This is a genomic window from Klebsiella sp. GG_Kp173, from assembly GCF_040062415.1.
In the GTDB taxonomy this organism is placed as follows: domain Bacteria; phylum Pseudomonadota; class Gammaproteobacteria; order Enterobacterales; family Enterobacteriaceae; genus Klebsiella; species Klebsiella quasipneumoniae.
Genome location: NZ_JBEAFZ010000082.1, coordinates 1 through 57,300 on the forward strand (window position 1 = coordinate 1; position 57,300 = coordinate 57,300).

General features: G+C 57.1%; 51 protein-coding genes and 2 pseudogenes (1 of these 53 only partly in view). 36 read left to right on the plus strand and 17 right to left on the minus strand.

Annotated features, from left to right (window positions below; translation table 11 throughout):
• Positions 1-458, plus strand: a pseudogene (locus ABLU50_RS18725) (IS5-like element ISKpn26 family transposase); the annotation flags it as partial.
• Positions 440-625 (plus strand): hypothetical protein, encoded by a 186-nt coding sequence (locus ABLU50_RS18730; protein ID WP_348864936.1) that lies wholly within the window; start codon positions 440-442, stop codon positions 623-625. The pseudogene ABLU50_RS18725 and the gene ABLU50_RS18730, both read left to right, overlap by 19 nt.
• On the opposite strand, the pseudogene ABLU50_RS18735 reads toward ABLU50_RS18730, so the two are convergent.
• A pseudogene (locus ABLU50_RS18735) lies at positions 601-726 on the minus strand (hypothetical protein); the annotation flags it as partial. The gene ABLU50_RS18730 and the pseudogene ABLU50_RS18735 sit on opposite strands and share 25 nt — an antisense overlap.
• Before the next feature lie 370 nt (positions 727-1,096).
• On the opposite strand from ABLU50_RS18735, the gene psiE reads away from it, so the two are divergent.
• A complete protein-coding gene (psiE, locus tag ABLU50_RS18740; protein ID WP_017900125.1) occupies positions 1,097-1,507 on the plus strand; it encodes a phosphate-starvation-inducible protein PsiE in 411 nt (136 codons plus the stop codon).
• A 192-nt stretch (positions 1,508-1,699) separates the two neighbouring features.
• On the opposite strand, the gene malG is transcribed toward psiE, so the two are convergent.
• The 3 genes from malG to malE form a co-directional block, all read right to left on the minus strand.
• A complete protein-coding gene (malG, locus tag ABLU50_RS18745; RefSeq protein ID WP_002884725.1) occupies positions 1,700-2,590 on the minus strand; it encodes a maltose ABC transporter permease MalG in 891 nt (296 codons plus the stop codon).
• A gap of 156 nt (positions 2,591-2,746) precedes the next feature.
• A complete protein-coding gene (malF, locus tag ABLU50_RS18750; RefSeq protein WP_017900124.1) occupies positions 2,747-4,291 on the minus strand; it encodes a maltose ABC transporter permease MalF in 1,545 nt (514 codons plus the stop codon).
• Positions 4,292-4,408: 117 nt separating this feature from the next.
• Entirely contained in the window at positions 4,409-5,599 is a 1,191-nt protein-coding gene (malE, locus tag ABLU50_RS18755) for a maltose/maltodextrin ABC transporter substrate-binding protein MalE (RefSeq protein ID WP_004206285.1), read from the minus strand.
• Positions 5,600-5,969: 370 nt separating this feature from the next.
• Between malE and malK the strand changes: the two genes are divergently transcribed.
• From malK to ubiA, 5 genes are all read left to right on the plus strand, one after another.
• Positions 5,970-7,079, plus strand: coding sequence for a maltose/maltodextrin ABC transporter ATP-binding protein MalK (gene malK / locus ABLU50_RS18760; protein ID WP_002884743.1), 1,110 nt, complete (start codon positions 5,970-5,972; stop codon positions 7,077-7,079).
• Positions 7,080-7,164: 85 nt separating this feature from the next.
• A complete protein-coding gene (locus tag ABLU50_RS18765; RefSeq protein WP_002884747.1) occupies positions 7,165-8,454 on the plus strand; it encodes a maltoporin in 1,290 nt (429 codons plus the stop codon).
• A 114-nt stretch (positions 8,455-8,568) separates the two neighbouring features.
• A complete protein-coding gene (gene malM, locus ABLU50_RS18770) occupies positions 8,569-9,498 on the plus strand; it encodes a maltose operon protein MalM (RefSeq protein WP_008807310.1) in 930 nt (309 codons plus the stop codon).
• Positions 9,499-9,685: 187 nt separating this feature from the next.
• Positions 9,686-10,183, plus strand: a complete 498-nt coding sequence (ubiC, locus tag ABLU50_RS18775; RefSeq protein ID WP_017900123.1) for a chorismate lyase — start codon at positions 9,686-9,688, stop codon at positions 10,181-10,183.
• Between the two features lie 12 nt (positions 10,184-10,195).
• Positions 10,196-11,062: a 4-hydroxybenzoate octaprenyltransferase gene (ubiA, locus tag ABLU50_RS18780; RefSeq protein ID WP_002884808.1), complete on the plus strand. Its 867-nt coding sequence runs from the start codon at positions 10,196-10,198 to the stop codon at positions 11,060-11,062.
• A 58-nt stretch (positions 11,063-11,120) separates the two neighbouring features.
• Here ubiA and plsB read toward each other — a convergent pair whose 3' ends face one another.
• Positions 11,121-13,544, minus strand: coding sequence for a glycerol-3-phosphate 1-O-acyltransferase PlsB (plsB, locus tag ABLU50_RS18785; protein ID WP_004206289.1), 2,424 nt, complete (start codon positions 13,542-13,544; stop codon positions 11,121-11,123).
• A 129-nt stretch (positions 13,545-13,673) separates the two neighbouring features.
• On the opposite strand from plsB, the gene ABLU50_RS18790 reads away from it, so the two are divergent.
• From ABLU50_RS18790 to ABLU50_RS18805, 4 genes are all read left to right on the plus strand, one after another.
• On the plus strand, positions 13,674-14,042 hold the full coding sequence (locus tag ABLU50_RS18790; RefSeq protein ID WP_004206290.1) for a diacylglycerol kinase: 369 nt from the start codon (positions 13,674-13,676) through the stop codon (positions 14,040-14,042).
• Positions 14,043-14,164: 122 nt separating this feature from the next.
• On the plus strand, positions 14,165-14,773 hold the full coding sequence (gene lexA, locus ABLU50_RS18795) for a transcriptional repressor LexA (protein WP_004206291.1): 609 nt from the start codon (positions 14,165-14,167) through the stop codon (positions 14,771-14,773).
• A gap of 69 nt (positions 14,774-14,842) precedes the next feature.
• Positions 14,843-16,159 (plus strand): MATE family efflux transporter DinF, encoded by a 1,317-nt coding sequence (dinF, locus tag ABLU50_RS18800; RefSeq protein WP_087832222.1) that lies wholly within the window; start codon positions 14,843-14,845, stop codon positions 16,157-16,159.
• A 235-nt stretch (positions 16,160-16,394) separates the two neighbouring features.
• Positions 16,395-16,604, plus strand: coding sequence for a CsbD family protein (locus ABLU50_RS18805; protein WP_004206293.1), 210 nt, complete (start codon positions 16,395-16,397; stop codon positions 16,602-16,604).
• A 95-nt stretch (positions 16,605-16,699) separates the two neighbouring features.
• Here the strand turns inward: ABLU50_RS18805 and zur are convergent, their stop codons facing one another.
• Complete coding sequence (gene zur / locus ABLU50_RS18810) at positions 16,700-17,215, minus strand: zinc uptake transcriptional repressor Zur (protein ID WP_060656818.1); 516 nt, start codon at positions 17,213-17,215, stop codon at positions 16,700-16,702.
• A gap of 248 nt (positions 17,216-17,463) precedes the next feature.
• On the opposite strand from zur, the gene ABLU50_RS18815 reads away from it, so the two are divergent.
• The 3 genes from ABLU50_RS18815 (at position 17,464) to pspG (ending at position 19,434) form a co-directional block, all read left to right on the plus strand.
• Positions 17,464-17,952 carry a cupin domain-containing protein gene (locus ABLU50_RS18815; protein ID WP_004206295.1) on the plus strand — a complete coding sequence of 163 codons (489 nt, stop codon included), beginning with the start codon at positions 17,464-17,466 and terminating at the stop codon, positions 17,950-17,952.
• A gap of 100 nt (positions 17,953-18,052) precedes the next feature.
• Positions 18,053-19,051, plus strand: coding sequence for a tRNA dihydrouridine(20/20a) synthase DusA (dusA, locus tag ABLU50_RS18820; RefSeq protein ID WP_048322675.1), 999 nt, complete (start codon positions 18,053-18,055; stop codon positions 19,049-19,051).
• A 140-nt stretch (positions 19,052-19,191) separates the two neighbouring features.
• Positions 19,192-19,434, plus strand: coding sequence for an envelope stress response protein PspG (gene pspG / locus ABLU50_RS18825; protein ID WP_017900119.1), 243 nt, complete (start codon positions 19,192-19,194; stop codon positions 19,432-19,434).
• 181 nt (positions 19,435-19,615) lie between these two features.
• Here pspG and ABLU50_RS18830 read toward each other — a convergent pair whose 3' ends face one another.
• Positions 19,616-20,599 carry a quinone oxidoreductase gene (locus ABLU50_RS18830; RefSeq protein WP_004177848.1) on the minus strand — a complete coding sequence of 328 codons (984 nt, stop codon included), beginning with the start codon at positions 20,597-20,599 and terminating at the stop codon, positions 19,616-19,618.
• A 169-nt stretch (positions 20,600-20,768) separates the two neighbouring features.
• Between ABLU50_RS18830 and dnaB the strand changes: the two genes are divergently transcribed.
• The 6 genes from dnaB to ABLU50_RS18860 all read left to right on the plus strand — a co-directional run bounded on the left by dnaB (position 20,769) and on the right by ABLU50_RS18860 (position 26,479).
• Positions 20,769-22,184 carry a replicative DNA helicase gene (dnaB, locus tag ABLU50_RS18835; RefSeq protein ID WP_002884942.1) on the plus strand — a complete coding sequence of 472 codons (1,416 nt, stop codon included), beginning with the start codon at positions 20,769-20,771 and terminating at the stop codon, positions 22,182-22,184.
• 31 nt (positions 22,185-22,215) lie between these two features.
• Positions 22,216-23,295 (plus strand): alanine racemase, encoded by a 1,080-nt coding sequence (gene alr, locus ABLU50_RS18840; protein ID WP_060656820.1) that lies wholly within the window; start codon positions 22,216-22,218, stop codon positions 23,293-23,295.
• A gap of 177 nt (positions 23,296-23,472) precedes the next feature.
• Positions 23,473-24,666, plus strand: a complete 1,194-nt coding sequence (gene tyrB / locus ABLU50_RS18845) for an aromatic amino acid transaminase (protein ID WP_049093102.1) — start codon at positions 23,473-23,475, stop codon at positions 24,664-24,666.
• A gap of 191 nt (positions 24,667-24,857) precedes the next feature.
• Positions 24,858-25,571, plus strand: coding sequence for an acid phosphatase AphA (gene aphA / locus ABLU50_RS18850; protein WP_004151745.1), 714 nt, complete (start codon positions 24,858-24,860; stop codon positions 25,569-25,571).
• Positions 25,572-25,702: 131 nt separating this feature from the next.
• A complete protein-coding gene (locus tag ABLU50_RS18855; protein WP_004206303.1) occupies positions 25,703-26,119 on the plus strand; it encodes a secondary thiamine-phosphate synthase enzyme YjbQ in 417 nt (138 codons plus the stop codon).
• Between the two features lie 3 nt (positions 26,120-26,122).
• Positions 26,123-26,479, plus strand: coding sequence for an MmcQ/YjbR family DNA-binding protein (locus ABLU50_RS18860; RefSeq protein ID WP_004206305.1), 357 nt, complete (start codon positions 26,123-26,125; stop codon positions 26,477-26,479).
• Here ABLU50_RS18860 and uvrA read toward each other — a convergent pair whose 3' ends face one another.
• Positions 26,480-29,305 (minus strand): excinuclease ABC subunit UvrA, encoded by a 2,826-nt coding sequence (gene uvrA / locus ABLU50_RS18865; protein ID WP_004206306.1) that lies wholly within the window; start codon positions 29,303-29,305, stop codon positions 26,480-26,482.
• 251 nt (positions 29,306-29,556) lie between these two features.
• On the opposite strand from uvrA, the gene ssb1 reads away from it, so the two are divergent.
• Positions 29,557-30,081: a single-stranded DNA-binding protein SSB1 gene (gene ssb1 / locus ABLU50_RS18870; RefSeq protein ID WP_004151744.1), complete on the plus strand. Its 525-nt coding sequence runs from the start codon at positions 29,557-29,559 to the stop codon at positions 30,079-30,081.
• Between the two features lie 121 nt (positions 30,082-30,202).
• On the opposite strand, the gene ABLU50_RS18875 is transcribed toward ssb1, so the two are convergent.
• Positions 30,203-31,783: a lytic transglycosylase F gene (locus ABLU50_RS18875; protein ID WP_087832223.1), complete on the minus strand. Its 1,581-nt coding sequence runs from the start codon at positions 31,781-31,783 to the stop codon at positions 30,203-30,205.
• A gap of 588 nt (positions 31,784-32,371) precedes the next feature.
• Here ABLU50_RS18875 and ABLU50_RS18880 point away from each other — a divergent pair.
• Positions 32,372-34,630 (plus strand): TonB-dependent siderophore receptor, encoded by a 2,259-nt coding sequence (locus tag ABLU50_RS18880; protein WP_087832224.1) that lies wholly within the window; start codon positions 32,372-32,374, stop codon positions 34,628-34,630.
• 264 nt (positions 34,631-34,894) lie between these two features.
• Here the strand turns inward: ABLU50_RS18880 and ABLU50_RS18885 are convergent, their stop codons facing one another.
• Both ABLU50_RS18885 and ABLU50_RS18890 read right to left on the minus strand, forming a co-directional pair.
• Positions 34,895-35,263 (minus strand): helix-turn-helix transcriptional regulator, encoded by a 369-nt coding sequence (locus ABLU50_RS18885; RefSeq protein ID WP_087832225.1) that lies wholly within the window; start codon positions 35,261-35,263, stop codon positions 34,895-34,897.
• 32 nt (positions 35,264-35,295) lie between these two features.
• The gene (locus ABLU50_RS18890; RefSeq protein ID WP_087832226.1) at positions 35,296-37,056 is read right to left on the minus strand and encodes a tannase/feruloyl esterase family alpha/beta hydrolase; all 1,761 of its coding nucleotides are present in this window, start codon (positions 37,054-37,056) and stop codon (positions 35,296-35,298) included.
• 624 nt (positions 37,057-37,680) lie between these two features.
• Here ABLU50_RS18890 and bamA point away from each other — a divergent pair.
• The gene (gene bamA, locus ABLU50_RS18895; RefSeq protein ID WP_087832227.1) at positions 37,681-40,104 is read left to right on the plus strand and encodes an outer membrane protein assembly factor BamA; all 2,424 of its coding nucleotides are present in this window, start codon (positions 37,681-37,683) and stop codon (positions 40,102-40,104) included.
• Between the two features lie 550 nt (positions 40,105-40,654).
• Positions 40,655-41,008 (plus strand): anti-adapter protein IraM, encoded by a 354-nt coding sequence (gene iraM / locus ABLU50_RS18900; RefSeq protein WP_004206315.1) that lies wholly within the window; start codon positions 40,655-40,657, stop codon positions 41,006-41,008.
• Positions 41,009-41,046: 38 nt separating this feature from the next.
• Here iraM and ABLU50_RS18905 read toward each other — a convergent pair whose 3' ends face one another.
• The 3 genes from ABLU50_RS18905 to ABLU50_RS18915 are packed head-to-tail and all read right to left on the minus strand — an operon-like array spanning position 41,047 to position 43,605.
• Complete coding sequence (locus ABLU50_RS18905; protein WP_057212491.1) at positions 41,047-41,808, minus strand: inositol monophosphatase; 762 nt, start codon at positions 41,806-41,808, stop codon at positions 41,047-41,049.
• A gap of 10 nt (positions 41,809-41,818) precedes the next feature.
• Positions 41,819-42,838 carry a LacI family DNA-binding transcriptional regulator gene (locus tag ABLU50_RS18910; protein ID WP_087832228.1) on the minus strand — a complete coding sequence of 340 codons (1,020 nt, stop codon included), beginning with the start codon at positions 42,836-42,838 and terminating at the stop codon, positions 41,819-41,821.
• Positions 42,835-43,605, minus strand: a complete 771-nt coding sequence (locus ABLU50_RS18915) for a ribonuclease Z (protein ID WP_060656825.1) — start codon at positions 43,603-43,605, stop codon at positions 42,835-42,837. Before ABLU50_RS18915 ends, ABLU50_RS18910 begins: the two co-directional genes overlap by 4 nt.
• Before the next feature lie 162 nt (positions 43,606-43,767).
• On the opposite strand from ABLU50_RS18915, the gene ABLU50_RS18920 reads away from it, so the two are divergent.
• The 4 genes from ABLU50_RS18920 to ABLU50_RS18935 are packed head-to-tail and all read left to right on the plus strand — an operon-like array spanning position 43,768 to position 47,716.
• Positions 43,768-44,799 carry an ABC transporter ATP-binding protein gene (locus ABLU50_RS18920; protein ID WP_004206321.1) on the plus strand — a complete coding sequence of 344 codons (1,032 nt, stop codon included), beginning with the start codon at positions 43,768-43,770 and terminating at the stop codon, positions 44,797-44,799.
• A gap of 29 nt (positions 44,800-44,828) precedes the next feature.
• Positions 44,829-45,968, plus strand: coding sequence for an extracellular solute-binding protein (locus tag ABLU50_RS18925; RefSeq protein ID WP_004206323.1), 1,140 nt, complete (start codon positions 44,829-44,831; stop codon positions 45,966-45,968).
• Positions 45,969-46,028: 60 nt separating this feature from the next.
• Positions 46,029-46,859: an ABC transporter permease subunit gene (locus tag ABLU50_RS18930; RefSeq protein WP_004206325.1), complete on the plus strand. Its 831-nt coding sequence runs from the start codon at positions 46,029-46,031 to the stop codon at positions 46,857-46,859.
• Positions 46,859-47,716 carry an ABC transporter permease subunit gene (locus ABLU50_RS18935; RefSeq protein ID WP_087832230.1) on the plus strand — a complete coding sequence of 286 codons (858 nt, stop codon included), beginning with the start codon at positions 46,859-46,861 and terminating at the stop codon, positions 47,714-47,716. Before ABLU50_RS18930 ends, ABLU50_RS18935 begins: the two co-directional genes overlap by 1 nt.
• A gap of 46 nt (positions 47,717-47,762) precedes the next feature.
• Here the strand turns inward: ABLU50_RS18935 and ABLU50_RS18940 are convergent, their stop codons facing one another.
• Entirely contained in the window at positions 47,763-48,044 is a 282-nt protein-coding gene (locus tag ABLU50_RS18940; protein ID WP_002885064.1) for a YjcB family protein, read from the minus strand.
• A gap of 509 nt (positions 48,045-48,553) precedes the next feature.
• On the opposite strand from ABLU50_RS18940, the gene ABLU50_RS18945 reads away from it, so the two are divergent.
• Complete coding sequence (locus tag ABLU50_RS18945) at positions 48,554-50,158, plus strand: EAL domain-containing protein (RefSeq protein ID WP_087832231.1); 1,605 nt, start codon at positions 48,554-48,556, stop codon at positions 50,156-50,158.
• Here ABLU50_RS18945 and soxS read toward each other — a convergent pair.
• Positions 50,143-50,472: a superoxide response transcriptional regulator SoxS gene (gene soxS, locus ABLU50_RS18950; protein ID WP_023291646.1), complete on the minus strand. Its 330-nt coding sequence runs from the start codon at positions 50,470-50,472 to the stop codon at positions 50,143-50,145. The genes ABLU50_RS18945 and soxS overlap by 16 nt on opposite strands.
• Before the next feature lie 84 nt (positions 50,473-50,556).
• Here soxS and soxR point away from each other — a divergent pair, with 84 nt between their 5' ends.
• The 4 genes from soxR to ABLU50_RS18970 all read left to right on the plus strand — a co-directional run bounded on the left by soxR (position 50,557) and on the right by ABLU50_RS18970 (position 55,477).
• A complete protein-coding gene (gene soxR / locus ABLU50_RS18955) occupies positions 50,557-51,015 on the plus strand; it encodes a redox-sensitive transcriptional activator SoxR (protein ID WP_004206331.1) in 459 nt (152 codons plus the stop codon).
• A gap of 259 nt (positions 51,016-51,274) precedes the next feature.
• Positions 51,275-51,943, plus strand: coding sequence for a glutathione S-transferase (locus tag ABLU50_RS18960; protein WP_049117101.1), 669 nt, complete (start codon positions 51,275-51,277; stop codon positions 51,941-51,943).
• 390 nt (positions 51,944-52,333) lie between these two features.
• On the plus strand, positions 52,334-53,683 hold the full coding sequence (locus ABLU50_RS18965; protein WP_017900106.1) for an NCS2 family permease: 1,350 nt from the start codon (positions 52,334-52,336) through the stop codon (positions 53,681-53,683).
• A 147-nt stretch (positions 53,684-53,830) separates the two neighbouring features.
• Entirely contained in the window at positions 53,831-55,477 is a 1,647-nt protein-coding gene (locus ABLU50_RS18970) for a Na+/H+ antiporter (protein WP_023319499.1), read from the plus strand.
• Between the two features lie 161 nt (positions 55,478-55,638).
• Here the strand turns inward: ABLU50_RS18970 and ABLU50_RS18975 are convergent, their stop codons facing one another.
• On the minus strand, positions 55,639-56,520 hold the full coding sequence (locus ABLU50_RS18975; RefSeq protein ID WP_004206335.1) for a LysR family transcriptional regulator: 882 nt from the start codon (positions 56,518-56,520) through the stop codon (positions 55,639-55,641).
• A 105-nt stretch (positions 56,521-56,625) separates the two neighbouring features.
• Here ABLU50_RS18975 and ABLU50_RS18980 point away from each other — a divergent pair, with 105 nt between their 5' ends.
• Complete coding sequence (locus tag ABLU50_RS18980) at positions 56,626-57,033, plus strand: CidA/LrgA family protein (protein ID WP_032456851.1); 408 nt, start codon at positions 56,626-56,628, stop codon at positions 57,031-57,033.
• Positions 57,030-57,300 carry the 5' portion of an LrgB family protein gene (locus ABLU50_RS18985; RefSeq protein ID WP_023319501.1) on the plus strand. 419 nt of this gene lie beyond the right edge of the window, so only the first 271 of its 690 coding nucleotides appear in the window; it begins with the start codon at positions 57,030-57,032; its stop codon lies off the right edge, out of view. The genes ABLU50_RS18980 and ABLU50_RS18985 overlap by 4 nt, the downstream gene beginning before the upstream one ends.

Genomic DNA, 57,300 nt, shown 5'->3' on the forward strand with positions numbered 1-57,300 from the left:
TTGGCATGAAGGCCCACATTGGTGTCGATGCCAAGAGTGGCCTGACCCACAGCCTAGTCACCACCGCGGCCAACGAGCATGACCTCAATCAGCTGGGTAATCTGCTTCATGGAGAGGAGCAATTTGTCTCAGCCGATGCCGGCTACCAAGGAGCGCCACAGCGCGAGGAGCTGGCCGAGGTGGATGTGGACTGGCTGATCGCCGAGCGTCCCGGCAGGGTAAAAACCTTGAAGCAGCATCCGCGCAAGAACAAAACGGCCATCAACATCGAATACATGAAAGCCAGCATCCGTGCCAAGGTGGAGCACCCGTTTCGCATCATCAAGCGGCAGTTCGGCTTCGTGAAAGCCAGATACAAGGGGCTGCTGAAAAACGATAACCAACTGGCGATGTTATTCACCCTGGCCAACCTGTTTCGGGTGGACCAAATGATACGTCAGTGGGAGAGATCTCAGTAAAAACCGGAAATAACGCCAGAAATGGTGGAAAAAATAGCCTAAATAGGCTGATTCGATGTGTTTGCGGGAAAAAAATCGGCCCAGATCCGCGAAATTTTAATCAGCGAGTCAGCTTGGGAAGAAATGACCTGCTTATTCGCACCTTCCCTAAATGTTTCGCGGCGTAAGCGGTGGTAAATGAAATAGCAACGGGTTCAGTGCAACCTAATGCTGGTGCGACTTCTCGCTGTAGCCAGCGAATAAAAAGAGAGGATGTTTGGTCAGACATTATTATGATTCCTGGACGTAAGATGATGAGGAAATATGCTAAGGGAATCGGCAGAAAAAAACCTTCTCAAATAACCCTTTATTTATTAAGGTCTGGAGAAAATTTTTATTTTTAGCCATATCTAAACATGCAGGCTTGTATGTAAATTAAGCTATTGATTAACAATGGTTGTACAAAGAAATTTTTATGCAAATCATGGGAATCAGTTATGTCGATCACACGCCGTAAAGGAGAGCATTTTTCTCTTTTGCCGAAATCCTGCCCTGACAGCGAAAAAAATTAAAGCCCACGCGGTGAGGGGTAACTGTAGATCTGGATCACACTTTTGCGCTATACCGGACGCAACACGGACTGATTATGAGGTGTGAATATGTCGTTGGTTTATCGCCCACTGGTGAATTTTATCGCCACTGCGATGCAAACGGTTTTGAATCTTGGGCTGCTGTGCCTGGGGATTATCCTGATCGTCTTCCTCGGTAAAGAGACGCTGCATCTGGCCGATGTCCTCTTTACCCCGGAGCCGACCAGTAAGTACCGGCTGGTGGAAGGTCTGGTGGTCTACTTTCTCTACTTCGAGTTTATCGCGCTGATCGTCAAGTATTTTCAGTCGGGGTTCCATTTCCCGCTGCGCTATTTTGTCTATATCGGCATCACCGCGATTGTGCGTCTGATCATCATCGACCATGAGTCGCCGATGGCGGTACTTATTTATTCCGCCGCGATCCTGATCCTGGTGATTACGCTCTGGCTGTGTAACTCTAATCGCCTGAAACGCGAATAAAAAAAAGCGGCCTCCAGGGCCGCTGACCAACAGTCACAAATAGAATTTATGTAGGGTCCAGTTGAGGATAGCAGTGGCATTGGCCTTACTTTTTCAGCTGAGGGCGACGGCGACAATACCCGGTTGGGGTCGTGTATTGCGGCTAGACCGTCGGCCCTCCTCTGAAATTTGGGGCCGGTGTTACAAAAAAACTTAACCTTTCACCCCGCCCGCCGTCAGGCCGTTCACCAGCCAGCGCTGCGCCAGCAGGAACACGACCGTAATCGGGATGGCGGAGAGTACCGCCGCGGCGGCAAAGTCGCCCCACAGATAGTTCTGCGGGTTGAGATACTGTTGCATACCTACCGCCAGGGTATAGCTGTTCACATCGCGCAGCAGCAGCGAGGCGACCGGCACTTCGGTGATAGCCGCGATGAACGACAGAATAAAGACCACCGCCAGAATCGGCACCGACAGCGGCAGCAGTACGAGGCGGAACGCCTGCCATGGGGTCGCGCCATCCAGAGCCGCCGCTTCTTCCAGCGAGCCATCGATGGTTTCGAAGTAGCCTTTGATGGTCCAGACGTGCAGGGCGATACCGCCCATGTAGGCAAAGATCACGCCGCCGTGGGTGTTGAGGCCGACGAACGGGATGTACTGGCCCAGGCGGTCAAACAACGCGTACAGCGCCACCAGCGACAGCACCGCCGGGAACATCTGGAAAATCAACATCCCTTTCAGCAGGGTCGCTTTCCCCGGGAAGCGCATACGGGCAAAAGCGTAGGCGCAGGTGGTGGAGAGGGCGACGATACCGATCGCGGTGATCCCGGCGACCTTAATCGAGTTCCACAGCCACAGAAGGACCGGGAACGGCGGCGGCGTGACGCGGCCATCCGCGTGTTCGACGCTGAAGCCTAACGCCAGACGCCAGTGCTCCCAGGAGATGGTATCCGGGATCAGGCTGCCGGTGGCGAAGTTACCCTCGCGCAGCGAGATGGCGATAACCATCAGCAGCGGAAACATAATCGCCGCGATAAAAATCAGTAGCAGGAGATGCGTGGTAAATAAACGTAGCTTCTGCGATTTGGGTTGGACCATAGCCATTGTAATTTTACTCCCCTTGACTTCGCACCAGGCTATTTTGCTTGCCATTTTGAACTCGGGCAGTGCTCAGAATCCTCACGTACTACGTGTACGCTCCGGTTCTTCCGCGCTGGCCGAGTCCAAACTGCCCGCGCCAATAACACCTGGTTATTCCAATTAATCAAACTTCATGCGTGTGGCTTTCAGGTTCACAATCGCTAACGCGCCAACCAGCAGGAAGATAAGCGTTGCGATAGCCGCCGCCAGGCCGAAGTCCTGACCGCCGCCGCCTTCAAAGGCGATACGGTAGGTGTAGCTCACCAGCAGGTCGGTATAACCGGCCGGGGTGGTGGTGCCGAGACGGTCCGGACCGCCGTTGGTCAACAGTTGAATCAGGACGAAGTTGTTAAAGTTAAAGGCGAAGCTGGCGATCATCAGCGGCGTCAGCGGCTTAATCAGCAGAGGGAAGGTAATTTTAAAGAAGTTCTGGAACGGGCCGGCGCCATCCATTGCCGACGCTTCGTACAGATCGTCCGGAATCGCCTTCAGCAGCCCCATGCACAGGATCATCATGTACGGGTAGCCCAGCCAGGTGTTGACGATGATGATCATGGTGCGCGCGGTGGTCGGGTCGCTAAACCACGCCGGCTTAATGCCGAACAGCGTGCTGAGCATCATGTTGATTTCACCAAAGCTCTGGTTGAACAGACCTTTGAAAATCAGAATCGAAATAAATGACGGTACGGCATACGGCAGAATCAGCAGGACGCGGTAAATCGCTTTGCCTTTCAGTGCTTCCCACTGCACCAGGCAGGCAAGGATCATCCCCACCGCGACGGTCAGCACCACGGTCAGCACCGAGAACACCACCGTCCAGACGAAGATCGCGAAGAACGGTTTCTGGATGCCTTCATCGTGGAAGACGCGGGTAAAGTTGTCCCAGCCGATAGTCACGGTGTAGCCCGGGCTCAGCTTTTCTGTGCCCCAGCTACCGTCGGCGTTGATGGCCTGGTAGAAACCAACGTCGTTGTTCGGGCGGTATTTGACGTGGGTTTGATTGTTGGTCAGCACGCCGTTTTCGCCAAGCGTATACAGCGGTTGGGTGCCGGAGAACTGGCGCAGCGAGCTCATGATCACTTTGCTGTCGTCAGGCAGCACGGCGGTCAGCTGGTTCAGCGCGGTGCGGTTCTGGGTAATGACGCGCAGGTTGGCGCGCTCGCCTTCCGGCAGGGCGTCGGTTTCTTTTAACGCCAGCTTCTGCTCGCCGCCGAATTTAAAGGCGTCGGAAAGGTAGTTTTTACCGCTCTCGCCGTCGGTCAGGGCCAGCTTCCACTCGTCGCCTGCCGGGATCAGCGTGAAGTTATAGGCTTTGCCGGCCTGGAAGGAGCGATCCATCAGCACCTGCTGCGCGCGCTCAAAGGTCAGCTGGTTGGTGCTGCTGTAGTTGGTGAACGCGATAGCGATAGTACAGATCAGCGGAAACAGGACAAACAGGCCCATGCCGGCGAGGCCGGGATAGACATAGCGCCAGGCATAAGCCTTGCGGTTAGCGAAAATATACAGGCCAACTGAGCTTAAAATCAGCGTCATGATGGCGAACAGGTACTCCCCCTGGGCGTACATCAAAACAACAAGGTAACCCACCAGCAGGCACAGTAAGCCAATCACAGACCATGTGAGTTGCGGACTTTGCCACCAGTGTTTCTTTTTAACGGCATCCATGGGGATCATCCTCTACAGCGGTGAAAGCTTATTTGTCAGGTGGCGCTTCGCTTACCTGACCTACGGTCCGAGCCGTAGTGGTAGGGCGGGTAAGCGCAAGCGCCACCCGCCGTTTTCTTACTTGGTGATACGGCTCTGGGCATCCTTCAGCGCAGCATCGACAGTCTGACGACCGCTGGCGGCGTTGATAACCGCGGTACGAACGGCATACCAGAAGGCAGACATCTGTGGGATGTTAGGCATGATTTCGCCTTTCTGGGCGTTCGCCATGGTGGCGGCGATGCGCGGATCTTTTTCCAGTTTTTCCTGGAAGGATTTCAGCGCCACGGCACCCAGCGGTTTGTCGTTGTTAACCGATTCCAGACCCTGATCGGTCATCAGGTAGTTTTCGAGGAACTCTTTCGCCAGCTCTTTATTCGGGCTGGCGGCGTTGATCCCCGCGCTCAGCACGCCAACGAACGGTTTCGATGGTTTGCCTTTAAAGGTCGGCAGCAGGGTCACGCCGTAGTTAACCTTGCTCTTATCGATGTTAGACCACGCCCACGGACCGTTGATGGTCATCGCGGTTTCACCTTTGTTGAAGGCCGCTTCCGCGATGGAGTAATCGGTATCGGCATTCATGTGCTTGTTCTTGATCAGGTCAACCAGGAAGGTCAGGCCCGCTTTCGCGCCTGCGCTGTCCACGCCGACGTCTTTCACATCGTACTTGCCGTTTTCAAACTTGAACGCGTATCCGCCGTCGGCAGCGATCAGCGGCCAGGTGAAGTACGGTTCCTGCAGGTTGAACATCAGCGCGCTCTTACCTTTCGCTTTCAGTTCTTTATCCAGCGCCGGGATCTCTTCCCAGGTCTTCGGCGGGTTCGGTACCAGGTCTTTGTTGTAAATCAGGGACAGCGCTTCCACCGCGATCGGGTAGGCGATCAGTTTGCCGTTATAGCGAACGGCATCCCAGGTGAACGGATAGAGTTTGTCCTGGAACGCTTTGTCCGGGGTGATTTCCGCCAGCAGGCCGGACTGCGCGTAGCCGCCGAAACGGTCATGCGCCCAGAAGATGATGTCCGGGCCGTCGCCGGTCGCCGCAACCTGCGGGAATTTCTCTTCCAGCTTGTCCGGGTGTTCTACGGAAACTTTAATGCCGGTGTCTTTTTCAAACTTTTTACCCACTTCAGCGAGGCCGTTGTAGCCTTTGTCGCCGTTAATCCAGATAACCAGCTTACCTTCTTCAATTTTCGCGAGGGCAGAGGCGGAAAACATCATCGTGGTCAGTGCCGACAGCGCGAGGATGCGAGCGCCAGTTTTGATTTTCATATACCCGTCCTTTTTGGTGTTGTACTCGTGGATACACTTCGGTGGCTTAACGATGATGAGTTTCCTTTTTTAACAACCCCTTTCCATCCTCCCCAGGTCTACGCCCCACCCGCTGGTTGTGTGATCTCCATTGCAAAAACGGCCGTATTGCGTCCTGGAGCACAGAAAAAAGCGCCCAATTTTGTCGCCTCCATCACGAAATCACGCGCCGCCCGCCATCCCCCGCGGCGAGAGCCAATCTCTCATCCTCCCATCTCCTCCCCCATAAAAAAGCCGGGGGGCGGAGGATTTGCCCGGCTAATGAATGCCGCATAGTCGACCCATCTTGAATGTGACTGTTAGTGACAGGTTGTAACGAAGGGAGAAGGGCATGGCGAGCGTACAGCTGCGAAATGTAACGAAAGCCTGGGGTGACGTGGTGGTATCGAAAGATATCAATCTCGATATCCACGAAGGGGAATTCGTCGTGTTTGTCGGGCCATCGGGCTGCGGCAAATCTACCCTGCTGCGTATGATTGCCGGGTTAGAAACTATTACCAGCGGGGACCTGTTTATCGGGGACACCCGCATGAACGAGATCCCACCGGCAGAACGCGGCGTTGGGATGGTATTCCAGTCTTATGCGCTCTATCCCCACCTTTCCGTTGCGGAAAATATGTCGTTTGGCCTGAAGCTGGCCGGCGCGAAAAAAGATCTGATTAACCAGCGGGTGACCCAGGTTGCGGAAGTGCTGCAGCTGGCCCATCTGCTGGAGCGTAAACCGAAAGCCCTCTCCGGCGGTCAGCGCCAGCGCGTGGCGATTGGTCGTACCCTTGTGGCTGAGCCGAGCGTCTTCCTGCTGGATGAGCCGCTTTCCAACCTCGATGCCGCCCTGCGCGTCCAGATGCGTATCGAAATCTCCCGTCTGCATAAGCGACTGGGCCGCACCATGATCTATGTCACCCACGATCAGGTGGAAGCGATGACCCTCGCGGACAAGATCGTGGTCCTCGACGCTGGCCGGGTGGCGCAGGTCGGGAAACCGCTGGAACTCTATCACTATCCGGCTGACCGCTTCGTCGCCGGCTTTATCGGTTCACCGAAGATGAACTTCCTGCCGGTTAAAGTCACCGCGACGGCTATCGATCAGGTGCAGGTTGAACTGCCGAACCGTCAGCAAATCTGGCTGCCGGTGGACAGCGCCAACGTTCAGGCGGGCGCCAACATGTCCTTAGGTATCCGCCCGGAGCATTTACTGCCCAGCGATATCGCCGATGTGACCCTCGAAGGCGAGGTTCAGGTCGTCGAGCAGTTAGGTCACGAAACGCAAATTCATATCCAGATCCCCGCCATCCGTCAGAACCTGGTTTACCGCCAGAACGACGTGGTGTTGGTAGAAGAGGGAGCCACATTCGCCATCGGTTTGCCGCCAGAACGTTGCCATTTATTCCGTGAGGATGGCACCGCTTGTCGTCGGCTGCATAAAGAGCCGGGCGTGTAAGGCTTCCCATTAAAAAAAGGCGCGAACCCGGCTGGCGGTACACCGGCGAAGCGTGCAAAGAAAAGCAATGATCTCAGGAGATAGAATGATGATTACTCTGCGCAAACTTCCACTGGCGGTCGCCGTCGCGGCAGGCGTTATGTCTGCTCAGGCGCTGGCTGTCGATTTCCATGGCTACGCGCGTTCCGGCATTGGCTGGACCGGCAGCGGCGGCGAGCAACAGTGCTTCAAAGCGACCGGCGCTCAAAGTAAATACCGTCTTGGTAACGAATGTGAAACCTATGCGGAACTGAAGCTGGGCCAGGAGCTGTGGAAGGAAGGGGATAAGAGTTTTTATTTCGATACTAACGTTGCCTATTCCGTGAATCAGGAAGATGACTGGGAAAGCACCTCTCCGGCGTTCCGTGAAGCCAACATCCAGGGTAAAAACCTGATCGACTGGCTGCCGGGCTCCACGCTGTGGGCGGGTAAACGCTTCTATCAGCGTCATGACGTTCACATGATCGACTTCTACTACTGGGATATCTCCGGCCCGGGTGCAGGTCTGGAAAACGTTGACCTTGGCTTCGGTAAGCTCTCTCTGGCCGCTACTCGTAACTCAGAAAGCGGCGGCTCTTATACTTTCTCCAGCGATGACACCAAAAAATATGCTGCGAAAACTGCCAACGACGTCTTTGACATCCGTCTGGCGGGCCTGGAAACCAACCCGGGCGGCGTGCTGGAGTTAGGCGTCGATTACGGCCGTGCTAACCCGCAGGATGACTACCGTCTGGAAGACGGCGCGTCGAAAGACGGCTGGATGTGGACCGGTGAACATACTCAGTCCATCTGGGGCGGCTTCAACAAGTTTGTCGTTCAGTACGCCACTGACGCAATGACCTCCTGGAACAGCGGCCACTCTCAAGGGACCAGCATCGATAACAACGGCAGCATGATCCGCGTTCTGGATCACGGCGCGATGGACTTCAACGATGACTGGGGCCTGATGTACGTTGCGATGTACCAGGACGTGGATCTGGACAGCAAAAACGGCTCCACCTGGTACACCGTGGGTGTTCGTCCGATGTACAAATGGACGCCGATCATGAGCACCCAGCTGGAAATCGGTTACGACAACGTGAAATCCCAGCGTACCAGCGAAAACAACAACCAGTACAAAATTACTCTGGCTCAGCAATGGCAGGCAGGGAACAGCGTCTGGTCTCGTCCGGCTATCCGTATCTTCGCAACCTACGCGAAGTGGGATGAAAACTGGGGCTACAGCAACACCTCCGGTCTGCAGACAAAAGACAGCAGCGGAAGCGGCGCTTTCACCTCCAGCCGTGGTGACGACAGCGAAGTTACCTTCGGTGCCCAGATGGAAGTGTGGTGGTAATACCGTCCGCAGGACGGATGTAACCTGGGAGGGGCATCGGCCCCTCCTGACTATTCAGGGTTAGCGCGCTATTGCCTGGCTACCGCTAAACCGATGCTATCCAAGGTGAGAAGAATGAAAATGAAGAAAACTCTCGTCGCTCTGTGTTTATCCGCAGGGATGTTGGCATGCGTGCCGGGGATGAGCCTTGCCGATGTTAACTTTGTACCGCAGAACACCAGCGCCGCGCCGTCTATTCCAGCCAGTGCGCTGCAGCAGCTGATCTGGACGCCTGCCGATCAATCGAAGACGCAGAGCGTAGATTTAACCACCGGCGGTCAACGCCTGGATGTACCGGGGATCGTCGGACCGGTCGCCGCCTGGAGCGTGCCGGCCAATATCGGTGAGCTGACCCTGACCCTCGACAGCGAGCTGAACAAACATAAGCAGATTTTTGCGCCGAACGTGCTGATTCTCGACCAGAACATGACGCCAGCGGCGTTCTTCCCCAGCAACTACTTCACCTATCAGCAGCCGGGCGTGATGACTGCCGATCGCCTGGGCGGCGTGATGCGCCTGACCCCGGCGCTGGGCCAGCAGAAGCTCTATGTGCTGGTATTTACCACTGAAAAAGATCTCCAGCAGACCACCACCCTGTTGGATCCGGCGAAAGCCTATGCCAAAGGCGCAGGCAATGCGGCGCCGGACATTCCGGATCCCATCGCCAAACATACCACCGATGGCGTGCTGAAGCTGAAAGTGAAAACCAACAGCACCTCCAGCGTGCTGGTGGGGCCGCTGTTCGGCTCCTCCGGCCCGGGCCCGGTCACCGTCGGTAACACCGCGGCGCCGGTAGCCGCGCCAGCCGCCGCAGCCGCTGCGGCGCCGGCCGCCAAAAGCGAACCGATGCTCAGCGATACCGAAACCTACTTCAATAACGGTATTAAGCAGGCGGTGAAACAAGGTGACATCGACAAAGCCCTGAAATTGATGAACGAAGCTGAGCGCCTCGGCTCGAAATCCGCTCGTTCCACCTTTATCAGCAGTGTAAAAGGCAAGGGGTAATCGTCTCCCCACAATGCTGATGTTTAGGCACAGCCTTTAGGTGCATCCTCCGGGATGCACCTTTTTTTGCACGCGCGGCGGCCTGTTGCATTGCTGTTGCGTGAATGATCGTATATTGACGTTTGCCCGCCACCAACCGCCTATTCTGCGATACAATGCTCTCACGTTATGTACCGGAGAATCAGGCATGTCCCATCCCGCGCTTACGCGACTGCGTGCGCTGCGCTATTTTGCCGTTATGCCGCCCCTGGCGCCGCCTCTGAGTGACTGGCTGCTGCTGGAGGACTCAATGACCCAGCGTTTTGAGCAACAAGGAAAGCAGGTCACCGTCACCCTGGTTAACGAAGGGTATATCGGGCGTGAGGCGCTGGCTGACGAAGCGGCGCTGTTGCCCGACGAGCCGCGCTATTGGCTGCGGGAGATTATACTCAATGCCGACGGTGAGCCCTGGCTGGCCGGGCGCACGGTGGTGCCGGAGTCGACGTTGTGTGGGCCGGAGCTGGCGCTACAGCAGCTCGGGCAGACCCCGCTGGGGCGATACCTGTTCACGTCGTCGACGTTAACCCGCGATTTTATTGAAATTGGTCGCGATGCAGCGCTGTGGGGACGTCGTTCCCGCCTGCGGCTAAGCGGCAAACCCCTGCTGCTGACCGAGCTGTTTTTGCCTGCGTCGCCGTTGTACTAAGAGGAAGAAAAAATGGAGTGGAGTCTGTCGCAGAATAAGCTGTTGGCGTTTCATCGCCTGATGCGCACTGACAAACCGATCGGCGCCTTGCTGCTGCTGTGGCCGACGCTGTGGGCGCTATGGGTGGCCTCGCCGGGCGTCCCGCCGCTGTGGATCCTGGCGGTCTTTGTCGCCGGCGTCTGGCTGATGCGTGCCGCCGGCTGCGTGGTGAATGACTATGCCGATCGAAAATTTGATGGTCACGTAAAGCGTACCGCCCGCCGTCCGCTGCCGAGCGGCGACGTCACCGAGAAAGAGGCGCGAACGCTGTTTATCGTTCTGGTGCTGCTCTCCTTCCTGCTGGTGCTTACCCTCAACACCATGACGATTTTGCTGTCGGTGGCGGCGCTGGCGCTGGCGTGGGTCTATCCGTTTATGAAGCGCTACACCCATCTGCCGCAGGTGGTGCTGGGGGCGGCCTTTGGCTGGTCGATCCCGATGGCCTTCTCGGCCGTCAGTGAATCGCTGCCGCTGAGCTGCTGGCTGATGTTCCTCGCCAACATTCTGTGGGCGGTGGCCTACGATACCCAGTATGCGATGGTGGATCGCGATGACGACGTCAAGATCGGCATTAAATCGACGGCGATCCTGTTCGGCGAAAACGATCGTCTGATTATCGGTATCCTGCAGGTGGCCGTGCTGGCGCTGATGGGCGCGGTGGGCTGGCTGAATGGGCTGGGCTGGGAATACTACTGGTCGCTGTTCGTGGCGGCGGGTCTGTTTGGCTGGCAGCAGAAGCTTATCTTCAATCGCGACCGCGATAACTGCTTTAAAGCGTTTATGAACAATAACTACGTCGGGCTGGTGCTGTTCCTCGGCCTGGCGATGAGCTACCTGTAAAACCCCTGTCCCCATCCCCCCGGTTTACCGGGGGGCGGTGAGGACGGCAAACGCCGCGTTACGCGTCGTCCTGCGTGACGCTTTCGATCGTCAGACGTACATCCGATGTAATCAAATCCGCCAGCATCCGGTAGACCTTCAGGGTCTCTTCCGGCTCGGCATCGCCCGTATCGCTGATATAGCCTTCATCGCGCAGGGTCAACACCAGGGTACTGAACACTGCTTTGTCGAAGAACTCCGGCGCGTTGATGCCATGCAGCACCGACAGGCGCTGCGCCACGGTACGGCTCTCTTTCTCCAGCGAGCTGCGGTTGATCGACGGGTTAGCGCTCAGCAGCCAGAAGGTGATGGCGTAGCGCTGCAGCGTCTCGCGAGCGCCTGCGGCCAACAGCTGCAGGGAGCGAGAGTGCGACGGGTTAAGGCTCATCACATCGCCATCGATGACGATCAGCTCCTGACGCAGCATCTCGGCAATCAGCGCATCCATTACTCCGGCCAGCTCCGCTTTCTCCCAGCGCAGGAACAGCTCGGCTTTGAGGAACGGGTAGAGCGTTTCCACATGGCGCAGCACTTCGGCGCGGCTGAGATGACGATGCTGAGTCACCAGGGCGGCTAACAGCGACGGCATCACCAGCATATGGGCGATGTTGTTGCGATAGTAGGTCATCAGCACCGCCTGCTCGCGCGGCAGAATGATGATGTCGCCAATGGTGTCCTTTTCAACTTCGAACTTATTCATCTGCAGTGCATGATCGATGAGCTCGCTGGCCGAAGCGGACGGCGCGGTGGCATCCGGCGAATAGGGCACATTGCGCAGCAGCGCGAGGTAACACTCCAGCTGCTGGGTGAGCTGCTCACGGGTCAGCGAACGCTGGCGGGAGGCCAGTAGCGCCGTACAGCACAGGTTCATGGCGTTGGCCGCGCCGGCGTTATTGATGCGCACCATCAGGTCAGCGGCGATGTTATTCACCGTCGGCGTAAGCCAGGAGGGGCGGACCGCTTCGATTGGGTCAATCGCTTCCCGCCACTCCGGCACATGGTGGTTCAGGTAGGTCATCAGCGGCAGCGGTTCGCCGAAGTTAACGTAGCCCTGGCCAAGGTTGCGCAACTTGCTTAAGCCGCGCAGCATCTGCGGCAGACTCTCTTTCTCTTTGGTTGCGCCGCGCAGCTCTTTGGCATAGGTCCCCACCTCCATCACGTGCTCGTAGCCGATATAGATCGGCACCAGAGTGATCGGCCGGGTGCCGCCGCGCAGCATCGCCTGGATGGTCATCGACAGCGTACCGGTCTTCGGATCGAGCAGACGGCCGGTACGGGAGCGGCCGCCTTCGACGAAATACTCCACGGAATAGCCGCGGCTGAACAGTTCACCAAGGTACTCGCGGAACACCGTGGAGTAGAGCTTGTTGCCCTTAAAGGTGCGGCGAATAAAGAACGCGCCGAGGCGGCGGAAGATTGGCCCGGCCGGCCAGAAGTTAAGGTTGATACCCGCCGCGATGTGCGGTGGCACCAGCCCCTGGTGATACAGGACGTAAGAGAGCAGCAGATAGTCCATGTGGCTGCGGTGGCAGGGGACATAGACAATCTCATGGCCGTCGTGCGCCAGCTGGCGTACGCGCTCGGCGTTATGCACGTTGATGCCCTGATACAGGCGGTTCCAGGTGAAGCCGAGAATGCGGTCGGTCAGGCGGATCATCTCGTAAGAGAAGTTCGCGGCAATCTCTTCCATCAGTGCAATCGCGTTCTGCTGGGCCTTCTCGTGGGAAATTTTCTTGCTGCGCGCTTCGTCTTCCACCGCACGGGCAATGGCCTTCGACGCCAGCAGCTTGTTAAACAGATCCTGGCGGGCCGGCAGACGCGGGCCGACGGCGGCCAGGCGCTGGCGGGCAAAATGCATCCGCGCGACGCGAGCCAGCTTTTGGGCGATGATCTTATCGGTACCGTGCTCATCGGCCATGCGGCGCAGCGATACGGAAGGCGAGAAGCGCACGAAACTGTCGCGGCCGAGCCAGGAGACGGCGAAAAATTTCTGAATGCCGTTAAGCATCCGCAGCGGCGGATTGACTTCCCCTTTCTCACGACCCGGCGAGCGGCCGAACATCACCGACACCGGCACCATTTGCACATCGAGATCCGGATGGTTGCGGTGCAGATCGAGGTAGTCGTGGAACAGCTTGATGGACTCTTCTTTTGGCGTGTAATAGGTGAATACGCGCGGCCCGCCGTGGATGAATACGTAGCGCGGCAGCAGGGCGCCGTCGATTTCCAGCGGTTCTAGCGGGTCAGGTAAATCATGCGCCAGGCATTGGGCGCGCAGCGTCAGCAGGTCCGCCTTGGAGTTATAGGGCAGGACGTACATGACCGGACGCGAGGTATCGAGTCCTAATTCCTGAGCAGGCTCTGCCGGAATAGACTTGCTTTTTACCAGCACCCGTAATGGTAAATTCAGTAATTTATAGTAAATTCGTTGCCAGCCGGACATAAACGATGTGAAGCCTCTGGTTAATCATGCAAATGCGCGGCAAGAATAACAGAAAGCGGGCAAAATTTCCGTTACCGCGCGGCAAACGCGTACACTCATCGACGTCATTTACATAAAAAAGGTTTTGTGATGGCCAATAATACCACCGGGTTAACCCGAATCATTAAGGCGGCAGGTTACTCCTGGAAAGGATTTCGCGCGGCGTGGATCAACGAGGCCGCGTTTCGTCAGGAAGGCGTCGCCGCCATTGTGGCCGTCGCGATAGCCTGCTGGCTGGACGTCGACGCCATCACCCGCGTATTGCTGATTGGCTCGGTCCTGCTAGTGATGATAGTCGAAATTCTCAACAGCGCGATTGAGGCGGTCGTGGACCGTATTGGCTCGGATTATCATGAGCTTTCAGGGCGCGCCAAAGACATGGGGTCGGCGGCGGTCCTGCTGGCGATTATCATCGCGCTGATCACCTGGGGAACGCTGCTGTGGAGCCATTATCACTAACGTTCTTCGCTAACCCTCGCAAAATATAAACAATCTGCCGATTTTTGTGTGCCATGTGGTTCCAAAATCACCGCTAGCTGTATATACTCACAGCATAACTGTATATACACCCAGGGGGCGGAATGAAAGCGTTAACGACCAGGCAGCAAGAGGTGTTTGATCTCATTCGGGATCATATCAGCCAGACGGGCATGCCGCCGACGCGTGCGGAGATTGCTCAGCGCTTGGGGTTCCGTTCCCCAAACGCGGCGGAAGAACACCTGAAAGCGCTGGCGCGTAAAGGCGCAATCGAGATCGTCTCCGGCGCCTCGCGCGGTATCCGCCTGCTGACGGAAGAAGAGCACGGCCTGCCGCTGATCGGCCGCGTCGCCGCCGGTGAGCCGCTGCTGGCGCAGCAGCATATTGAAGGCCACTATCAGGTCGACCCGTCGATGTTCAAGCCCAACGCCGATTTTCTGCTGCGCGTCAGCGGGATGTCGATGAAAGACATCGGTATTCTGGATGGCGATCTGCTGGCGGTCCACAAAACCCAGGATGTGCGCAATGGCCAGGTGGTGGTAGCGCGCATTGACGATGAAGTGACGGTCAAGCGCCTGAAAAAGCAGGGCAACGTCGTCGAACTGCTGCCAGAAAACAGCGAGTTTACCCCTATCGTTGTCGATCTGCGTCAGCAGAGTTTTACCATTGAGGGTCTGGCCGTTGGCGTGATCCGAAATGGAGAATGGCTGTAGCGCCTGCCCCTGCGCAGCGTCATCTGATGCATGACGCTGCGACGTTTGTCCTCAATCAGGTCCCTGAACATGCTGCTCAACGCTGCCGATAAAGCGCTGTGGCGCCTTGCACTCCCCATGATTTTCTCCAATATCACCGTCCCGCTGCTGGGGCTGGTGGATACCGCAGTGATCGGCCACCTTGACAGCCCGGTATACCTCGGCGGCGTCGCGGTCGGAGCAACGGCCACCAGTTTCCTGTTTATGCTGCTGCTGTTTCTGCGCATGAGCACCACCGGGCTGACCGCTCAGGCCTGGGGGGCCAAAGATCCGCTGCGACTGGCGCGGGCGCTGGTGCAGCCGCTGGTCCTGGCGCTGGGCGCCGGGGTGGTGATTATCCTGTTTCGCCTGCCGTTGATTAACCTCGCCCTGCATATCGTCGGCGGCAGCGAGGCGGTTCTCGAGCAGGCGAGACGGTTTCTCGAAATCCGCTGGCTCAGCGCGCCCGCTTCGCTGGCCAACCTGGTGCTGCTCGGCTGGCTGCTGGGGGTCCAGTACGCCCGGGCGCCGGTAATTTTGCTGGTGGTCGGTAATCTGTTGAATATTGTGCTCGACCTGTGGCTGGTGATGGGCCTGCGGATGAACGTCCAGGGGGCCGCGCTGGCCACGGTCACCGCGGAGTACGCGACCCTGATTATCGGCCTGATGATGGCGAAGCGGGTGCTGACGCTGCGCGGCGTGTCGCTGGCGATGCTGAAAAACGCCTGGCGCGGAGACATGCGCCGTCTGCTGGCGTTGAATCGCGACATCATGCTGCGCTCCCTGCTGCTGCAGCTGTGCTTTGGCGCGCTGACCGTCTTCGGCGCCCGGCTGGGCAGCGATATCGTGGCGGTCAACGCCGTACTGATGACCATGCTGACTTTTACCGCCTACGCGCTGGATGGCTTTGCCTATGCCGTGGAGGCCCACTCCGGCCAGGCCTACGGCGCGCGCGACGGCAGCCAGCTGCTGGAGGTGTGGCGGGCGGCCTGCCGGCAGTCCGGTATGGTGGCGCTGGCGTTTGCCCTGGTTTACAGCCTGGCGGGGGGGCACATCATCGCGCTGTTAACCTCGCTGCCTTCCCTGCAGCAGCTGGCCGATCGCTATCTGATCTGGCAGACGATCCTGCCGGTGGTCGGGGTCTGGTGCTATCTGCTGGACGGCATGTTTATCGGCGCGACGCGCGGCGCGGAGATGCGGAACAGCATGGCGGTCGCCGCGGCCGGCTTCGCCGTGACGCTGCTTACGGTCCCGGTGCTCGGCAATCACGGCCTGTGGCTGCCGCTGGCCGTGTTTCTCGCCCTGCGCGGCCTGTCGCTGGCGCTGATCTGGCGCCGCCACTGGCGACGCGGCACCTGGTTTAGCTAGTTATTGCCGTTCATAACGGCTATCCATGAATTCCCGAGGTTGCGCACCGCTAACCGGGGCAACTCAGTAGCCCGGCTCAGCGTAGCGCAAGCCGGGGAAATCTCCTCAGCCTTATCCATCGGTATGATGGTTAAAAATTCCGAATAACGAATCGGCGCCAGCATTCTCATCTATAGTTAATACCATGTCCGGCACAAAACGGGCTGTAAACCCACCGAATGATGAGGACGTTATCATGAATAAAGACGAAATCGGCGGTAACTGGAAACAGTTGAAAGGTAAAGCCAAGGAACAGTGGGGCAAACTTACCGATGATGATATGACCGTAATCGAAGGGAAGCGCGACCAGCTGGTCGGCAAAATTCAGGAGCGTTACGGCTATGCGAAAGATCAGGCTGAGAAAGAAGTCTCAGACTGGGAGCATAAGAACGACTATCGCTGGTAGCGTTCCTTGATCCGAAGAAAGAAGCATTTGTGTTAGTGCCTGTCTGAATGGCGCAGGGACGCGCCGTTAACCCTTTTTCCCGCTGCGGCTGCCGCTCAGCGGGCTTTCTTTTTGACCTGAATAGTATGATCGTGGTGGCAGTGTCCCGGCGTGCTGCAGGCTTCTACTTCCACGCAGCTCGCGCAGAGGCCGTGGGCTTCAATCACGTTGTGGCGCAGGGCGAAGCCCATTCTGGCCGCCAGCGTATGCATGATATCTTCCACCCCTTCAGCCGCTTCTTCCTTCACCACGCCGCAGCGGTCGCAGATAAACATGGCCGAGCTGTGGGTCGGCTGGTCAAAGAGATGACACAGCACATAGCTGTTGGTCGATTCCACCTTGTGGACAAAACCCTGCTCGAGTAAGAACTCCAGCGCGCGGTAGACCGTCGGGGGCTTTGCCTGCGGCTCTTTCTCGCGCAGCAGATCCAGCAGGTCGTAGGCGCTGATTGCCCCTTGCTGCAGGCTCATCAGGCGCAACACTTCCAGACGCTGTGGGGTCAGGCGTACGCCGCGTTGCGCACACAGCTTTTCAGCATGCGCTAACATCTCTTGCGAAGGGGTCTTATCCATGAGCATCCTCAGGTTGCGTGAAATTGAATCTGTTACTTTATCACGTTCCGCGGAAAACGCCGAGACCCGACGGGTGATGCGGGTCATACTTCAGATTGTCGGTGCCTGCGCCAGTTCCGGGTGCTGGCCGCTGACGCTCGTGGAGGCTGCGCCTTAGCCGGCCGCTAAAACCGCCATGCCCGATTTAATCGCAACACGCCTGACCCAGGTATGCTATATCTGAAGTGTCTCATTTTCGGGAGAAAACGATGAAACGACCTGATTGCATTCGCCACTGGCGCGAACTGGAAGGGCCCGACGATGCCACTTATCCCGACAGCCCGGAGCGTTTTTCCATTGGCGCGCCGCTGGGGCGCGGTTTACGCCTCAACCGGCTGGGGATCCACCACGAGAGACTGCCGCCCGGGCGGCGCACCTCTTACCCGCACGCGGAGAGCGATGAGGAAGAGTTCATCTATGTGCTGGAGGGCTATCCGGAAGTGTGGATAAACGGCTATCTCTGGAAACTGGAGCCGGGGGACAGCGTGGGTTTTCCCGCTGGTACCGGCATCTGCCACACTTTTCTCAATAACACCGAGCAGGAGGTTCGTCTGTTGGTGGTGGGTGAGGCCAACAAAAAGTACAACCGAATTTACTACCCGCTCAATCCTGGCTATGCCGCGACGCGCCAGGATCGCTGGGTTGACCATCCGCCGCAGTTCTTTGGCCCACATGACGGCAAACCGCGGATAAAGTAATCGACACCGGGAAGGGGCGAAGCGCGGCGCACTACGCGCCTGTGGTTTATCTTTATGCTATAGTAGCGCCCCTTTTTACCCGGATGCTTATTTATTCGCCATGATGCCTGAATCAACGTCACCTGTTTTCCCTGCTCATCGCTTCTCCATCGCGCCGATGCTCGACTGGACTGACCGACATTGCCGCTATTTCCTGCGGCTGCTGTCGCGGCATACGCTGCTGTATACCGAAATGGTGACCACCGGGGCGATTATTCATGGCAAAGGCGACTACCTGGCGTATAGCGAAGAAGAGCACCCGGTCGCACTGCAGCTCGGCGGCAGCGACCCGCAGGCCCTGGCGCAGTGCGCGAAGCTGGCCGAGGCGCGCGGCTATGACGAGATCAATCTCAACGTCGGCTGCCCCTCCGATCGCGTGCAGAACGGGATGTTTGGCGCCTGCCTGATGGGTAACGCGCCGCTGGTGGCCGACTGTATCAAAGCGATGCGCGATGTGGTGTCGATCCCGGTCACGGTGAAGACCCGTATCGGCATCGACGACCAGGATAGCTATGAATTCCTCTGTGATTTCATTGAGACGGTCTCCGGCAAGGGCGAATGTGAGATGTTTATTATTCACGCCCGCAAAGCCTGGCTCTCCGGTCTGAGCCCGAAAGAGAACCGCGAGATCCCGCCGCTGGATTACCCCCGCGTCTGGCAGCTGAAGCGTGACTTCCCCCACCTGACGATGGCGATTAACGGCGGTATCAAATCGCTGGATGAAGCCAGAATGCAGCTTGAGCATATGGATGGGGTGATGGTCGGGCGTGAGGCCTATCAGAATCCGGGTATTCTGGCTTCGGTCGACCGGGAGATTTTCGGCGTCGCCGGCGCGGATGCCGATCCGGTGGCCGTCGTGCGGGCCATGTACCCGTATATTGAGCGCGAGCTCAGCAAGGGCACCTATCTGGGCCATATCACCCGTCATATGCTGGGACTGTTTCAGGGTATCCCAGGCGCCCGCCAGTGGCGTCGCTACCTGAGCGAAAATGCGCATAAAGCCGGCGCCGACATTGCGGTGCTGGAGCAGGCCCTGAAGCTGGTGGCCGATAAGCGTTAGTTTCTCACCAAAACCTGGTGAAATTGACCACGCCTCGCACACTATTGCGGGGCGTTTTCTTTTAAATTCAGTTTGTTATTGTTGGCATGTTTTTTGTAATACCTGCAGAGCGACATATTAATGACTGTGGGGAGAGAGCCATGCTGGAACTGTTATTTGTCATCGGATTTTTTGTCATGCTGCTGGTCACCGGCGTATCGCTGTTGGGGATTATCGCCGCCATCGTGGTGGCTACGGCGCTGATGTTCGTCGGCGGTTTGTTTGCTTTAATGATCAAATTGCTGCCGTGGCTGCTGTTGGCGGTGGTGGTGGTGTGGGTTATTCGGGCGCTGAAAACCCCGGAGGGAAACGCTTTTCGCGACAATAACCGTTGGCGTTACTAAGGTATTGAGGGGTGTGTCACAACCTGAACAATTTTGCACAGAACCGCGTAGGCATCGCTACGCAAATCTGTCACTATTAGCGCGTTAACGAATTCATCGCGCTGTACCCTACATACAGCCGAACTAAAAAAAAGTAAGGGCTTCCCAGGTGGAAGCCCTAAACTTTTGTCCTTTTGTCCGCTTACGGCAGCAGCAGACTCGACCCCTGTGTCACCCGGCTCTCCAGAACTTCATGCGCCCTTCGCGCTTCGGTCAGCGGATAGGTCTGACTCTCCGGCACGTCCACTTTGATTACTCCACTGGCGATCAGCGAAAACAGCTCACTGCAGGCTTCAGCCAGCTCTTCCCGGTTGGTGATATAGCCCTGCAGCGATGGGCGGGTGACGTACAGAGAACCTTTCTGATTCAGGATCCCTAGATTAACGCCGGTCACCGGGCCGGAGGAGTTGCCAAAGCTGACCATCAGGCCGCGGCGCTGCAGACAGTCCAGAGAGGCTTCCCAGGTATCTTTCCCTACCGAGTCATAGACTACGGCGACTTTCTTACCGTCGGTGAGCGCTTTGAGCCGCTCCGCGATAGGTTCTTCGCGATAGTTAATCACCTGCCAGGCGCCCGCCGCTTTGGCGCGCTGCGCCTTCTGCGCGCTGCCGACGGTGCCGATAAGTTTCGCCCCCAGCGCTTTCGCCCACTGACAGGCAATCAGCCCCACGCCGCCGGCGGCGGCATGAAACAGGAACATCTCATCAGGCTTAATTTCGTAAGTTTTACGCAACAGATACCAGACCGTTAATCCTTTGAGGAACGACGCGGCGGCCTGTTCGAAAGAGATGGCGTCCGGCAGGACCGCCGCTTTATCGGCCAGCACATTGTGCACCGTGCTGTAGGCGCCGAGCGCCGACTGGGCGTACACCACCCGATCGCCTGCCTTAATGTGCGTCACCCCATGGCCGACTTTACTGACGATGCCGGCCGCCTCGGTGCCCAGACCGCTCGGCAGCGACGGCGGCGGATAGAGGCCGCTGCGAACATAGGTGTCGATATAATTGATGCCGATAGCTTTGTTTTCGACCTGAATTTCATGCTCCGCAGGATCGCGAGGGGTAAACTCAACCGCCTGAAGCACCTCCGGCCCCCCGTGTTTTGAAAATTCGATGCGTGTTGCCATGTTCGCTCCTGTGTTGTTCTGAGATTATCCAGTAAGCTTAACAGCCTGCGGCGGCAGCGACGGATTTTCTTACCCGCCTCAGGCCAGCCATGCTTAATGGGTTCTTTAGCGGCAATGGCTTTCTCGCTATACTGTCACGCTCTTTTCCGTATCGGTGAAATGTTAGGCTATGGCAGGAAATAAACCCTTCAACAAACCACAGACAGAAACCCGCGAACGCGATCCGCAGCTCGCCGGGCTGAAAGTCCCGCCGCACTCGATTGAAGCGGAGCAGTCGGTGTTGGGCGGTTTAATGCTGGATAACGAGCGCTGGGACGACGTTGCCGAACGCGTCGTTGCCGACGACTTTTATACCCGTCCGCATCGTCATATCTTTACCGAGATGGCGCGCCTGCAGGAGTCGGGCAGCCCGATTGACCTGATCACCCTTGCGGAGTCGCTGGAGCGTCAGGGACAGCTGGACAGCGTGGGCGGCTTTGCCTATCTGGCGGAACTGTCCAAAAATACCCCCAGCGCGGCGAACATCAGCGCCTATGCCGACATCGTGCGCGAACGCGCGGTCGTGCGCGAGATGATCTCGGTGGCCAATGAGATCGCCGAGGCCGGCTTCGACCCGCAGGGGCGAACCAGCGAAGATCTGCTCGATCTCGCCGAGTCCCGCGTCTTTAAAATCGCTGAAAGCCGGGCCAATAAAGACGAAGGGCCGAAAAACATCGCCGATGTCCTCGACGCCACCGTCGCCCGTATCGAACAGCTGTTCCAGCAGCCGCATGACGGCGTTACCGGGGTCAACACCGGCTACGACGACCTCAACAAAAAGACCGCCGGCCTGCAGCCGTCGGATCTGATTATCGTCGCCGCCCGTCCGTCGATGGGTAAAACGACCTTCGCGATGAACCTCGTGGAAAACGCAGCGATGCTGCAGGACAAACCGGTACTCATCTTCAGTCTCGAGATGCCCTCCGAGCAGATCATGATGCGTTCTCTGGCCTCGCTGTCGCGCGTCGATCAGACCCGCATTCGTACCGGTCAGCTGGACGATGAAGACTGGGCGCGGATCTCCGGCACCATGGGCATTCTGCTGGAAAAACGTAACATCTATATCGATGACTCCTCCGGCCTGACGCCGACGGAAGTGCGTTCCCGCGCGCGGCGTATCGCCCGCGAGCATGGCGGCATCGGGCTGATTATGATCGACTACCTGCAGCTGATGCGCGTGCCGTCGCTCTCTGACAACCGTACCCTGGAGATCGCCGAAATCTCCCGCTCGCTGAAGGCGCTGGCCAAAGAGCTACAGGTGCCGGTGGTGGCGCTGTCGCAGCTGAACCGCTCACTGGAACAACGTGCCGATAAACGTCCGGTCAACTCCGACCTGCGTGAGTCCGGCTCTATCGAACAGGATGCCGACTTAATCATGTTCATTTACCGTGATGAGGTCTATCACGAGAACAGCGATCTTAAGGGCATCGCGGAAATTATCATTGGTAAACAACGTAACGGCCCGATCGGCACCGTGCGACTGACCTTCAACGGTCAGTGGTCGCGTTTCGATAATTATGCCGGTCCTCAGTATGATGATGAGTAACCCTTCCTCCTTCTTTTATTAAGGAATTCAAATGCAAGCGGCAACTGTAGTTATCAACCGCCGCGCTCTGCGACACAACCTGCAACGTCTGCGTGAACTGGCGCCTGCCAGCAAACTGGTTGCGGTGGTGAAAGCGAACGCCTACGGACACGGTCTTCTTGAGACCGCGCGAACGCTGACCGACGCCGACGCTTTTGGCGTCGCCCGCCTGGAAGAGGCGCTGCGCCTGCGAGCGGGGGGGATCGCGCAGCCGATCCTCCTGCTGGAAGGCTTTTTTGCGGCGGAAGACCTGGCGGTGATCGCCGCTCAGCGTCTGCATACCGCGGTGCATAGCCCCGAACAGCTGGCGGCCCTGGAGCAAGCGGATCTCCCCGAGCCGGTGACCGTGTGGATGAAGCTGGATACCGGCATGCATCGCTTAGGGGTACGTCCGGAGGAAGCCGAGGCGTTTTATCAGCGTCTGAGCCAGTGCAAAAACGTCCGCCAGCCGGTTAACGTGGTGAGCCACTTCGCCCGCGCCGATGAGCCGACCTGCGGCGCCACCGAACGCCAGCTGGATATCTTCACCACCTTTACCGAAGGCAAGCCGGGATTGCGCTCTATTGCCGCCTCGGGCGGTATCCTGCTGTGGCCGCAGTCGCATTTTGACTGGGTGCGTCCGGGCATTATCCTGTATGGCGTGTCGCCGCTGGACGATCGCTCCACCGGGAAAGATTTTGGCTGTCAGCCGGTGATGACCCTGACGTCCAGCCTGATTGCCGTGCGCGAGCATAAAGCAGGGGAGCCCGTCGGCTACGGCGGCACCTGGGTCAGCGAACGCGACACGCGTCTCGGCGTGGTCGCGATGGGCTATGGCGACGGTTATCCGCGCGCCGCGCCGTCGGGCACCCCGGTGCTGGTTAATGGCCGCGAGGTGCCGATTGTCGGCCGGGTGGCGATGGATATGATCTGCGTTGACCTCGGCCCGCAGGCTCAGGATAAAGCCGGCGACGCGGTGGTGCTGTGGGGAGAGGGACTCCCGGTAGAGCGCATCGCCGAGATAACGAAAGTGAGTGCTTACGAACTTATTACGCGACTGACCTCCCGCGTCGCCATGAAATACCTCGACTAAGCCTTGTTCGTACCGGATAGCTCAGACGCTTATCCGGTACGCTATCGGTATAGCCGCGGACAAAAAAGCGGTTTATACCGCTGCGCGGTCACTTTCCCCTCAACATCCTCTCGACCTGCCGTCATATCCGGTTTATTGTGTAAGAACCTGCCCCATGTAAACCTGGAGATACATCTCGTGTTTCAAAAAGTTGACGCCTACGCCGGCGACCCTATTCTTTCTCTGATGGAACGCTTCAAAGAAGACCCGCGAAGCGACAAAGTCAACCTGAGTATCGGGCTGTATTACAACGATGACGGCATTATTCCGCAGCTGCAGGCGGTGGCGGAAGCGGAAGCGCGCCTGAACGCCGAGCCGCACGGCGCCTCGCTGTATCTACCGATGGAAGGGCTGAGCGGCTACCGCCAGGCAATTGCGCCGCTGCTGTTTGGCGCGGAGCATAGCGCGCTTAAGCAAAACCGCATCGCCTCCATTCAGACGGTCGGCGGTTCGGGCGCGCTGAAGGTCGGGGCCGACTTCCTCAAACGCTACTTTCCTGAGTCCCATGTCTGGGTCAGCGACCCGACCTGGGAAAATCACATTGCCATATTTGAAGGGGCTGGCTTCGAAGTAAGTACTTACCCCTGGTTTGATAAAGCCACCAACGGCGTGCGCTTTGAAGCGCTGCTGGCGACGCTGCAAACGCTGCCGGCGCGCGACATTGTGCTGCTGCACCCCTGCTGCCACAACCCGACCGGCGCCGACCTGACGCCGGAACAGTGGGATCGTGTGGTGGAGATCCTGAAAGCGCGTCAGCTGATCCCGTTCCTCGACATCGCCTACCAGGGCTTTGGCGCAGGGCTGGAAGAGGATGCCTACGCCATTCGCGCCATCGCCAGCGCCGGGATGCCGATGCTGGTCAGCAACTCGTTCTCCAAAATTTTCTCCCTGTACGGGGAGCGCGTCGGCGGCCTGTCGGTGGTCTGTGAAGACAGTGAAACCGCAGGCCGCGTGCTGGGCCAACTGAAGGCCACCGTGCGCCGCAACTACTCCAGCCCGCCGAGCTTTGGCGCGCAGGTGGTGGCGACGGTGCTGAACGATGCCGGGCTGAAAGCCACCTGGCAGGCGGAAGTGGACGCCATGCGCGCGCATATCCTGACTATGCGTCAGGCGCTAGTCGACGCGCTGCAGCAGGTTGCCCCGGGCAGCAATGTGGATTACCTGCTCAAGCAGCGCGGGATGTTCAGCTACACCGGCTTCAGTGCGGCGCAGGTGGATCGCCTGCGCGACGAATTTGGCGTCTACCTGATTGCCAGCGGACGCATGTGCGTGGCGGGATTAAACTCACGTAATGTTCAGCAGGTCGCGAAAGCCTTTGCCGCGGTAATGTAAGCCGCTCTCCAGCAGGTTGTCTCTGCCGGTCAACGGGCAGGGGCAACCCCCTCTGATTGTGATCATCCTCTTTTTCTATGACATCTACGCGAAAAAGGCTTTTCATCCCTGTCGCCTGCGGGTAAGGTCGGGGCGTTACTAAGCATGCACATTATTGAAAACAATAATGATTGATAGATTTAGGGATAAATATGCGCAAACTTACTCTCGCCCTTGCGGCGGCTTCTCTCCTGTTCACGCTGAACAGCGCCGTAGTAGCGCGCGCCTCCACGCCACAGCCGCTGTGGGTCGGCACCAACGTGGCCCAGTTGGCCGAGCAGGCGCCGATCCACTGGGTTTCGGTGGCGCAAATTGAGAACAGCCTGCTGGGGCGTCCGCCGATGGCCGTCGGCTTTGATATCGATGACACCGTTCTCTTCTCCAGTCCTGGTTTCTGGCGCGGGCAAAAAACCTTCTCTCCCGGCAGTGAGGATTACCTGAAAAACCCGCAGTTCTGGGAAAAAATGAACAACGGCTGGGACGAATTCAGCATGCCAAAAGAGGTGGCGCGCCAGCTGATTGCCATGCATGTGAAGCGTGGCGACAGCATCTGGTTCGTCACCGGCCGCAGCCAGACCAAAACAGAAACCGTTTCTAAAACCCTGCAGGATGATTTTCTTATCCCCGCCGCCAATATGAACCCAGTGATTTTCGCTGGCGATAAGCCGGGTCAGAATACCAAGACCCAGTGGCTGCAGGCGAAGCAGATAAAGGTTTTCTATGGCGACTCGGATAACGATATTACCGCCGCCCGCGAGGCGGGCGCCCGCGGGATCCGCGTGCTGCGTGCCGCCAACTCCTCCTATAAGCCGCTGCCGATGGCCGGCGCGCTGGGCGAAGAAGTGATCGTCAATTCCGAATACTGACAGGCGCCAGAACGCGATAAACGGCAGCGGTGACGCTGCCGTTTTTTTATGCAAAATCCGGGGTGGAAGGTTTTACCTTTTCACGTATTGCTGCACACTTAGAGGGATTCATTCGCAAAAAGGAGTCGATGATGTGGTATCAGCAAACCCTGACGCTTGGGCCTAAATCCCGTGGTTTTCATCTGGTCACCGACGAAATCCTCGGCCAGATCCGCGGGCTGTCCGGGGTGAAGGTCGGCCTGCTACACCTCCTGCTCCAGCATACTTCCGCTTCCCTGACGCTCAACGAAAACTGCGATCCCACCGTCCGGTATGACATGGAGCAGTATTTTCTCAACGCCGTGCCGGACAATGCGCCGTACGAACATGATTATGAAGGCCCTGACGATATGCCGTCGCACATCAAATCATCGATGCTTGGCGTGTCGCTGATGCTGCCGGTCGAGGACGGACGCGTCAGGCTGGGGACCTGGCAGGGCATCTGGCTGGGGGAGCATCGGATACACGGCGGTTCGCGGCACATCGTTGCGACGCTCATGGGGGAATAAAAGATGACAATTTCGGAGTTATTGCAGTACTGCATGGCGAAGCCGGGAGCAGAGCAGAGCGTCCACAGCGACTGGAAAGCCACGCAGATTAAGGTCTCGGACGTGCTGTTTGCCATGGTGAAGGAGGTCGAAGACCAGCGGCCGGCGGTTGCGCTGAAGGCGAGCCCGGAGCTGGCGGAGCTGCTACGGCAGCAGCATCGCGACGTCCGGCCCAGCCAGCATCTCAATAAAGCGCACTGGAGCACCGTCTTTCTGGATGGCTCGCTGCCGGATTCGCAAATCTACTACCTGGTCGATGCGTCTTATCAGCAGGCGGTGAAAATGCTGCCGGAGCCGGTCCGGCAGCAGCTTTCTCGCTAATTATTTTAGCATCGGCTTCAGGAAGCGCGCGGTGTGCGAGGCTTCGCACTCGGCGACGGTTTCCGGGGTACCGGAAACCAGAATTTCGCCGCCGCCGCTGCCGCCTTCCGGGCCGAGATCGACAATCCAGTCGGCCGTTTTTATCACGTCGAGGTTGTGCTCAATCACCACGATGGTATTGCCCTGATCGCGCAGCTGGTGCAGCACTTCCAGCAGCTGCTGGATATCGGCGAAGTGCAGACCGGTGGTCGGCTCATCGAGGATATACAGCGTCTGGCCGGTACCGCGCTTGGACAGCTCGCGCGCCAGCTTGACGCGCTGCGCCTCGCCGCCGGACAGGGTCGTCGCCGACTGGCCGAGACGGATATAGGTCAGACCCACGTCCATCAGGGTTTGCAGTTTACGCGCCAGCGCCGGTACGGCATCAAAGAACTCGCGCGCTTCTTCGATAGTCATATCCAGCACTTCGTGGATGGTTTTGCCTTTGTACTTAATCTCCAGCGTTTCGCGGTTATAGCGCTTACCTTTGCACTGGTCGCACGGTACGTAGATATCCGGCAGGAAGTGCATTTCGACCTTGATCACCCCGTCGCCCTGGCAGGCTTCGCAGCGACCGCCGCGGACGTTAAAACTGAAACGGCCCGGCGTATAGCCGCGGGAACGTGATTCCGGCACCCCGGCGAACAGCTCGCGCACCGGCGTAAACACCCCGGTATAGGTCGCGGGGTTGGAGCGCGGCGTGCGGCCGATCGGGCTCTGGTCGATATCGATGACTTTGTCGAAGTGCTCCAGCCCCTGAATATCGCGATACGGCGCCGGTTCGGCGATGGTCGCGCCGTTAAGCTGACGCTGGGCAATGGGGAACAGGGTGTCGTTGATCAGCGTGGATTTACCCGAGCCGGAGACGCCGGTGATGCAGGTAAACAGGCCCACCGGCAGGGTCAGCGTCACGTCTTTCAGGTTGTTGCCGCGCGCGCCGGTTAGCTTGAGGACTTTCTCCGGATCGGCGGGCACGCGCTGCTTCGGCACTTCAATTTTGCGCTTACCGCTCATGAACTGGCCGGTCAGGGATTCCGGTACCGCCATAATGGCCTCCAGCGGCCCTTCCGCCACCACCTGGCCGCCGTGGACCCCGGCCCCGGGGCCGATATCGATCACATGGTCGGCGGCGCGAATGGCGTCTTCATCATGCTCAACGACGATCACCGTGTTGCCTAAATTACGCAGGTGGATCAGGGTCCCGAGCAGGCGCTCGTTATCGCGCTGGTGCAGGCCGATGGAGGGCTCATCCAGGACGTACATCACGCCAACCAGTCCGGCGCCAATCTGGCTCGCCAGACGGATACGCTGGGCCTCGCCGCCGGAGAGCGTTTCCGCCGAGCGGGAGAGCGTCAGGTAGTTGAGGCCGACGTTGACGAGGAACTTCAGGCGATCGCCAATCTCTTTCAGCACTTTTTCGGCGATTTTCGCCCGCTGGCCGGAGAGCTTCAGATTGTTAAAGAAGTCCATCGCGTGGCCGATGCTCATATCGGAAATGGTCGGCAGCGGGGTGTTTTCCACAAATACGTGGCGCGCCTCACGGCGCAGACGCGTACCGTCGCAGCTGGCGCACGGGCGATTGCTGATGAACTTCGCCAGCTCTTCGCGCACCGCGCTGGATTCCGTCTCTTTGTAGCGGCGCTCCATGTTATGCAGCACGCCTTCGAACGGATGGCGGCGCACCGAGGTGTCGCCGCGGTCGTTCATGTATTTGAATTCAATATTCTCTTTACCGGAACCGTACAGGACCACTTTCTGCACGCTGGCGCTGAGGGTGCCCCACGGCGCTTCAACGTCAAACTTATAGTGCTCCGCCAGCGACTTCAGCATCTGGAAGTAGTAGAAGTTACGCCGATCCCAGCCGCGGATGGCGCCGCCCGCCAGCGACAGCTCCGGATTTTGCACCACGCGATCGGGGTCGAAATATTGCTGCACGCCGAGACCGTCGCAGGTCGGGCAGGCGCCCGCCGGGTTGTTGAAGGAGAACAGGCGCGGCTCCAGCTCGCGCATGCTGTAGCCGCAGATCGGGCAGGCGAAGTTGGCGGAAAACAGCAGCTCTTCCGCTTTCTCATCATCCATATTGGCCACGATGGCGGTCCCGCCGGAGAGCTCCAGCGCGGTTTCAAACGACTCGGCCAGACGTTGCGCCAGATCGTCGCGCACCTTGAAGCGGTCGATGACCACCTCGATGGTGTGTTTCTTCTGCAGCTCCAGCTTCGGCGGATCCGAGAGATCGCAGACTTCGCCGTCGATCCGTGCGCGGATATAGCCCTGGCTGGCGAGGTTTTCCAGCGTTTTGGTGTGCTCGCCTTTACGCTCTTTAATGATGGGCGCGAGCAGCATCAGGCGCTGACCTTCCGGCTGAGAGAGCACATTATCGACCATCTGGCTGACGGTCTGCGCCGCCAGCGGCACGTCGTGGTCCGGACAGCGCGGTTCGCCGACGCGGGCGTACAGCAGACGCAGGTAGTCGTGAATTTCGGTAATCGTACCCACCGTCGAGCGGGGGTTGTGAGAGGTTGATTTCTGTTCGATGGAAATCGCCGGCGACAGCCCTTCGATATGGTCGACGTCCGGCTTCTCCATCAGCGACAGAAACTGTCGCGCATAGGCGGAGAGCGATTCGACGTAGCGACGCTGGCCTTCGGCATACAGGGTGTCGAAAGCGAGTGAAGATTTGCCAGACCCGGAAAGCCCGGTGACGACAATGAGTTTGTCGCGCGGGATAACGAGGTTGATGTTTTTGAGATTATGGGTGCGGGCGCCCCGAACTTCGATCTTATCCATTCACCTTTCCCGGTAGGTAGATACACGGATTGCCTGGTTTGCTTGAAGGACAAACGGCAGAAACGGCTAATTATGACACAATTTAACCTGAATGAATATACAGTATCGGAATGCAAATTCAGGTCGAGTGTGCAACAATGTCGTAGCCGGGTACTATCTCTGGAATCAGCCTCGCAGCTATTAAAATGCTACGTGGAAATGGTACACTCGCGCGTTTACACTATTAAGAAACGTATTCAGGAGACACGAACATGGCCAGCAGAGGCGTAAACAAGGTGATTCTCGTCGGTAATCTGGGGCAGGACCCGGAAGTACGCTACATGCCAAGTGGCGGCGCAGTCGCCAACTTCACGCTGGCAACTTCCGAATCCTGGCGTGACAAGCAGACCGGCGAAATGAAAGAGCAGACTGAATGGCACCGCGTTGTGCTGTTCGGCAAACTGGCTGAAGTCGCTGGTGAGTATCTGCGTAAAGGCTCTCAGGTGTACATTGAAGGCCAACTGCGTACCCGCAAGTGGACCGATCAATCCGGTCAGGACAAATACACCACTGAAGTGGTGGTAAACGTTGGGGGCACCATGCAGATGCTGGGCGGCCGTCAGGGCGGCGGCGCACCTGCAGGCGGCGGACAGCAGCAGGGCGGTTGGGGTCAGCCTCAGCAGCCGCAGGGCGGCAACCAGTTCAGCGGCGGCGCGCAGTCCCGTCCGCAGCAGCAGGCTCCGGCAGCGCCTTCCAACGAACCGCCGATGGACTTCGACGACGATATCCCGTTCTAAGGCCTGCCTTAAACGCGATATCCGCGTAGTTAACACAGAAAGCCCCGGTTTCGCCGGGGCTTTTTTTATGATTATTTCACCACCGCCTCAGAAGTGGTTTTGACCGCTGGCCGCAAGCGCTTCAGGCCGCGGGCACCTGAGCGGTCGCGGGCATCGCCACGCTGGGCTGCGGTTTGGCTGGCGGCGCCACCGGCTCCTGCCGCGGCGCCGCCGTCGCTTTCTGTTTGCGGGCCATGTCATCGACGATCAGCCGATAGGCGATGTAATACTTATAGATATTGCTGACGTAGGTCACCGTTTCCGCGCCGATTTTTTCTGCCGCCAGATTTTCGACGTTACCGAACCAGACGTTTGGATCAAACCCGCGCTGTTTGGTCATGGTGCGCAGGCGGGCGATACGCGCCGGGCCGGCGTTGTAGGAGGCAAAGGCAAATAGCGCTTTATCCAGCCGGGTCATGGGCTCATCAGCATAGTAACGATCTATCATCCAGCGCATATATTTCACGCCAGCATGAATATTGGGATCCAGCTGTTTAATATCGCCCACCTTCAGCTCTTTTCCGGTGCGGGGCATCACCTGCATCACTCCGACGGCGCCAACGTGGCTTCGAACCGACTGGTTCAGCCGCGACTCCTGGTATCCCTGGGCCGCCATCAGCAGCCAGTCGACATCATAGCGATCGCCATATTTACGGAAGACGTCCACCATGGCGAGAAACTTGCGCCGTTCCTTACTCGCTGCGGCATTTTTAACATATTGGGCATTTTTCAGGTAACGCAGCAGCAGGGTATTACCCAGCGTGGTGCCCTGACGATTCTTTTTCACGAAGTTGTTCAGCAGCGCCAGCAGCTGCGGGCTGTCCTGGCGTACCGCCCACGCAATGTGGCCGCCGTCGCGCAGCACCACGTTGTCATGGACCTGGATTTTCGGAAATACCTGTTTCCAGAAAACCGCTTTATGCTGATCGACGACGATCAACGGCACCAGCCCGGCGTTGAGCATTTCCAGCAGATCTTCATCCTCCAGCGCTTCCGGCGCCGCTTCCAGGGTAACCGGCGGTCGTGACTCGCTGGCAAATCGGGCGTTCAGCGCTTGCAGACTTTCGTAATAGCTGGAGGAGCGGCGAACAAAGACCGTTTGACCGGAGAGCTGCTCCAGACTGTCGACCTTCGGCGATGCCGGGCCGGAGATCAGTAATTCTTTCACGTTGCTGTAGAGCGGTTGGGCGAAATCGACCTGGGCTTCCCGCGAGGGCGTGATAGTCAGGTTGGCGGCGGCGATATCCCCTTTACCTTCATTAAGCGCGGTAAAGAGATTATCCCGACTGACCGGCACAAAAACGATATGCAGCTTCAGGTGGCGCTGTTTTAGCTTTTTATCTTTCGCCAGCTGTTTATTCAGATCGTTTTCCAGCGCGATAAAGATGTCGTGCGTTGCCCCGCGCTGGGTGCCTTTATCAATAAAAAAGAAGGTCTTGCTGTAGGTGGTTAATACCCGGATGGTGCGCCGATCGAGCATGCCAGGCAGATCGCCTTTCCACGGCTGCAGCATGTCGTCGATATGGATCGACAGCGTATTGTCTTCGGTTGCCACCGGCGGCGCGATTTCCGCCTCCGCCGCCGGCAGAAAAGGGGCGAATAACAGCGTCGCGAGGCAGGTAAGCCAGGCGATAAACAGGCGTGATAGCGAATTGGCGTTCATGGAGGAGCACTCCGCAGGGGGATGTGTTTATTTTAGCAGAACGGCCGCCGTTAGCTGGGTAGGACATGGGGGAAAAGGTGTAACGATACCGACAAAGAGTCTTTCGCAAATAGTATTACTTACTATTAATGTGCTTTTGTCTTTAATTTAACTATGGAGATAATATGATAAAAATATGTTTTTTTAATGATGAATAGAAAGTGATGATTTTATTTTTACTTTATTCTCTTCCGTTTGTTTTTTGGTAACCAGCTGATTGGTAAATGTTATTTTATTTTTCTCTGATATTGATTATTATCATCTTGATAATGAATCTCATTTTTATTACCGTAACACGGCACATTACTCTAATGACACGCTGTCTGGATTACGCTATCAAAGAATAGCGCGCAGCGCTTTTTCTCTAATGATGAAACAGGGCACTTAATTTTATTATGCCTCACGCTGTCTTCTTATTCCCATTAATGCCGGGAAGGCGCTGATCTGCGCCAAAATCTGGCGAGGCGCTGAGGCAAGTATTTTATCCCATTGTTTTTTCAATTGGGGAAGGCGTTATGCCCGACAGCAACAGAAAACAGGGCATACTCTATGAAATACACGTCTCTCTTCCCGCTGGGGATCGCCATTCCTCTGTTTGCCTGTAGCGTGCCGCTGCAGGCGACAGAGAGCGTTATCGAACCATCGACGTCTGACGAGAGCACCCCCACTGCTGAAAATCACGAGGAAACGATGGTGGTGACTGCCGCCAGGCAGAACCTGCAGGCGCCGGGCGTGTCGACCATTACTGCGGACGAGATTCGCAAACATCCCCCCGCCCGCGATGTGTCGGAGTTAATTCGTACGCAACCCGGGGTCAATCTGACCGGTAACTCCACCAGCGGTCAGCGAGGCAACAACCGACAAATTGATATCCGTGGGATGGGGCCAGAGAACACTCTGGTGCTGGTCGATGGAAAACCGGTCACCAGCCGTAACTCGGTGCGGTATGGCTGGCGCGGCGATCGTGATTCCCGTGGCGATACCAACTGGGTGCCGGCAGAGATGATCGATCATATCGATGTGATCCGCGGCCCGGCGGCGGCGCGCTATGGTAATGGCGCGATGGGCGGGGTCGTCAACATCGTGACCAAACCGACCACGCCTGAATGGCATGGGTCGTGGAATACCTATATGAATGCTCCGCAGCATCGTAAAGAAGGGTCGACGAAACGTACCAACTTTAGCCTCAATGGTCCGCTGTCAGACAGTGTTAGCTTCAATCTCTGGGGTAATCTGAGTAAAACCCAGGCCGATGCTCAGGACATTAACGCCGGGCATGAAGCCGAGCGTACGGGCTCCTACGCGGGCTCTTATCCTGCCGGACGTGAAGGGGTGGTGAACAAAGATATTCACAGTAAGCTGCGCTGGGAGTTCGCCCCGATGCAGGCCCTGGAGTTTGAGGCCGGCTACAGCCGACAGGGCAACCTCTATGCCGGCGACACACAAAACACCAATACCAGTACGCTGGTGAAGAGCATGTACGGGAAAGAGACTAACCGTCTCTACCGGCAAACTTATGGCGTGACATGGACCGGCGGCTGGGATAATGGCGTGACCAGCAACAGCTATGCCCAGTACGAACACACCCGCAACTCGCGAATGAATGAAGGGCTGGCGGGGGGGACGGAAGGGATCTTCTCCAGTAGCGAGTTTTCAGATATCGATCTGGCCGATGTTCTGCTACATAGCGAAGTGAATATTCCGTTTACGCTGGGGGTCGATCAGAATCTGACGCTGGGGACAGAATGGAATCAGCAGCGGATGAAAGATGGCGTATCGACAACCCAGGCGCTCTCTTACGGAACTATCGATGGCGTATCGGCTACTGGTCGTAGCCCGTACTCCAGCGCCGAGATCTTCTCGCTGTTTACCGAAGATAATATAGCGCTAACGGACAGCACCATGCTGACACCCGCTCTGCGCTTCGACCACCACAGCATCGTCGGCAATAACTGGAGCCCCTCACTGAACCTGTCCCAGGAGCTGACGGACGACTGGACGCTGAAGCTGGGCATTGCCCGCGCTTACAAGGCGCCTAACCTCTACCAGTTGAACCCGAACTATATTCTCTACAGCAACGGTCAAGGCTGTTACGCCAGTAGTTCCGCCTGCTATCTGATGGGGAATAGCGACCTGAAAGCGGAGACCAGCGTTAATAAAGAGATTGGTCTTGAGTATAAGCATGAGGGCTATCAGGCGGGAATCACCTGGTTCCGTAACGACTATCACAACAAGATTGAGTCAGGGTACGCGGCGGTGGGCACTGCCAGCAACGGCACCACCAATATCTATCAGTGGGAAAACGTACCAAAGGCGTTAGTGGAAGGCCTGGAAGGAACGTTGAATCTTCCGATGGGGGAGACGGTTAACTGGAGCAATAACCTGACATGGATGCTGCAGAGCAAGAATAAGACGACAGGCGACCGACTGTCAGTGATCCCGCAGTTTACCCTGAACTCGACTTTGAGCTGGCAGGTCCGTGAAGATCTCTCTCTGCAGAGCACCTTTACCTGGTATGGCCGACAGAAACCAAAACGCTTTAATTATAAGGGCGAGGCGGTCAGCGGCAGCGAATTAAACGAAGTCAGCCCATACAGTATTGTCGGTCTCAGTGCGACCTGGGATGTGAACAAAAACCTGAGCTTCACCAGCGGGATAGATAACCTGTTTGATATCCGTCACTACCGGGCAGGGAATGCGCAAACGACCGGCAACACGACGACGGGAGCTTATCTGTATGGCGCGGGCGCCGAGACCTATAACGAATCGGGGCGGACCTTCTTTGTAAGCGTAAATACTCACTTCTGATGGTGCTGGTGAGAATGAAACCGGGTGCAGTGCGGCCCGGTTTTTTTATTTCAGATGAGAGCGGTGGAGACAATTATAAATGGTGACAAAATCTTCACGCCCTCTACATTATTAGCTCAAAATATCCTTTTATACTGATTTCCGTCGCGCAAGGTCGTTGATCCCGACCGGGCTCGATAATAGCATCCTGCTATTTCCCTTCTGCAATACCCCCTGTCCCCCTTCCATTCCCAACCGCAGCGATGCGGAGGAGGGGGACCTTCCTTATTTTTGCCGGGTGACCTGATGACGATATTGAGTGGGTGTGAGCGCATGATATTTTTTGAAGGTACGATTAAACGCACTGAGATCGTCATAACCAACCATAATACAAATATCGACAATACGGTAAGCAGGTGTCGTCAGCAATAAACGGCGACAGAGCGACATGCGCTGCTGGCGGATATATTCCATCGGCGATCGATCAAAATAATGACGGAAGAGCCGAAACAAATGCCAGGGGGAATAACCAGAGATATCGCTCAGATCGTCGACGGTCAGTTTCTTATCCAGATTATTATCGATCCACAAGAGCAGGTCGCTTAATACCGATTGCTGGAGCGTTTTGCTACGCATGATTGAGGCCAATCCCAAAAACGAGGGCTCCTCAATGAGGAGCCCTGGATTTATTGAACGGTGAGCTCGCCGTGGCGAACCTGATAATTTTTTTGGTTATCAGGGCCAATATAATCGCTGGCGGGTTTTGCCACCTGCAGATGACCAAACGCGGTTGATTGCTCTGCATGATAATTTTCGCCGTCATTCACGTTGCCGTGCCCGTTATAACGGGCAATGGCCGGGAAGGGATACACCGGACGCGTTGCGATAACGGCTGGAGCGGCGTCAGCGTAAGGCTGACTGACTTTCTGCACGCCGTGAAACTGCGTTTGGGCATCTGGTTTTTCTGTCATCGGCGGCAGCCTGGCGGCGGCTGGCGCCCGTTTGCCGGCCATAATCTCTTGCGGCGCGATGTCTTCCTCGGTCCAGCGCATCAGCGGGGTAAGGAGATCAATTTGATCGTAACCTTCGCCATTACCGCAATGTGCTACCCCAGGCAGCAGGAATAACCGCAGGAAGGAATCCGTTGCGGCATGGCCCATCTCTGCCTCTACGCCGCGGTAATAGGCGATAGAAAAGGCTGGGCTGACGGAGTCATCGGCCAGACCGTGCCAGAGAATAAGCTTGCCGCCGCGCTGCTGATAGGCATGAAGATTGGTATTTGCCGCATTATAGAGCGGTGCCAGTTGAGCGACGGCGTCAAAATTCTGCTGATTAAGTGGGAAATCCCGCATCGATTGGATCTTCTGTTTTCCTCCCGGCAGGAGCACGGATTGCAGAGCCGGTAGCACCATCATTTCCGACATTGAGTGGCCGGTCGGTGTCTCCGGCACCGGCCAGCGTAGCTCGGAGCCCAGCGGAAGACCGCCAGCGACGAACTGGGCGCCGTGGCTGTCGTAAGCGCCGCGGTAGAGCTTTTTCACTACCTCAATCTCTTCCTGTGTCAGGCAGGCGGAACGGTCCTGAGCGTTGGCAGGACAGCGGGGAAGCCAAGTCTCAGAGAACTGACAGGCATAGGGGTTTTGCAGGATGCCGTCCTGCACGCCGGAAAGCGTCGGGCAGTGAGCCAGTATGGCCTGGTGAATCAAAGGTAAGCGATCTTTCAACAAGATAGCGGTACCGTCCGGACGCTGATTGGCGGCCACATTCCAGCCGTGGAAGAAGGAGTTCTGAAACTGGAAAAAGGCCGCTGGCGCACCAGCGCTGATACCGTCAAAATCCTGCGGAAAGCGCTGCGCTTCCATCAATGCTTCGCGACCGCCGTCTGAGCAGCCCATAAAGTACGCGTACTTTGGCGGCTGGCGGTAAAGCGTCTGCATCACCGCTTTAGCCAGCACTGCGGTCAGGTGGTTGGCGCGCCAGGCAAAATCGATGCGCTTTTGCGGATCTTCGGCCCATGACGCATCCATCATACTGCCATGGTGCCCCATATCGGTTGCTGCCACCACAAACTCGCCGTTCATTGCCGGCAGGCAGCCGCTGGCATTCGACAGACTCAGGTTAATACTCCCGCACAGTCCGCCGCAGCCGACCTGCAAGAAACGTTGACTCCAGCGCTGGGTCGGCAGGGCAATCTGCACGCCAATCTGGGGGGCGATAGTGGCGCTCACCTTGCACCAGCTTCCCTGCGCGGAGGTCTGCATTTCAGTGTGGTTGATAGTGACCTTTGCGCCAACGGCGGCGCTGAAGTCGGTAGCGCTTAGCGCATCGCATGTTAGCGCGGGGAGAACAATCGGCAGACTGGAGGCCGCCTGCGTGGGTGAAGCGAACGATAACCCAACGAGGGTGCAGAGAATGATAGGTAACATCGTTTTAAGTAAGCGTGTCATACGCGATTCCCTGTGATTGATGATGGGAGGCGGCAGGATGGTGAAGCCTATGCCTCACCTTCCCTGGCGAGGCGCCACTGCTTGGCTATTGTAGATAACGATAGATTTTCCTTGATGCCTTGATAAGGCGTCCCTAATGTATTCTGCTATTTTGAGGAAAATATGAAGATGTTCGCCATCGGCGTCTGGCGGTGAATACAAGATAGAATGTTGTGATGTCGATTGCATAATTTATTCAATTTCTCTTCATTATATCTGCTGGCTTTAAGAATATGATTGTGCCTGTTCCTGGTGATTCCAGAGAACAACATTCCTAACGAGATCCTTCCCCCTTTCCATTAGCAAGAAAGGGGGCTTTTTCAATAAAGACCGTTCAGGTAAACCTAAATATAGCTCTGGTGTTGGCCATTAGAACCACGGCGTTCAGGAAAAGTTCCATCATTAAATATATTTTTAAAGATGATTTAACATCCTTTTTTTCTCCATTTTGTCGCCATAATTGCATGTAATTCTGCGCCTCGCTCAGGTTATTTCTGTCGCATATCTTAGATACGCATCCTGAACAAATAAGCTCAACGCCAGCAGATAACTGCTATTGCTCATTATCTCGTAGACGACACATTCATGTTAAAAAAGACTCATATCATCAGCGGATTATTGATTACCCCTTTAACGTTGTACGCCGCAACCTCATATCAAGTTGATGATATCCGTTTTGAAGGGCTGCAGCGCGTGACCGTCGGGGCGGCGCTATTAAGTATGCCGTTGCACGCGGGAGAAGCGGTGACGGCAGAGGAAGTCAGCGAGGCAGTGCGCGCGCTGTATGCGAGTGGCAATTTCGAGAATGTGCAGATCCTGCGCGATGGGAAAACGCTGGTGGTGCAGGTTAAGGAGAGGCCCACTATTGCCAGCATCAGTTTTTCCGGAAATAAGTCGGTGAAGGATGATGCGTTAAAGGAAAATCTCACCGCGACAGGTATTTCAGCAGGTAGCGCACTGGATCGAAATTCGCTTAGCGAAATAGAAAAGGGGTTGCAGGATTTCTATTACAGCGCGGGGAAATACAGCGCGCAGGTTCACGCTGTGGTGACACCGTTACCGCGTAATCGCGTTGACTTAACGTTCGTCTTTCAGGAAGGCGTATCGGCGAAAATCGCACAAATAAACATTATCGGTAATCAGGCGTTTCGGGAAGAGACGCTCCTGGACCAGCTTCAGCTACGCGATAATGTGCCGTGGTGGAATGTGGTAGCGGATAAAAAATATCAGAAACAGAAGCTGGAAGCCGATCTGGAAACGCTGCGCAGTTTTTATCTCGATCGCGGCTATGCGCGCTTTGCGATCCAGTCCACGCAGGTCAGTATGACGCCAGATAAAAAATCCCTGTATATCACCATCACCCTCAATGAAGGCGAACGTTATCGGGTCGACCGAACTCAGGTGACAGGCGACCTGGCGCAGCATGGACCGGAGATCGAGGCCCTTGCCCAGCCGCTGGCGGGGGCATGGTATAGCGGGGCGCAAGTCACCACGGTTGAAAATGAGATCAAAAAGCGTTTTGGTAAGTATGGTTATGCCTGGCCGCAGGTGACGACCACGCCGGAAATCGATGACGCGCATCATCGTGTGACGCTGCATATTCAGGTCAACGCCGGCCGCCGCTACTCGGTACGCCAGATCCGCTTTTCCGGTAACGACACCTCCCGGGACGCGGTGTTACGTCGTGAAATGCGCCAAATGGAAGGGGCGTGGCTCAACAACGAAAAAGTCGAGCAAGGGAAAGTACGTCTTGATCGAACGGGTTTTTTTGAGAACGTTGAACAGCAGATCGTTCCGGTCAATGGAACGGCGGATCAGGTCGATGTGGTCTACAAGGTGAAGGAGCGCAACACCGGCTCATTCAACGTGGGCCTGGGATTTGGTACGGATAGCGGCGTGAGCTATCAGCTTGGCGTGACGCAGGATAACTGGCTGGGTACGGGCAATAGCGTGAGCTTCAATGGGACGCGCAACAGCTATCAGTCTTATCTTGAACTGGGGGCGACGAACCCGTGGTTTACCGTTGATGGCATCAGCCTGGGCGGAAAGATTTTTTATAACAGCTATGATGCTTCCGATGCGGATGCCGGGAGCTATAACCAGCAGAGCTATGGCTTAGGCAGTACGCTAGGGTTTCCCATTAGCGAAAATAACTCCCTGAACCTGGGGCTGGATTATGTCCATAATCGCCTGACCAATATGGATCCGGAGCTGACGACCTGGCGCTACCTCAGCTCTCGGGGAATCGAGCCCAGCGTGGTGACGAAAGATGGCGACAGTGGCGCAAAATATAGCGCCAACGATTATTTTGTGAGTCTTGGATGGGGCTACAACGATCTCGATCGCGGCTTCTTCCCGCGTGCGGGAAACAAGAGCAGCCTGAGCGGTAAAGTGACGCTCCCCGGTTCGGATAATAGCTACTACAAACTCTCTTTTGACACCGCCCAGTATCTGCCGCTGAGCGAAAACAAGCGCTGGGTCTGGATGGAACGCCTGCGCGCAGGCTATGCCGGCGGGTTAGAAGGCAAAAGTGTGCCGTTCTACGATAACTTTTACGCTGGCGGTTCGTCGTCGGTGCGCGGCTTCTCTTCTAACACCATTGGTCCTAAAGCGGCTTATTACCGCTGCAATGGTAGCGAAAGCAGCTATAGCGCCTGCCCGCTGGACGCCTCGTCTGATGCGGTCGGCGGGAATGCCATGGCGGTGCTGAACAGCGAATTTATCATTCCAACCCCCTTTGTGAATGACAAATACGCCGATAGTCTGCGAACCTCACTGTTTGTTGACGCGGGGACGGTCTGGAGCACCTCCTGGCACAACACCGCGCAGACGCTGGCGGCAGGTATCCCTGACTACGGCGATCCGAGTCATATTCGTCTCTCCGCGGGGATTGCTGTGCAGTGGATGTCTCCCCTTGGTCCACTGGTCTTCTCCTGGGCAGAGCCGTTTAAAAAGTACGATGGTGATAAAGCAGAACAGTTTCAGTTTAATATCGGCAAAACCTGGTAGGGCCTCAGCGGAGCTTGTTAGACCGGCGTGGCAATATTCTGTGGTCTGTCTTCCGACATAGCGATTGAGCAGAATATGCTCAATCGCTATGTCGATATTATCGCTAAGGAAAGCGATCTGGCGGGACACCCGCGACATTTACCCGAGCGCGCTCTGAGGGCCTCGCGGACCTGGTGACGTACGACGAGGCAACCGCGCAATAAATAGCTGCCTGCTACGGTCCTCTTTTCTTGCCAACCGCGGGTAATGCTCAGTGCTGCATCATCTAATACCAATTACTGAGGCCTCATCCAGAGGGACTAAGACGTATTGTCAATTAAGTTTATATTATCTTATTTTTTATTATATTTTCTTTTTTAAGGTTAATTTGGCTGTTTTTTATCAAGCCTAATCATAAATTTCGAGAGGGAAATGAAACGTTACTAATAATGGATTTCGTTGTTAGGAATTGTCTTAAGTCACATAATTGTCAGGGACGCTTGCGGTTTATAATAATGAATGCTATCACTATATACGGTAACAATTTGTAGCATCTGTATAAGGAAGGAATATGAAATGGACTATTCTTAATACTCTGATCTGCCCGCAATCCGGCATCGCCTTCTCGGCAATATCCAGTCTGCGTTTCTTAAAATTTATCATGTGGTACGAGGCCGATGTGATCCTGCTGCCCGGCGAGTCGATGAAGCTCTATTCCTCGAGAGTTTTAATTAATGACCAGTATCATTCATTAAAAATCTACAATATTACGGTGTACGATGAGGCGCAATGGGAAAAATTACGTGAGCGGCCATCTTGCCCATACCATGCCGGCGGCGAGCGGTCTGACTCCTGTTTTTACCAGTCCTTTTGCGCAATTAAGCGCTGTCCGAATAATATTCCCCGCAGCGAACCCTGGCGGTAGTCAGTCCACGCCGCCGGCCAGCCGCCGGCGGCGTGGCGTTATTTCGCCAGCAGGGCCGCCAGCCGCGGCTGGACGCTTGCGCAGCCCGCCAGCACGAGGTTGCCTCTCCGCAGACCCTCATTGGCGAGAAACGCATTGCACTTTCCACCCGCCTCCTCAATCAACAGCATGCCTGCCAGCGCGTCCCAGCTGTTCATATGCGCTTCATAATAGGCATGGAGCTGGCCGGCGGCGACATGCGCCAGCATCAGGGCGCCCGCGCCGAAGCGGCGATATTCCAGGCCGGCGTCGAGCAGGGTAGCGATGGCCCGGGCGTAGTCGCTGGCCGGGGCGCGGCTGGAACGTCCCATCCCCACCACCACCGCATCCGGATCCGGTTCGCGTAGCGTCAGACGCTGGCCGTTGAGATACGCGCCTTCGCCGCGGCCGGCGAAGAAAAACTCATCGCGATCGGGAGCGTAGATAATGCCAAGCGTCAGCTCGCCCTGGCATACTCGCGCCAGCGAGATACACCAGTAATCCATACCGAGGATAAAGTTGGTGGTGCCATCGACAGGGTCGAGCACCCAGACGGTCTGTTCATCGCCAGCAAAACCGCTCTCCTCGCCGAGGAAACCCTCCTGGGGAAAATGGGCCTGCAGCCAGCCTTTAATCTGTTGTTCTACCGCGAGATCCGCCTGCGACACAAAGTCCTGGCGCGATTTTTTATCGACCTGTAATCCCGCATCGCGCAGCGCCTGGGCGTGGGCGCCAGCCTGGCGAATCAAGGCGCATAATGACTCTCGTTGTGCTTCCGTCATAGTCCTGCTCTCAGATAACAAAGGGCGACGTGCGCCGGTGAATTAACGTCACCTCCACCCAGGTGGTGCGTGAAGGTTGTAAAGGGTCGGCGGCGCGCTCCTGCAGCCGGGTAAGCGCCTGGCGGGAAATCGCCGCCACATCCTGATGTAGGGTGGTGAGCTGGTAGCTATATTGCGCGGTCGGCGGCGTGTTATCAAAACCAATCAGCTGGTAATCCTCAGGCGCCTGTTTGCCGCGCTGGCGCATTCCATCGAGAAAGCCACAGGCAAGCTGGGCATTGGCGCAAAAGATCCCCTCAGGCAACTCGCCAGCGAGCGCCGCGGCCTGCTCACCGCCGACGTAGCCCTCTTCCGGACAGGCGAGGTGCGCCAGGTCGCGTTCGATGTTCACTCCGCGCGTCTGTAGCGCCCGGCTGAACGCTTCCCCGCGCATGCGTCCGGCCCAGGTGGAAGGGTGAGTATTGAGCCAGCCGAAGCGCCGACAGCCGCTGCGCAACAGCTGGTCGGCGGCCAGCTCGGCGCCAGCGGCGTTATCAGAGCAGACATAATCCACCCCGGGGATCGTCGGTTGACGGTTAATGCCCACCACCGGAATATGCTGGTGAACGCACTCGTTCACCAGCGCTTCCGGCGGCTGGCCGGAGGTAACGATAACTCCGGAGACGCGAAACTGAGCGAAACGGCGCAGGGTGTGCGCCAGATCCTGCTCGCTATGGATCTCGCTCACCAGCGCCTGAAAGCCCTGGCGTTGGATCTCGTTGAGCAGGGCATCAAGCAGGGCGCTGCGAAAAGGATCGCTGATGCGCGAGACGATCACGCCGATTAAGTGGCTGCGCTGGCGGTTCAGCCCCTGGGCGAGGAAATTAACCTGATACCCCAGCTCTTCGGCGGCGCGCAACACCCGCGCCCGGGCATCGGGAGAGATGCTGCCGTTGCTGCTCAACGCCCGGGACACCACCGCCCGGGAGACGCCCGCTCGCCGGGCAACGTCCTGGGCAGTGACGCTGGGTTTACGAGGTGCAGGGCTCATAGGATATGCGCCTCGTCGTTAAACGTGGGACGCGGTAACGTTAAGGCGAGCCCATCCCGGGAAACGAATAAACCCGGCCACGGCTGGCAGGCCTGCTTCAGCGCCGGCAGGGAAGCGTCCTCGCAGTGATAGAGCCCCAGCGCCGGGAGCTGCAGCGTTCTGAACAGCATCAGGCAAGAGGGGAAATCGCCATGAGAGGCGTCATCGTCCAGAGCCGCCACCGAGGCACACTCCTGAAACGCCAGCCCGGCGCCGGCCATCAGGGCCATCGAATCGGCGGTCGGCCGGCCATCGCCGCTGTAAAACAGCGTCTGCCCGGCAATGGTGATACGGATGGCGCGATTACTCAGCTCATGCTGGGTGGGGGCAGTGCGGATCTGCCAGTCCTGCCACGTCCAGGCGTCGCGACACGCTTGCCAGTCGAGGGTGAAGCCAAGCTCCGCCTGCGGCCAGTTCGCCAGCGCGGCCAGCTGCTTGAGCACCGGCTGCTGCGCCGGCTGGCAGTAGATAATCAACGGCTTCTGGCGGGAGCTGCTTTTCCAGTAATTCAGCAGCGCCGTCAGACCGGTGCAGTGGTCCGGATGAACGTGGGTGAAGTAGATCGCGTCGATATCGTTGACCCCGCCGCCGCGCTGCCAGAGCGCGCGGGGAACGGTGGGGCCGCAGTCGATTAACCACTGTTTGTTGTCCGCGTCGATTACCCGCAACGCGGAAGTATTTTGCGTGCAGGAAAAGGCGCTCCCGCAGCCAAGCACATCTATTTTCATTTACCCTCGCCAAAAATTTTTGCCGCTTAATTAAATTGTCATAAATACCCGACAAAGTAGGCTCACATCATGTCGAGTCAACGTTGCATTTTTTTTACAGCTAAATGAACACGTGTTCATACCAATAAAAAATGCCCGCAACAGCGCTTTCAGGTAGCGAATATGAGTTATTTAAAGATCTCAGGCCTTAAAATTAGTTATGGCGATAAAGTGGTTTTACATAATATCGATCTGGCGGTCGAGCAGGGGGAGATGATCGCCCTGCTCGGCCCTTCCGGATGTGGAAAAACCACCCTGCTGAATGCCCTCTGCGGTTTTATTCCGGTGGAAAGCGGGGAGATCGCCATCGCCAGCCGATCGATCACCCATCAGGCGCCGGAGCAGCGCAATATCACCATGGTGTTTCAAAGCTACGCCCTGTGGCCGCACCTGACGGTGGCGCGCAATATTGGCTATGGCCTGAAGCTGCGCAAATGGCGCGGGGCGGATATCACACGGCGAGTGGCGGAGCTGCTACGGATCGTCAATCTCGACGGGCTGGCTGACGTGAAGGTGACCGAACTCTCGGGCGGCCAGCGGCAGCGGGTGGCACTGGCGAGGGCGCTGGCGATAGAGCCTCAGGTGCTGGTGCTGGATGAGCCGTTATCTAATCTGGATGCCAAAGTGCGGCTCAATGTGCGCCATGAAATTAAATCTCTGCAAAAGAAACTCGGCTTTACGTCATTAATTGTCACCCACGATCAGCAGGAGGCATTAGTGATGGCGGACCGAATTGCGGTATTAAACCAGGGGCGAATTGAGCAAACCGGCACGCCGGAACAAATATATCAGCGACCCGCGACACCCTTCGTCGCTGATTTTATGGGCGCCGATAATAAAATAACCTCTGATGAAATATCCGCTGCCGCAATATCCGGTTTATCCGCTGCTCAGCAGGGTGAAAAAGTCATTTATTTTCGCAGCGCCGATGCCACGCTCGCTGAATTAACGCAGCCCGCGCCGCAGGAGGGGCTCGCCCTGGAGGGGATGGTGGAGCAGAGCGCGTTTCTGGGCAATCTGTATCGCCACAGCGTACGCTGCCATGACCGCCTGCTGCAGGCCGACTCCGCTCAGTGCTGGCCGACGAAAAGCCGCGTCAGGCTCCATGTGCCCATGCCGGCCCTCCATATTTTTCCTTTACCACTATCACAGTGATATCAGCGTGTTCATTCTGGGGACAATCCATGTTTACTAAGACGAAAGCAGCGATCTTAACGACCCTCTGCCTGAGCGTTAGCGCCCAGGCCGACACCTTTCTTAACGTCGCCACCGCGGGCGATCAGAATATGGTGGATTACGTGAAAACCTGGCTGGGGCCAAAATTTGAAGCCGCTCATCCCGGCGTCAAGGTGCGGGTGATCGGTACCGGCCCAGGCGACGCCGGGTCGAATAAAATTAGCGAGAAGCTGAGCGCCCAGCAGGAGAGCGGCGCGCAGCAATGGGATATCGACGTCGCCGTGGTGCATCAGAAGGCGGGCGGGGAGCAGGTGGAAAAGGGATTGCTGCAAAAATATCGCCAGGATATTCAGACCGGCGGCATGGTGAGCTCGCCGAGCGCCACCCAGGCGCTGGGCGTTAACGTCGACGGATACGTCATGCCGATGTTCTTAAGCCAGACCGCTATCGCCTGGAACAGCGATCTCGTCAATACGCCACCGGCGTCGTATGACGAGCTGGTGGCCTGGACGCAGAAACATCCTCAGGCTTTTGGCTATAACGGCATCAAGAACGGCATGTCCGGCGTTAGCTTTGTGGTGGGCTGGATCTACGCCTACGGGACCGACGCCGAGCGCCTCTCCTCCGCGCCTTATGATAAAAGCGTCGAAAAGGGCTGGCAGCAAGCCTATGAGAAACTGAAGGCGTTCAATAAAAATGTCACTTTCACTCCGGGCAACGCTGGAACGCTCGACATGCTAAGCCGGGGAGAGATTGCCATGGGCCCGGTATGGGTCGACATGTTCTATAGCTGGAAAGATCAGGGCAAGCTGCCGCCATCGATTAAGCTCGCTTTACTGGCCCCGGGCATGCCGGGTCAGCCGATGTATTACGTCATTCCGGCGAAAGCGGCGAATCCGCAGCTGGCGCGCGACTTTATCGCGCTGGCCACCAGCCCGGAAGTGCAGGCGCAGGGGATCGTTAAGCAGTTCAACTGGTATCCGGGCATCGACGCCGGGCAGGTGAAGCCGAAGCTGGATGCAGCGACCTGGCAAAAGCTGTTTGCCGAAATCTCGCCAGAAGCGTTGGCGAAGTATGGCAAAAGCTTCCCGATCGCCCCCTACTTTGACGATATCAAAGAGGGTTACGAAAGCCAGGTGGCCAATTAACCCTTTTTCCAGCCCGGGTCGCCGACCCGGGCGCTTGCTTGTGCCAACGCCAGGTTCTTTATGTCCAGTTCATTAAAATATTTGCTGCTGGTTGCCCCGGCCGCGCTGATGGTCGCGATCCTGTTTTTGTATCCGCTGGGGTTTTCGCTGGTCTCGGCGTTTACCGCGCCGGGACAGCCGTTCACCCTCGATCATTTTCGCAAGGTCTACGCGCTTTACGCCAACGATGTGCTCTTTTCGCTGCTTATCGTGCTGATCTCGGTGGCGTTGTTAGCGCTGATCGCCATTACCCTGTCGGCTGTGATTGCGCTGTCGCCTTGCCGGCCCGTTGTTCGCCTGCTGGGTTTTTTGTATCGCCTGCCGCTGTTTATTCCTTTTATCGTCGTCGCTCAGATGATGCGCACTTTTCTCGCCAAAAATGGCCTGATGAACAATGCGCTGGTGGCGGCCGATCTGGTCAGGCCGCTGGAGACCCTCTCCTGGTTGGGATGGAAGGGAATTGTCATTACCTTTGTCTGGAAGCAGCTGGCCTTTGCTACGCTGTTGATCTGCGGAGCGATGGCGGCGCTGGAGCCGTCGCAGATCCTCGCCGCACGTAACCTTGGCGCCTCCCGGCCGCGGCTGCTGTTCGATATTATGCTGCCGCAGGTCCTGCCGACCATCGGCGTGGCGCTGGTGCTGTCGACGGTAACCATGATGTCGGTGCTGTCGGTACCGCTGATGATCGGCGTGGGGACGCCGACGATGCTGACCGTGGATATGGCGTTTCGCGTCAATTCCTATGGTGATTACGCGGTGGCGAATGCGCTTGGCGTGGTGTCGCTGGCGATCTGCGGCGCGCTGTCGTGGTTTTACCTGCGCCATAGCCTGCAGCAAAAAGGCGGTGAATGATGAAAGCGCTGAACCTTGCTTCCTCTCCGTCATGGTGGGTAAGAGGACGCCGTAAAGTGAACGCCAGCCCGGTGCTGCAGAGCCTGCTGCTGCTGTTTATGCTGCTGGCGATGTTTGGCCCGCTTCTGAACCTGTTGATCTGGACCGTAGCGGAAAGCTGGTATTTTCCCCATTCGCTGCCCAGCCAGTGGGGCCTGAAGTACTGGTATCAGGTTTTCAATCCGTACAGCGATGTCTCCAGCTCGCTGTTAACCAGCGTACTGATCGCCCTGCTGGCGGTGGGGGTCTGTTTGCTGATTTCCGTTCCCGCCGGCTATGCGCTTTCCCGGCGGAAAATGCCGCTGCGGGTGCTGTTTATGCTGCTGTTTCTCCTCCCGCAGGCCTTTCCCAACCTGACGGTATACATGAATATTGCTCGTCTGTTTTACCAGTGGGGCTTGAACGGAACTATCGCGGGGGTGGTGCTGGTGCATAGCGTCCACGGTCTGATGTACTCGGTGTGGATCTGTGTGGCCGCGTTTTCAGCCATCGACCCGCTGCTGGCGCGGGCATCGCGTAACCTGGGCGCCGGTCCGGTGTATACCTTCTGGCACATCGTGCTGCCGCAGGCGGCGCCAGGGATCGTTGCCGCCTGCATCTTTGTTTTTCTGGAGTCGTTGGATGAGTTTACCGGCACCTTCTTCGTCGGGGCGCCGGATATCACTACGCTGCCGCTGCTGCTCTATAACGCCAGCATGTCGGGTAACTATCAGGTCTCGTCGATTACCGCGCTGATTTTGCTGGTGCCATCGCTGCTCTTTATGGTGGTGATCCATAAATTTATGCGTCCGGAGATGATGGCGAAATTGGGGAAATAAGAGCTGCAGAAAACGAAAAAGCTTCCCGTCGGGAAGCTTTTTAATCTCAGGTCATCATCATTGGCCATTCTGGCGGCGTCTGACTCATGACTTCAATCATCACATCTTTGATATTGCCCCAGATTTTGGCAATATCGAGCAGGGTGATGCCGAGCAAACCGGTGGCGAACCAGCAGGCGGCGGCAAGGCCGAGGCAGCTGCAGATCACCGCCAGACCGGCGTAATCGCTTTTGCGAAGCTGAATATTCAGTGAGCTGGCGAGAAACATGAGTACTGCGCTCACCAGGGGCCAGCGCAACAACACGACACTGGTAGTAATGGAAGCCATTAACCTATCCTCAAAGAAAGTCGGGGAGCCATGGACGACCTGGCGCGACTGACGATGGCATAGCGCTCTGGTCTCAACTGGCGTACTAGAGAGTGATGAAACGCCATTTCTGTTTCATCAACTTGTGTGAACTATATCACACTTGGCGCTTTCTTCACCAGTCAAAAAATGAGCTTTCGCTGCGTTTAATAGCAATGTTATTTGTGTGGATATTAGTGAGCAACCCCCGCTGATCTTATTTTCATTGCCTTGCTAATGATTATTATTCTGCGGGTTTTATTACCTGTTCTTGTTTATTACACGGAGAAACCGAGTCAGATGCGCGTCTATTCTTAATCTTGGCGGAATATCTTCCGAATACCTGATAAATAAGTATTATTCTTCACCATCAGGGGTAAAGCTGACGCCCGTGAGGGCTGGCAGAAAATCTGCTGATGTCTATCGCAGTCGCGATTGCTAACGTGTTTGGTCTACCTTAATTAAGGCATATCGCATGGATGTAAGCGTAAATGGGTGACAGTGCGCCGCATAAGGCGCTAAGGCTCATCGGAACGGGGTTGGTTATTTTATTGCCAGTGGTACTGGCATTGTGGTTTGCCCAGCTGCGGGCGAAAGCCGAAACCATTGATCAATTACACTCATTTTCGCAGCTGGCGCTGCAAAAAACGGAAATGGTCATCCGCGAAGCGGATCAGGCCCGGGCGAAAGCCAGCCAGTATCGCGGGGAGCTATGCTCAGCGGACCATCAGCGTTATTTATTGCATATCGTTCGCGGCCTGCTGTATGTGGAAGATCTGATCTACGCTAACGGCCAGCGCTTTATCTGTTCAACGTCCGTTCATCAGCAAACCGGCTGGCGGATGCCGGCGGCCAATTACACCAAAAAGCCGGATGTCGCGATTTACTATTACCGGGACACGCCGTTTTATCCGGGCTTTGCCATGAATTATATGCAGAAGGGGCCCTATGTGGTGGTGGTCAATCCCTTCTCGTACAGCTCGGTAATCGCCAGCGATCGCGATTTAGCCTATGGCGTATTCGATACCAAAACCAACCTCTTTTTCTCGGTCAGTAACAATGTCGAGCCCGCGGAACTTCATGCGTTGATTCGCGAAGGCGATACCTTTTTTAATCAGAATGGCCGGGTGTATACGATAGCCCGCTCCGCTATCCGGCCGATCGCCGTCATTATGTCCACCTCGCGGGCCAGCTATTATCACAACTTTTGTGACCAGGCCAGCCTGACGCTGCCGCTGGGGATCATTTGCAGTATTTTACTGGTGCTGGTGTGGTCGCGCACCCGTCGGCAGTATCACTCGCCGCGCAATATGCTGCAGCGGGCTCTGAGCTGCCGCCAGCTGCGCCTGCACTACCAGCCGATTATCGATATTAAAAATAACCGCTGCGTCGGAGCGGAAGCGCTGCTGCGCTGGCCAGGGTTTGACGGTCCGGTGATGAACCCGGCGGAGTTTATTCCGCTGGCGGAAAATGAAGGCATGATTGCCCAGGTGACGGACTACGTGGTGGATGAGCTGTTTTACGAAATGGGCGAGTTTCTTGCCAGCCATCCGCAGCTGTACGTGGCGATCAATCTCTCTGCGTCGGATTTCCACTCGGCGCGGCTGATTTCACAGATCAGTGAGAAAGCGCGCAGCTATGCGGTCTGTATCGGACAGATCAAAATCGAAGTTACCGAGCGGGGGTTTATCGATGTGCCGAAGACCACGCCGGTGATCCAGGCGTTTCGCGAAGCGGGCTATGAAATTGCCATCGATGATTTCGGCACCGGCTACTCGAATCTGCATAATCTGCATGCCCTGAACGTCGATATCCTTAAAATCGATAAAAACTTCGTTGATACGCTGACCACCAACAACACCAGCCACCTCATTGCCGAGCACATCATCGAGATGGCGCGCGGGTTGCGTTTAAAGACTATCGCGGAAGGCGTGGAGACGCCGGAGCAGGTAAGCTGGCTCTACAAGCGCGGCGTGCAGTATTGCCAGGGCTGGCTGTTTGCGAAAGCGATGCCGGCGCGGGAATTTATGCAGTGGTTAGCCAATGCGCCCGCGCCCGTGAACGTGCCTCAGCCGCCGCGTCACGCGGAGATCTGATGGCGGTAGTCGCTGGGGGTGCGGTCAAACTCCCGGCGGAATACCCGCGAGAAGGTTTGCTGCGAGACATAGCCCAGATCCATAGCGATATCAAAGATCGGCCGCTGGGTGGTTCGCAACGCCTCCGCCGCCAGCAGCAGGCGGCGCTGACGAATATAATCCCCCAGCGTCTGATGCATCACGGTGCGGAACATCCGCTGCAGGTACCACTTCGAGTATCCTGACTTTCTGGCGACTACATCAATGTTAAGTGGTTGATCGATATGTTCATCAATCCATTCAATCAGTGTTTGAATAATATCCTGATGGGACATAAAGCGGCCTCTCTCAATTCTCGATTCGTCGTTTTGTCTGCGGGCGAGTATAATTCCTCAAGTTAACTTGAGGTAAAGCGCTTTATGGAAAAGAAATCACCCCGCATCAAAATGCTGCTGACGCCCGGGGAAGTGGCAAAACGAACCGGCGTGGCGGTCTCGGCCCTCCATTTTTATGAGAGTAAAGGGCTGATCCACAGCCAGCGGAATGCCGGCAATCAGCGGCGCTACCGGCGCGATGTCCTGCGCGCGGTGGCGATTATCAAAATTGCGCAACGTATCGGCATCCCGCTGGCCACCATCGGCGACGCGTTTGGCGTGCTGCCAGAAGGGCACAATCTCAGCGCAAAAGAGTGGAAAATGCTGTCATCACAGTGGCGCGAGGAGCTTGACCGGCGTATCCACACCCTGACGGCGCTGCGCGACCAGCTCGACGGCTGCATCGGCTGCGGCTGTTTATCGCGGCGCGATTGCCCGCTACGCAACCCGGGCGATAAGCTGGGGGAAGAGGGGACCGGCGCTCGGCTGCTGGAAGAGGAGTGATAAAACTAAAGCGCCACAACTGGGCGCTTTAGTTGTTTTCCGGTCTTGGTCTTTCGCATTATCTCGTTGGTTCACGAGAGGGTTTCCCCCGACGTCGACGTCCCTCAGTATTGCGCAATCTGTTGATGGAGGTTCCGGTTTGCGTCGACACTTTAACTATGGCATCTGCCGCCGTTTTTTCCTCACTATTTTGCCGAAATTTTCCCGGCAATCAGTGCCTGTTCCTATAGTTAATTTGAACAAACGACGGGAGAGGCCCATGCTGACGGTACATCATCTTAATCAGTCACGATCGCAACGCGTACTGTGGGCGCTGGAGGAGCTACAGCTGCCTTATCAGATAGTCCGCTATCAGCGGGAAAAGTCGATGCTGGCGCCAGCGGCATTGAAGAAAATCCACCCGCTGGGTAAATCGCCCGTGCTGGAAGACAACGGCTATGTGCTGGCGGAGTCCGGAGCGATCCTTGAGTATTTGCAGGAGAGCTGGGACAGCGATGGGCTGCTGAAGCCGCAGGGCACAGATGACAAACTGCAGTACCGCTTCTGGCTGCACTATGCCGAAGGTTCGCTGATGCCGCTGCTGTTAATGAAGCTGGTGTTCGCCAGCCTCGGCAGACCTCCGGTGCCCTTTGGCGTCCGCTCGCTGGGCTCGCTGCTGGGCAAAGGTATCCAGAAAGCGTGGCTCGATCCCCAGCTGGCCACCCATGCGCGGTTCATTGACGACCATCTGGCCACGCGACCATGGTTTGCCGGCGAGCAGCTGAGCATGGCCGATATCCAGATGAGCTTCCCGGTGATGGCGCTGTTGTCCCGCGGCGGCATGGATGATCTTCGCCATATCGAGGCCTGGCGACAGCGGGTGGAGCAGCGCCCGGCCTGGCAGCGGGCCATCGAGCGCGGCGGCCCCTTCACCTTACCCGGCGCCTGAGGTATCAGCGGATCCGATGACGCGGCTAAATGAAAGCAACTGACTAAAAAATTGTTAGCGGATTGCGCATGGACGATAACGTTTGCGCATCAGCTGGTTATTTTCTGTTCGTCATAAGCGAAATTTAGCGAAATACGATAAACATCGGTTGAAAAGGGTTATCTAAAGGCCGGATAATCGTTTGCCTTTCTGTTTTGCTCCCTCTTTTATCTGCTATCCAGGGGGAGGAGACAAGGTTGACACACCGTAGTGTATGCGTGGAGTTAAACGTTTGCTTTTTTGCAGCCCCCCTGGCGCTGCGATTCGGTACAAGGAGATCGCGTTTAACTGGCAGTGGAGGGTCCACCACGCATACCAACGAACAATAAAAATTTTCAGGGGAAGTTTTCTATGTCTACGCCTTCAGCGCGTACCGGCGGTTCATTAGACGCCTGGTTTAAAATTTCGGCGCGCGGCAGCACCGTGCGTCAGGAGATTGTTGCAGGTCTCACTACCTTTCTGGCGATGGTGTACTCCGTCATCGTAGTGCCGGTAATGCTCGGTAAAGCGGGCTTCCCGCCGGCCGCGGTATTTGTTTCCACCTGTCTGGTGGCGGGCGTTGGCTCGCTGGCGATGGGGCTATGGGCGAATCTGCCAATGGCCATCGGCTGCGCTATCTCGCTGACCGCCTTCACCGCCTTCAGCCTGGTGCTGGGGCAGCACATTAGTATTCCGGTGGCCCTCGGCGCAGTATTCCTTATGGGTGTCCTGTTTACGGTGATCTCGGCAACCGGCATCCGCAGCTGGATCTTGCGCAACCTGCCGCAGGGTGTGGCCCACGGTACCGGGATCGGGATTGGCCTGTTTCTGCTGCTGATCGCTGCCAACGGCGTTGGTCTGGTGATCAAAAACCCGCTGGATGGTCTGCCGGTGGCGCTGGGCAAATTTGCCAGCTTCCCGGTGGTGATGTCGCTGATTGGCCTCGCGGTGATCATCGGTCTGGAAAAAATGAAAGTACCAGGCGGTATTCTGCTGACCATTATCGGCGTGTCGATTGTCGGCCTGATTTTCGATCCGAACGTCCATTTCTCCGGTATTTTCGCCATGCCATCCCTGAGCGATGATAAAGGCAACTCGCTGATCGGCAGCCTCGACATCATCGGCGCGCTGAACCCGGTCGTGCTGCCCAGCGTGCTGGCGCTGGTGATGACGGCGGTCTTTGACGCTACCGGTACTATCCGCGCGGTGGCCGGCCAGGCAAACCTGCTGGACAAAGATGGGCAGATCATTAACGGCGGTAAAGCGCTGACCACCGACTCCCTGAGCAGCGTCTTCTCCGGTTTAGTCGGGGCGGCGCCAGCGGCGGTGTATATCGAATCGGCGGCGGGTACCGCGGCCGGCGGTAAAACCGGTCTGACCGCGGTGACGGTCGGTGTCCTGTTCCTGCTGATCCTGTTCCTCTCTCCGCTCTCGTATCTGGTACCACCTTACGCGACGGCACCGGCGCTGATGTACGTCGGCCTGCTGATGCTGAGCAACGTGGCGAAAATCGATTTCAACGACTTCGTCGACGCGATGGCTGGCCTGATCACCGCGGTGTTTATCGTGCTGACCTGTAACATCGTGACCGGCATTATGATCGGTTTCGCGACCCTGGTGATCGGCCGCCTGGTCTCCGGCGAGTGGCGTAAGCTGAACCTCGGCACGGTGATTATCGCGGTGGCGCTGGTGGTCTTCTACGCCGGCGGGTGGGCGATTTAAACCCTTTGTGCTCCTCTCGGGCGGCTCAGGCCGCCCGTTTTATTTTTAAGCCACATCCTGTTTCCATTTGCGTTAATCTGGGTAGCGTATGATTCACAGGCAAGACGCCTCACAGGTATAAAAGAAAACGCAGCAAACAGGGAACACATGGAAATATTCTTTACCATCCTCATCATGACCCTTGTGGTCTCACTCTCCGGGGTAGTGACGCGCGTACTGCCCTTTCAGGTTCCACTCCCACTGATGCAAATCGCCATTGGCGCGCTTCTGGCGTGGCCGACCTTTGGTTTGCACGTTGAATTTGATCCAGAGCTGTTTCTGGTCCTGTTTATCCCGCCGCTGCTGTTCGCCGACGGCTGGAAAACGCCTACCCGCGAATTCATTGAGCACGGGCGCGAGATCCTTGGTCTGGCGCTGGCGCTGGTGGTCGTGACGGTGGTCGGTATCGGCTTTCTGATCTACTGGATTGTGCCGGGCATTCCGCTTATCCCGGCGTTCGCGCTGGCGGCCGTACTGTCGCCGACTGATGCCGTGGCGCTCTCGGGTATCGTCGGGGAAGGGCGGATACCGAAAAAAATCATGGGTATTCTGCAGGGTGAGGCGCTAATGAACGACGCCTCCGGCCTGGTCTCGCTCAAGTTTGCCGTCGCGGTGGCGATGGGCACCATGGTCTTTACCGTCGGCGGCGCCACCGTTGAGTTTCTGAAGGTGGCGATTGGCGGCGTGCTGGCCGGGTTTGTGGTGAGCTGGTCGTATGGCCGCTCGATGCGCTTCCTCAGCCGCTGGGGCGGTGACGAGCCCGCCACGCAGATCGTCCTGCTGTTCCTGCTGCCGTTTGCCTCCTACCTGATCGCCGAGCATATCGGCGTCTCCGGCATTCTGGCGGCGGTGGCGGCCGGGATGACCATCACCCGTTCCGGCGTGATGCGTACCGCGCCGCTGGCTATGCGCCTGCGCGCTAACAGCACCTGGGCGATGCTGGAGTTTGTCTTTAACGGCATGGTGTTTCTGCTGTTGGGCCTGCAGTTGCCGGATATCCTCTCCAGCTCGCTGGTGGCGGCGGAAGCCGACCCCAACGTCGAGACCTGGATGCTGTTTACCGATATCGTCCTGATCTATGCCGCGCTGATGCTGGTACGTTTTGGCTGGCTGTGGTCGATGCGTAAGCTGAGCCAGCGCTTCCTGAAGAAGAAACCGATGGAGTTTGGCTCCTGGACTACTCGCGAGCTGCTGATCTCCTCCGTCGCCGGGGTGCGCGGGGCGATTACCCTCGCCGGTGTGCTCTCTATTCCGCTGCTGCTGCCGGACGGGAATGTCTTCCCGGCGCGCTATGAGCTGATTTTCCTCGCCGCCGGGGTGATCCTGTTCTCGCTGTTCGTCGGGGTGATTGCGCTGCCGATCCTGCTGCGCCACATTGAATCGAGCGATAATGTGCAGCAGCGGAAAGAGGAGCGTCTGGCGCGGGCGGCGACGGCGGACGTGGCGATTGTGGCTATCCAGAAGATGGAAGAGCGGTTGGCGGCGGACACCAAAGAGAATATCGATAACCAGCTGCTGACCGAAGTCAGTTCGCGGGTGATCGGTAACCTGCGCCGCCGCGCCGATGGGCGTAACGACGTGGAGACCTCCATGCTCGAAGAGAGTCTGGAACGCCGCTTCCGCCTGGCGGCGCTGCGCTCTGAACGTGGCGAGCTGTACCATCTGCGCGCCACCCGGCAGATAAGCAACGAGACGCTGCAGAAGCTGCTACACGACCTCGACCTGCTGGAAGCGCTGTTAATCGAAGATCAATAACCTGTCATCCGGATAGCGCGACATTCATTCGGGCTACCGGCGAGACCGCAGTAAATGTGTAGCCCCGGTAAGCGTTAGCGCGACCGGGGAAACCCGGGCAGCGGCGCAAGCGTCTGACCCGGGCTACCCATTCCTCTCCGAAACGCGTTGTCACCAGGGATTTATTCCAGCCAGAACGCTTTACTGCACGCCAGCCAGGCCTCAGCGCTGCGCGACATATACACCCCTTCCCGCCAAATCATCCCCAGCTCCCAGCGCAGCTCGCTTTGCAATGGGATCCAGCAAAAATTCTGCGGGTCGAGACGCTGGCAAATCGGCTCCGGCAGGATCGCCACGCCAATGCCGGCCTGCACCATGGCGGCGAGAAAATCCCACTGACCGCTGCGCACGGCGATCCGCGGCTTCACATCATGCTCGGCAAAGAGGCGCATCAGCTGCTGGCTGAGGGCGAAATCTTCGTTGTAAATAACCAGCGGATGCGCCGCCAGCTCCGCCGGCGAGAGCGAGGTCTTGCCTTCCCACGTCGCGGTCCTGGGCGCCAGGACGCACAGCGGGTGGTTGAACAACGGTAAGGTGGTGAGGCTGCTTCCTTCTTCGATCGGCAGGGCGGTCATCGCCATATCAAGCTCGCCGTTGCTGACCGCCTGCTGAACCGTCAGGCCGCCAAACTCGGCGATTTTCAACTCGACGCCCGGGTAGCGTTCGCGAAAACGGCTGATCGGCTCGGCCATCAGCATCCCGACCATCGGCGGAATGCCCAGCCGCAGCACCCCCTTATGCAGGTGGTTGATATCGCTCAGCTCTGACTCCAGCTGGCTGAACTCGCCGAGGATCGCCTGGCCGCGTTCAAAAACCACGCGTCCGGTATCGGTGAGCAGCAGTTTGCGGCCATCGCGGATCAACAGCGTGCAGTTCAGTTCATCTTCGAGATTTTTGAGCATCTTGCTGATGGTGGGCTGCGTGACGAACAGCTTTTCCGCCGCGCGAGTAAAACTCTGCTGACGAACCACTTCAACAAAATAGCGCAGCGTTCGGATATCCATAATTATTCCCTGAGACTATACCTGCGATGATTTTAATTCATTTCTGTCCGCGTCGGCGGCTCTCTATACTGCACCCCTGACTTCTTTTTTCCAGGAATATCGCTCATGGCCTTCGCGCCAGCTCGCGTTGTCCCCGTCGTGGCGCAACGTCTTCAGATCCCGGTGCAGGTACTTCTCTACGTCGGGTTATTTATCTTCGCGCAATATCTGGTGAACACCTGGCAGGTGCCGCTGCCGGCCAACCTGGTCGGCATGGTGATGCTCCTGCTGCTGATCGTCTGCCGGGTGATCCCCCTGAACTGGGTTCGCGCCGGCGCCCGCTGGTTGCTGGCGGAAATGCTGCTGTTTTTTGTCCCGGCGGTGGTGGCGGTGGTCAATTATGCTCAACTGCTGATGGTCGACGGCTGGCGGATTTTTCTGGTGATTGCGTTAAGCACGCTGATGGTGCTGGGCGCCACCGCCTGGGTCGTTGACAAGGTCTATCGTTACGAAGTGAGCAGGATAAATAAATGAGCGATGTCGTGCTGAGTATCCTGTGTCTGCTGGCGACCCTGGGCCTTTATTATGCCAACAAAAAACTGTATCGCCGTTTTCATAAACTGCCGCTGATGCCGCTGGTGTTCACGCCGATCCTGCTGGTGCTGATTCTGGTGGTAGGCCATATCTCCTATCAGAGCTACATGGGGGAGACCCACTGGCTGCTCTGGCTGCTGGGCCCGGCGACCATCGCTTTTGCCGTCCCGGTCTATGAAAATGTCGCGGTGATTAAACGCCACTGGA

Bases quoted from the DNA above. Each gene is read 5' to 3' on its own strand.
- ABLU50_RS18905 (WP_057212491.1), bottom strand. From the start codon at position 41,808: ATGACGGAAGCACAACGAGAGTCATTATGCGCCTTGATTCGCCAGGCT.
- ABLU50_RS18965 (WP_017900106.1), top strand. From the start codon at position 52,334: ATGTCTACGCCTTCAGCGCGTACCGGCGGTTCATTAGACGCCTGGTTT.
- zur (WP_060656818.1), bottom strand. From the start codon at position 17,215: ATGGATAAGACCCCTTCGCAAGAGATGTTAGCGCATGCTGAAAAGCTG.
- ABLU50_RS18930 (WP_004206325.1), top strand. From the start codon at position 46,029: ATGTCCAGTTCATTAAAATATTTGCTGCTGGTTGCCCCGGCCGCGCTG.
- pspG (WP_017900119.1), top strand. From the start codon at position 19,192: ATGCTGGAACTGTTATTTGTCATCGGATTTTTTGTCATGCTGCTGGTC.
- dusA (WP_048322675.1), top strand. From the start codon at position 18,053: ATGATGCCTGAATCAACGTCACCTGTTTTCCCTGCTCATCGCTTCTCC.
- aphA (WP_004151745.1), top strand. From the start codon at position 24,858: ATGCGCAAACTTACTCTCGCCCTTGCGGCGGCTTCTCTCCTGTTCACG.
- dnaB (WP_002884942.1), top strand. From the start codon at position 20,769: ATGGCAGGAAATAAACCCTTCAACAAACCACAGACAGAAACCCGCGAA.
- ABLU50_RS18805 (WP_004206293.1), top strand. From the start codon at position 16,395: ATGAATAAAGACGAAATCGGCGGTAACTGGAAACAGTTGAAAGGTAAA.
- ABLU50_RS18920 (WP_004206321.1), top strand. From the start codon at position 43,768: ATGAGTTATTTAAAGATCTCAGGCCTTAAAATTAGTTATGGCGATAAA.
- malG (WP_002884725.1), bottom strand. From the start codon at position 2,590: ATGGCTATGGTCCAACCCAAATCGCAGAAGCTACGTTTATTTACCACG.
- ABLU50_RS18960 (WP_049117101.1), top strand. From the start codon at position 51,275: ATGCTGACGGTACATCATCTTAATCAGTCACGATCGCAACGCGTACTG.
- psiE (WP_017900125.1), top strand. From the start codon at position 1,097: ATGTCGTTGGTTTATCGCCCACTGGTGAATTTTATCGCCACTGCGATG.
- malK (WP_002884743.1), top strand. From the start codon at position 5,970: ATGGCGAGCGTACAGCTGCGAAATGTAACGAAAGCCTGGGGTGACGTG.
- ABLU50_RS18880 (WP_087832224.1), top strand. From the start codon at position 32,372: ATGAAATACACGTCTCTCTTCCCGCTGGGGATCGCCATTCCTCTGTTT.
- ABLU50_RS18860 (WP_004206305.1), top strand. From the start codon at position 26,123: ATGACAATTTCGGAGTTATTGCAGTACTGCATGGCGAAGCCGGGAGCA.
- ABLU50_RS18915 (WP_060656825.1), bottom strand. From the start codon at position 43,605: ATGAAAATAGATGTGCTTGGCTGCGGGAGCGCCTTTTCCTGCACGCAA.
- uvrA (WP_004206306.1), bottom strand. From the start codon at position 29,305: ATGGATAAGATCGAAGTTCGGGGCGCCCGCACCCATAATCTCAAAAAC.
- bamA (WP_087832227.1), top strand. From the start codon at position 37,681: ATGTTAAAAAAGACTCATATCATCAGCGGATTATTGATTACCCCTTTA.
- ABLU50_RS18970 (WP_023319499.1), top strand. From the start codon at position 53,831: ATGGAAATATTCTTTACCATCCTCATCATGACCCTTGTGGTCTCACTC.
- ABLU50_RS18765 (WP_002884747.1), top strand. From the start codon at position 7,165: ATGATGATTACTCTGCGCAAACTTCCACTGGCGGTCGCCGTCGCGGCA.
- soxR (WP_004206331.1), top strand. From the start codon at position 50,557: ATGGAAAAGAAATCACCCCGCATCAAAATGCTGCTGACGCCCGGGGAA.
- malM (WP_008807310.1), top strand. From the start codon at position 8,569: ATGAAAATGAAGAAAACTCTCGTCGCTCTGTGTTTATCCGCAGGGATG.
- lexA (WP_004206291.1), top strand. From the start codon at position 14,165: ATGAAAGCGTTAACGACCAGGCAGCAAGAGGTGTTTGATCTCATTCGG.
- ABLU50_RS18945 (WP_087832231.1), top strand. From the start codon at position 48,554: ATGGGTGACAGTGCGCCGCATAAGGCGCTAAGGCTCATCGGAACGGGG.
- dinF (WP_087832222.1), top strand. From the start codon at position 14,843: ATGCTGCTCAACGCTGCCGATAAAGCGCTGTGGCGCCTTGCACTCCCC.
- soxS (WP_023291646.1), bottom strand. From the start codon at position 50,472: ATGTCCCATCAGGATATTATTCAAACACTGATTGAATGGATTGATGAA.
- ubiA (WP_002884808.1), top strand. From the start codon at position 10,196: ATGGAGTGGAGTCTGTCGCAGAATAAGCTGTTGGCGTTTCATCGCCTG.
- ABLU50_RS18875 (WP_087832223.1), bottom strand. From the start codon at position 31,783: ATGAACGCCAATTCGCTATCACGCCTGTTTATCGCCTGGCTTACCTGC.
- alr (WP_060656820.1), top strand. From the start codon at position 22,216: ATGCAAGCGGCAACTGTAGTTATCAACCGCCGCGCTCTGCGACACAAC.
- malE (WP_004206285.1), bottom strand. From the start codon at position 5,599: ATGAAAATCAAAACTGGCGCTCGCATCCTCGCGCTGTCGGCACTGACC.
- ssb1 (WP_004151744.1), top strand. From the start codon at position 29,557: ATGGCCAGCAGAGGCGTAAACAAGGTGATTCTCGTCGGTAATCTGGGG.
- iraM (WP_004206315.1), top strand. From the start codon at position 40,655: ATGAAATGGACTATTCTTAATACTCTGATCTGCCCGCAATCCGGCATC.
- ABLU50_RS18935 (WP_087832230.1), top strand. From the start codon at position 46,859: ATGAAAGCGCTGAACCTTGCTTCCTCTCCGTCATGGTGGGTAAGAGGA.
- ABLU50_RS18925 (WP_004206323.1), top strand. From the start codon at position 44,829: ATGTTTACTAAGACGAAAGCAGCGATCTTAACGACCCTCTGCCTGAGC.
- malF (WP_017900124.1), bottom strand. From the start codon at position 4,291: ATGGATGCCGTTAAAAAGAAACACTGGTGGCAAAGTCCGCAACTCACA.
- ABLU50_RS18815 (WP_004206295.1), top strand. From the start codon at position 17,464: ATGAAACGACCTGATTGCATTCGCCACTGGCGCGAACTGGAAGGGCCC.
- ABLU50_RS18940 (WP_002885064.1), bottom strand. From the start codon at position 48,044: ATGGCTTCCATTACTACCAGTGTCGTGTTGTTGCGCTGGCCCCTGGTG.
- ABLU50_RS18975 (WP_004206335.1), bottom strand. From the start codon at position 56,520: ATGGATATCCGAACGCTGCGCTATTTTGTTGAAGTGGTTCGTCAGCAG.
- ABLU50_RS18790 (WP_004206290.1), top strand. From the start codon at position 13,674: ATGGCCAATAATACCACCGGGTTAACCCGAATCATTAAGGCGGCAGGT.
- ubiC (WP_017900123.1), top strand. From the start codon at position 9,686: ATGTCCCATCCCGCGCTTACGCGACTGCGTGCGCTGCGCTATTTTGCC.
- ABLU50_RS18980 (WP_032456851.1), top strand. From the start codon at position 56,626: ATGGCCTTCGCGCCAGCTCGCGTTGTCCCCGTCGTGGCGCAACGTCTT.
- ABLU50_RS18890 (WP_087832226.1), bottom strand. From the start codon at position 37,056: ATGACACGCTTACTTAAAACGATGTTACCTATCATTCTCTGCACCCTC.
- ABLU50_RS18910 (WP_087832228.1), bottom strand. From the start codon at position 42,838: ATGAGCCCTGCACCTCGTAAACCCAGCGTCACTGCCCAGGACGTTGCC.
- plsB (WP_004206289.1), bottom strand. From the start codon at position 13,544: ATGTCCGGCTGGCAACGAATTTACTATAAATTACTGAATTTACCATTA.
- ABLU50_RS18855 (WP_004206303.1), top strand. From the start codon at position 25,703: ATGTGGTATCAGCAAACCCTGACGCTTGGGCCTAAATCCCGTGGTTTT.
- ABLU50_RS18830 (WP_004177848.1), bottom strand. From the start codon at position 20,599: ATGGCAACACGCATCGAATTTTCAAAACACGGGGGGCCGGAGGTGCTT.